This window comes from Spirulina sp. LEGE 11439, assembly GCF_059821285.1.
This window is the reverse complement of record NZ_JCAMRX010000041.1, coordinates 1-55,698: the sequence shown is the minus strand read 5'-3', so window position 1 is coordinate 55,698 and position 55,698 is coordinate 1. Positions and strand designations below refer to the sequence as shown.

Below are 55,698 nucleotides of genomic sequence, written 5' to 3'. Positions count from 1 at the left end.
AATTGGTACACTCATTGCTGCTACTGTACCTCATGAATTAGGGAATTGCTATATAGTTTCTAATCAGATCTGCCTGAGACAATTCTAATCCTGTTGAATTCAGGCTTTCAAAAATTCTTTGCGGATCGTCCTTGCCTCTTTCAAGAGAAATCTGGACGAACATTAATTTTTTTAATCCCTTACGAACAATCTCATAATTATCCTTAGATATTTTCGATTTAAAATAGTTGAAATTATCAATAACGCGAGAGAATTCCAAATATCCATCTTGAGATTCATTATATAGGAGATGTTTCAAAGCGCGATCGTTATTTGCTGTTGGTCTTAATTTTAGTTTCTCTTCTTCAGCAGCAAATTCATTAATCAGATAAGTTTGATTAATCTTTCTAACTAATTGTTCATCTCCAAGTTCTTTGGCAAGTTGGTAGAGAACTAAATAAATTAAAGTTACAGTCGTTAATCTCTGTTGCCCGTCAATAATCGTTAATTCTGTTATTTCTCCGGTAGAATAGACATCATCATGGATATAAACAATACTGCCAATAAAATGAGCATTGAGATCGTCATCTTCTCCCAAGGAAAAAATATCATCTAAAAGCTGTTTGCATTGCGAATGTTCCCAATCATAATTTCTTTGGTAAATCGGAATGACAAATTGTGTTTCACTTTGAGATAAAAAGCGATCGAGGTTTTTTTCGTAGGCTTTCATTGCTAATCTTCAATAAATGAAAAAGAAAAATGTTTCGAGATATTTGATTTTGATGTATTGTGCGATCGCACCTCTTACCTCTCTCAATAATAAGGCGCGATCGCACTTTCCTCTAAACTAACTTTCCAGAAACTTAACCAACTCCTCCAACTTCGACCAAGCTGCCCCGCTTTGGAGAATTTCCCGCGCTTTTTCTACTCCTTTCTCATGATCTAAAAATGGCACGACCTCCCCCACTTGCAACGCCAAAGACGCATTTAAAGCCACGACATCTTGTTGTGCTTGGGTGCCTTTCCCTTGTAAAACATTACGGAGAATGTCTGTATTTTCGTCAATTTCTCCCCCTCGCAATTGTTCCAAAGAGGCTTGGGTAATGCCCAAAGATTGCGGATCGAGAACCTGCGATCGCGTTTCCCCCTCAGTCACCATCGCCAGATCCGTCACATCTCCCAAACCCGCTTCATCCAGCTTTTCTCGCCCGTGTAACACGATCGCTTTTGACATTCCCAACATCTTCAATGCTTCTGCCATTCTCGGCACGAATTGCCCGTCAAATACCCCAATAACCTGCCCCGTAGGACGTAAAGGATTCACCAACGGACCCAATAAATTAAACACCGTCCGCACCTTCAAAGTCTTGCGAAACGGGACGACAGCTTTCATCGCCGGATGCCAACCCGGGGCAAAAAGAAAAGTAATTCCCACCTCTGTCAAAGCTGCCCGAATCTTCTCTGGATGCGCCTGTAAATGGACTCCAAGCGCCTCTAAAACATCCGCAGACCCCACCTTACTCGAAGCCGATCGATTGCCGTGTTTCGCCACGGAAACCCCCGCAGCCGCACAAACAAACGCCACCGATGTCGAAATATTAAACGTATGCGCCCCATCTCCCCCGGTGCCGCAAGTATCGATAACCGGGCGATCGTGAGCGATCGCATCCTGTTGCAAAGACTGAGATTGCAAAACCTGTGCCATTCCTGCCAATTCTTCCGCCGATACGCCCTTGGCTTGAATTGCTGCTAAGATAGCACCGGAAAGAACAGCAGGAATCTCTTCTTTTAGCCAACCTTGCATCAATTGCGAGGCTTGAATTTGGGAAAGAGATTGCTTATCGAGAAGTTGTTGGAGAAAATCCGGCCAGTTTGTTTCTGTCGTCACGGTTTGTACCATTTTCTTTGTGAATTAACTAAAGATAACTGAAGATAGGGGAATCCCCTTTTTTATTAAGATCGATATCGCACAATTGCTGTTCAAGATACAGGGTTTGGGGTGCTAAATTGTTAAAATCATTCTGAATTTTTTTTCGCGCTAACACCTAAAATCGCATGACCGATACTGTTCTGAACGTTCGCAACCTACGAGTCCAATTTTTTACTGAAGATAATCCTGTTATTGCTGTCGATGGTATTGATTTTAAAATCGATCGCGGTCAAACTCTCGGCATTGTCGGCGAGTCGGGCTCGGGAAAGTCCGTGACTTCTCTGGCAATTCTCGGTTTAATTCCCTATCCTGGTAAAATTACGGAAGGGGAAATCTGGTTTTGTCGGGAACCCGGAGAAGATCCCGTCAATTTACAGACACTCTCGGAAGAGAAGCGGCGAGAGTATCGCGGCGGCGCGATCGCGATGATTTTTCAAGAACCCATGTCCGCCCTCAACCCCGTGTATGATATTGGTTTTCAACTCACTGAAGCCATTCGTTTACATCAAGAAGTCTCTCCCTCTGAAGCAAGGAGAAGGGCAATTTTATCGTTACAAGAAGTTCGCCTGCTGTCTTCTGATGACGAATTGCGGGAAGCCATAACCGACGAACTTAAAGAACGAGGGGAAGAGGCGATCGGAGAACGAGATCTCATGCGAGAAGTGAACGATCGCAAAAGAGCCTTTCTCAAGCGCTATCCTCACGAACTCTCCGGTGGACAGTTGCAACGGGTCACGATCGCTATGGCGATTTCCTGCAATCCTACCCTATTAATTGCCGACGAACCTACTACAGCCCTTGATGTGACGGTGCAAGCCTCTATTTTGAATTTATTGCGAGACTTGTGTAAAGCACGGGAAATGTCGATGATTTTTATTACCCACGATCTCGGGGTAATTGCGGAGGTTGCCGATCGCATTGCCGTCATGTACCAAGGAAAAATTGTGGAATATAGCGATCGCGATCGGATTTTTCACACCCCTCAACATCCCTATACTAAAGGTCTCTTGGCTTGTCGTCCCCGCTTAGATATTAAGGTTGAATTCTTACCGACCGTTGCCGATTTTATGGAAGTAGAAACCGGAGAAAACGGTCAAGTTATTATCCGAGAAAAAGTCAAAGATATTCCCGTAAACCTTTCCCGAACCAAAAATAACTCACAACCCACAACAAATAACACACCTATCCTCTCCGTCGATCGCCTAACCGTTGGCTTTCCTTTAAAAGGAGTTTTGGGGTTAACCAAACAATATCTTAAAGCCGTAAATGATATTTCTTTCGAAGTTTATGAAGGAGAAACATTAGGATTAGTAGGAGAGTCTGGTTGTGGAAAATCGACCCTTGCGCGAACATTATTACGCCTCACACCAGAATTAAAAGGAACGATTGTTTTTTCTGGCAATTCGATTACACAAATCTCTAAAAAGCGTTTGCGTCGGCTGCGAAGAGAAATGCAGATTATTTTCCAAAATCCTTATAATTCTCTCAATCCTCGTTTGAGTGTCGGTAAAGCAATTATGGAACCATTACAGGTTCATGGGATTGGTAAAAATCGCAAAGAACAACGCGATCGCGCTGCTTATTTATTGGAACGAGTCGGATTATCAGCTAATGACATGAAATGCTATCCGCACGAGTTTTCTGGAGGACAAAGGCAGCGTGTTTGTATCGCTCGGGCTTTGGCACTCAATCCTAAGTTTATTATCTGCGATGAGTCGGTTTCCGCGTTAGATGTTTCAGTTCAAGCACAGGTTTTAAACTTATTAAAAGAGTTACAATCTGAGTTTGGTTTAACTTATATTTTCATTTCTCACGATCTCAGTGTGGTGAAATTTATGAGCGATCGGATTATGGTCATGAATCGCGGTAAAATTGAAGAAATTGACCAAGCTGATGAGATTTACGAAAATCCTCAAACCGATTATACTCGTCAACTTATTGCCTCAATTCCCACAGGAGATATAAACGAACGCGTAAAACTATGACACTAACTGAAATACTGCCCGCAGTGCAGCAGCTTTCTAAAACAGAAAAACTAACACTCATGCAAATTCTGACGGATGAGTTAAATGCAGAGAAAGATATTACACCCCTAGAAACGGGAAAAACTTACTGTCTTCCAACACCCTATAATTGTTTTGGTGCGGGTTCAATTCTCATGGACGCGATGCCCAAGCAAGCAAAATGAGTTGGCATAATGGTACAGTTTCAATATTCTACAAGTCATCCCACTCAAAACGAATTCGATAGCCTACCTCGACTTCCTCTTCTCCTACAGCATGAAGATCGAACAGTTGAAGCGATCGGTTTGGTTGATAGCGGTGCAACAGTGAGTGTTTTGCCTTACGAAATTGGTATTCAATTAGGTGCTATATGGGACGATAGCCAAGCAGTTATTCGACTAGCAGGAAATTTAAGTAGTCAGCCAGCAATTCCATTCTTTGCGACAGCGAAAATTGCGGATTTTGAACCCGTTCAATTAGCATTTGCATGGGCAAAAAATACCGATACTCTGATTCTAGGACAAACTAATTTTTTCCTAGCTTTTGATGTTTGTTTTTATCGTACTAAGTTGTTGTTTGATATTCAGCTAGCTACTGAATAGTGGAAATCTGAGTTTTGGATATTTCTCTATTAAACGGTTAACTCTTCACAGGCTTTTTTTATGATTTTAAATTTCTTCTGTCCACTAAAGATAAAATTATAACTTGAAAAAGCTTGTAAGCTATTATAATAATTAACCTCTTTGTCTGTAAGAAAAAATATTTGGTTTTCACTTTTTTTGAATTCTTTGAAATATTTTGATTCGAGCATAACAAGTATTATCTTTGGTGTTATTGGAAAAACCAACTCAATTCCTTCCGCAGCATAGCCTAAACAAGAACCGTGAGCCTTTTGTGCTACTGGATTGTCAGAAGTCACCAGAGGAAATCTTGTATGGTTTATTCCGATTCGCCAGATATGATTGCTGAAAGTATTGGCCAACTCTTGATAGCGCTTAAACATAACTTGAGCATGAACTACAGCTAGCTTGTTATTATAAATATCATTGATATGATTAGTTATTTCATTAGATATCATTTTTTTTACTTCATCAAGCTCCGATTGATCGATTTGGATCGAATATTGAGACTCTAATATATTTTTTCCATTTTGTAATTCATTTGATGAATATGTTGAAATAAAACCCGCATCTATAATAGTTTGGCATACTTCAAAATATTTCTCTCTAAATTTTCTAGTTTTGAGTGCTTGGAATGCAACTGATATAGCCCAATCTTTTTTTTCGTCTTCAGTCAATATTATTTCCGTATTCTTAGCTTCATTTTTAGTCGATTCAGTAATTTTTTCTATCAATCCTGAGTAAAATTTTTGTTCTATTTTTTCTAGTTCAGTTATAAATGAATCTACTTTCTGTTCGTTTCTACTTTTATTTTGATTATTAAAATCATAAAAATACCTCTCTTGAGCTATGTTTTTTGTATTTGTTGGATGATTCGTTAATAGTTTTTTAGTGAATTTTTCAAATATATATAATTTCCCATTGTTCTCTGAAAAACGCTTTAAATAATATTGAGGAACATAATGCTGATTTTTAACTGTATTTGTCATATATATTTGCCAAAAATAACTATATTTTATCTTATCATATCGATCGCTTCTGTCGAAAAAGCTATTTTACGCCACTTCTCTTGATAAACGGGAATCAGTTGTTCTTGTTCTGGTGTAAGATTTTTAATCATTTTCTTTGAGGAGGGGTTCCGGTGCGGAAAACAGGCAAAATGCCTGTTCCACAAATTACCGATTTATTTTCTTAACTTCCATTAGCGAAAGCGATATGACACCCTACTCGATCGCAAAATTGCTTTTCTCTTTGTTAAGATAACAGTTTTCTCGATGAGAAGCGATCGCAACCTAAAATAAACTCAGCAAACTGAGGGATATTTTTCCCCAAGGCTTCGATCCCCGCAATTTTATTGAGGAAAAGAATTGCGATTTCCCGCAAAATACCCTTGCTAATTTATCTGCAAACGCTTCAAATTGCGCCCGCATCTGTAAAATAAAGAACACGCCTAAAGGAATCCTTGCAAGATCCCTTCTCACGCCCCGATCGCGGGCAACCTCACACCCAAACCTTGTCGATGAGCCAACTGTATAACGCCTTTACCCTCTTTCTCAGCTTGCTGGTGGAAGCGATACCCTTTCTGTTATTAGGAGTATTGCTTTCGAGTGCCTTGCTGTTTTTTGTGGACGAACGGCAATTAATCGCTAGAATGCCCAAAAACCCGCTTTTGGGGTCATTTGTGGGCAGTTGTGTCGGATTTTTATTTCCGGTGTGCGAATGCGGTAACGTACCCGTTGCCAGACGCTTACTGACCCAAGGCGCACCCACAGCCGTAGCGATCGGTTTTTTGCTGGCCGCCCCGACGATTAACCCGATTGTGATTTGGTCTACATGGGTCGCCTTTCGCGATCAACCAGAAATCGTGCTTTGGCGGGTTATTTTCTCCCTTTTTATCGCTACGATTATCGGCTGGATTTTTAGCTTTCAGAAAGACCCCACCCCCCTCATGCAGCCGGAATTGGCCAAGCGGGCGATTAATAGTAGAAACGCGGCTTCTCGCAGCGATCGCGATAACAAAAATACGCCACCGTTATTGCGATCGGGAACATTTTTATTAGAGAAATCGGGAAGCCCCGTGCTAATGGAAGAAGCACAATTGGTAGCCCAGCCAAACAAAGAGAAAGCCAAAACCTTCGATCGCAACAAACTACGCTTATTTCTCGACAATGCCATCCAAGAAATCCGCGAATTGGGAGGAATGTTAGTCGTGGGAAGCGCGATCGCTGCCAGTATTCAAGTTTTAGCACCACGAGAATTGATTTTAAATTGGGGACAAGACCCCATCACCTCAATTCTAGCCATGATGTTTTTAGCGGCGGTCGTTTCCATTTGTTCCACCGTTGATGCCTTTTTTGTATTGGCTTTTGCCTCAGCTTTTACGACGAGCTCTCTCTTATCTTTTCTGGTCTTCGGCCCCATGATCGACATTAAAGCGATCGGGTTGATGCTCTCTATTTTTAAACCGCGAATTATTATTTATTTGTTTGCGATCGCGGCGCAATTAACCTTTGTTCTCACTCTCTCCTACAGTTATTTTTTCTAACCCCGATTATCGGTCATTGAGTAAGAGGCGATCGCTATGAAAAAACTACAGAACCTCAAACAACGAATTCTGGGATTAAAAGCCAAACTTCCTCGTCCTCCACGCCCCCAAAGGAACGGCAAGAGTCCCTTTAACTTTAAAACTTTTTATACCCAGTTTTTACCGTGGTTCGATGTCTTTGCCTTGCTCAATTGGGGCTTATTAATGGTCAAATATCGCCTCACAGGTCAATTGCAATTGCTCATTCATCCCAATTATTTCAGCTTAGTTTTAGGTTCGGGGATTCTGCTCATCGCCCTGAGTTTGATTAGGACATGGCAACTCCTCAAACAACTCCGACGCGGCGGCAGAAGAGAACCCGAAGTTCGCCACATTACCCTCTTTCCTCCCGGATTCGCCACCGCACTGCTCGCCGGGACGGCGATCGCCGGACTCCTCATAACCCCCAAAGTTCTCGCCAGCGATACCGCCCTACAACGCGGCATCAGCGAATCACTCCCTTTTACCCGCACTCAAGTGCAATCCTTTGCCGCTCAAATTAAACCGGAAGAGCGCTCCCTCATGGATTGGATCCGCACCCTTAACGCTTACCCCGAACCCGATGCCTACACCGATCTGCCCGCCAATGTCACCGGATTCGTCATTCATTTAGATGGTTTGCCCGATAATTATTTACTCATTTCTCGCTTTGTGATTACTTGTTGTGCCGTTGATGCCTATCCCGTCGGACTGCCCGTAAAACTCCCCTCAACCCGAGAACAATTTCCCCCGGATAGTTGGTTGGAAATTCAAGGCATCATGGCCACCGAAGAACTCAACGGAGAACGAAGATTAGTCCTCAACGCCACCAACGCCAAAGAAATCCCTACTCCCGCGAATCCTTATGAGTTCTAGGAATTTGTTGTCATGAAAAAACAATTTATCGATTTATATGCCATCGATCGCGTTGCCATTATTGCGATCGCGATCCTGACAGCCATTACCGCTTTATTAATTTTAGGGGGTTGGTTATGTTGGGGCGATCGCTGCTTGATCGAAACCGGTCCGAAAGTCCGAGAATTTAGTTGGGGCGATCGCGTGGTCAGCGTCCAAGATACCGCTTTCGTCATGAAATTCAGCCGTCCGATGGCCCGAGAAAGCGTCGTCAATAACCTCAAAATTACCCTTCCCGATGCACCAGAGGTCGAAAACCCCTTACCGGGTAAAATTAGCTGGGCAGGGCGCAGAATGGCTTATACTCTCGACTTTCCCGCCCCCTACGGCAATACATACCGCATCGAACTCCAAGGAGCAACCGAGAAATTTCAGGGTAGCGATCGCCCGGGAAAACGCCTGCAACCCTTTGAAGCAGAATTCGCCACCCCCGATCGCGTTTTCGCTTATATTGGCTTGGAAGGAACAGAGAGAGGTCGGCTCATTCTCTACAATTTTACCCAACAAGAAAAAATCCCCTTAACGCCTCAACATCTTGTTGTCACAGAATTTGAACCCTATCCCGACGGTCAATCCATTCTCTTCGGTGCCGCCGATCGCCAAATTACCAAAGATGGACTTCTCGAGCAAAAACTCTATCGCGTCACCACCGGACTTTCTGCCGATCGCCGAGAAAGCGATCGCGATCTTGCCCAACAGATTGACCTCGTATTAGATAATGAAAAATATCAAATCCTCAAATTCGATCTTTCTGCCGATGGCAAGATGCTGGTCGTCCAGCGCGTTAAGCGGGACGATCCTCAAGATGCCGGGCTGTGGGTTCTTCGCAACGATAACCCCCCGATTCCTTTAAATAATCCCCCCGGCGGCGTTTTTCGCATCGCCCCCGACAATCAAACCATTGCCAGCGCTCAAGGCGAAGGCATTGCTCTGCTTTCCCCGGAACCCGATGTCGAACCCTTGGGCTTTTTCGCCCAATTTGGCATGGTATTGGATTTTACCCCCGATGGAACCTCGGCGGCGATGGTGGATTTTAATCGCAATAATCCCGATTTGCTCTATACGCGATCGCTCTATTTAGTCAATAATCAAGGCCGCGAAGAAAAGATTTTTGATACCAAAGGCTCGATTCTCAACTGTCAATTTGCCGCCTCGGGAGATCGCCTTTATTGCGTGCTGACTAACTTAATTGAAGATGTTGAATATGTAGAACAACCTTATATTGCCGCGATCGATCTCGACAGCAAAAAAGTCGTCCCTCTCACCACATTACCCCAATATCAAGATACAAATCTCAGCCTTTCCCCCGATGCTTTGGGCTTGATTTTCGATCAAACCCTCGTCGATCCCGAACTCACCGAGGAGAATGTCCTCAAAACCAATTCTGGGGAAGCGATCGCCTCGGGCAAACTCTGGTTGCTCATACCTCCAGCCTCTCTCGAGGAAGCGGATGCCCCTCCTCAATTAGAAGAATTACCGTTTATTGGTTTTAATCCCCAATGGCTACCTTAATCGGAATGGACATTCTCCGCGATAGTTTTCCCTAAACGATATTCTGAAACAGGGCAGCTAAATTGCTTTTGAATGAAAGGAGAAGTCATTACCGCCAGAAGCCCACCGTAATCCAAGTTAAAATTAACTTCACTGCCAACTTTTAAATGATGATTGTTGCTATCGAGAATGAGATGATCGCTACTCGATCCTAATATTTTCAGATTGGTAATGGGTCTTAAGCCAGATACCAGAATATCTTGTCTTCCCAAAGCAATAATAATTCGCCAACGAATGCCTCGATCTTGGAATACAGGAATATCACCAAAAGCGTCTTGACCGATTTCTCCATATGGGAGAGAATACTTTTCTTTGGATTCAATAACTTCAGCAACGGGTGCATCTCAAATTTGTAAATCGATAATTTAGACAACGGTAGAATCAGGGTTTTAGCTTCCGATTCTGGTGTTGTTGCAAAACTGAGATGCACCCTCAGCAACTAACTGGAAAGCATTAGTATGCAAACCCGGAATCACTTCTCGGTTGACAGTTTCTCGACCTAAAAGAATCGATTCCCCTAAGCGTAAATTATTAATTCTCGCGACTTCTCGGCTGGACTGATACCATTTATAATTTGCCGAATTTCCGCCGGAAATTATTTCTAAATCGATCTGAAATTCTTGTTCAATCGCCTTAGCCAATTGCGATAATTGAGTCATATTTTTACTATCCGGCTTAATGCCACCATGACAAGCCAAATTACAGCCGATACCAATGATTTTGATATGAGAAAAAGAAAGGGTTTTTTTGATAAATTGAGAAAGGTTATGAGGAAGAATTCCTTCCCGCAAATCTCCCAACTCTACCATCACAATGATTTGATGAATCTTATGATTTGCTCGGGCATAGTGAGAGAGTTCCTTGACCGTTTCAATTTCCGTGTTTAGACTAATATCTGCATTGCTAACAACAGATTCTGCCTGACTTAAGGCAGTGCGGAGAAGAACAAACCGAGTGACAATCCCAGCATTTTTCATCTTTTGAATATTTTCAATGCGAGAATCGGCGATAAATTTTACCCCCCCCCTTGAATCATCGCCTCCGCAATCAAAGGCTCTCCTAGTACTGCCTTGGAAACTCCCATCAAAGAAATCCCTTTTTGTTCGTAAAGTTGGGAGAGGATTCGTGCATTATCTCGGATTTGCGATAGAGCAATTTCTACTCTTGGCATTAACGCTTTCATCTATTTTTTCTGAGTATTTTACTTCTACCTCGTTGTTAATACAGGAATTTTTTCTAAACTTCTTGAATTGATTTTTTGCTTGACCTTGGGAAAATGATTACTTAACATTTGCACGAGTTTTTCGCAGCCATAGTTCAATACATCTGTTGTAGGCAGTTGAAAACGCTTCTCATAATCCTCTATGATTTGCAAGATCGCTTTGTTTGTTAGATTTTCATGACTTAATGCGATATCAACGCTTCTATCGTTAGTCTTTAACGATAGAAGCCGTTTTTTTCGAGTGGTTTGAGTCCGAAATTAAGGCAAATAGCACGGATTCTCGCGAACTTGGTACAGATGCCCATTGATACTTCTTCCATCATGGGTTCGACGATCTCCACAACATTTTTACTGGGTTCGATCGCAAATTTAATGCTTTTCTCAATTTGTTCCTCTTTTTGTCTTGTACTGAGAACGAGTACAATAAAGATAGCGCTCGCCGCCCCGAATAGGCAGCAGTCGCATCCCTAACTATCTTTTCGGCATACTGGGCTGAAAAGCCCTATTTGCTAAGATATTGACTGATTATTATTCCTAATTGCAGAGCGATCGGTTTTTCAAAAGTGAGAACGATTTCTCTAACGAATTCTCTGGCTTCTCCGATTTTCAACCCTACTCATGGTTTACGGCTTATTCGACTTTCCGCGATCGTTCCGGAATCGCTAAAGTAAAACCAGCAAATAAAAAATAGTCACCATTTCTTAACTTAAACCCCCTAAAGTCCTATGTTTGAACATTTTGCAGACACTGCTATAAAAGCTGTTATGCTCGCTCAAGAAGAAGCTCGCCGCACGGGTCACAATCTTGTGGGTACAGAACAACTTCTTTTAGGCTTAATTGGTGAAGGCACAGCCTTAGCCGCCCGAATTCTTCGCGATATGGGTGTAACGCTGAAAGAGGCGAGAAGTACGGTCGAGCGCTATATCGGTCGCGGCCCCGGTTACGTTCCCCCCAATTTACCTTTTACCCCAAAAGCGAAAAAGATTTTCGAGCAAGCCTTTGATGAGGCTCGACAGTTGGGGCATACTTACATCGGTACCGAACATTTATTGCTCGCTTTGGCCAAAGAACGAGAAAGCGTGGCCATGAAAGTCTTAGAACAACTCGGCATCGATCGCGAGGAACTCCGCACGGAAATCGTCCGCCGCATGGGAGAAACGGCGGCGGCGGGAGCAAATATGAATCCGGAAATGGGGGTTTTTGGCGGCATGCGGGAGATGTCTGCCAACCTCGCCGATTTCAGCACCAATTTGACGACATTGGCACGAGAGGGCAAACTCGACCCCATGGTGGGACGGAGCAATGAGTTAGAACGGGTGCTGCAAATTCTCGGTCGCCGCACGAAAAATAATCCCGTTTTGGTGGGAGAACCCGGAGTGGGGAAAACGGCGATCGCGGAAGGACTGGCCCAACGCATTGTCAGCGATGACGTGCCGGGGTTGGTCAAAGGCAAAGAAGTCATTGCCCTCGATATGGCGGCTTTGATGGCGGGAACTCGCTTCCGAGGAGAATTTGAGGAACGCTTGAAAACTGTCGTTGAAGAGGTGAAGAAGGCGGGAAATATTATTTTAGCGATCGATGAAATTCACAATCTTATCGGCACCGGGGCCATTGGTGGCGGAGTTGATGCGGCTAGCATGCTCAAGCCTGCTTTGGCGAGAGGAGAGTTACAATGTTTGGGGACGACAACGTTAGATGAATATCGCAAGCATATCGAACGGGATGCAGCCTTAGAACGGCGTTTTCAAAAAGTATTGGTGGGAGAACCTTCTGTTGAGGAAACCGTAGAGATTTTGCGGGGACTGCGCTCGAGTTACGAAAAACACCACCGGGTCACGATTACTGATAAGGCGATCGCGGCGGCGGCCAATTTAGCCGATCGCTACATTAACGATCGCTTCCTTCCCGACAAGGCGATCGATTTAATTGATGAAGCCGGATCTCGGGTGCGAGTGCGCCATTCGCGACAGCAGAAATTTGCCCCAGAAGCCGAAGCCGTCCCGACGATTGTTGATGAGGAAGAAATTGCCCAAATTGTTTCGACTTGGACGGGGGTTCCGGTGATTAAATTGGCGGAAACCGAGTCGGAAATGCTACTGCACCTTGAAACACAACTGCACGAACGGGTGATCGGTCAAGAAGAAGCTGTTTCTGCGGTTGCCCGTGCGGTACGGCGATCGCGGACGGGGATGGGAGGTCGCGATCGCCCCATTGCCAGTTTTATTTTCTCCGGTCCGACGGGGGTGGGCAAAACCGAATTATCCAAAGCTTTAGCGACCTTTCTTTTCGGTTCGGAAGACCATCTTATCCGAGTCGATATGTCGGAGTTTATGGAACCTCACACAACCTCCAAGCTCATCGGCGCGGCTCCCGGTTTCGTCGGTTACGATGAAGGAGGGAAACTCACGGAAGCCGTGCGACGCAAGCCTTATTCCATCGTGTTATTTGACGAAATTGAAAAGGCCCATCCCGATGTGTTTAATTTACTCCTGCAAATGCTGGATGATGGGCATTTAACTGATGCTCGCGGACGTAAGGTGAATTTTAAAAATACCCTGATTATTATGACCTCCAACCTCGGCTCTAAAGCGATCGAGAAGGGAGGCGCGGGTATGGGTTTTGAATCGATGGAGGATGCCAACGAAGCGAAATATCAACGAATTCGCGCTAAAGTAACGGATGATTTAAAACAGCATTTTCGTCCCGAATTTCTCAATCGTATTGATGAGATTATCGTCTTCCGTCAGTTAACTAAGCCAGAAGTGAAGCAAATTGCCGATATTTTGTTGCGGGATGTGCGCGATCGCTTGCAAAGTCAGCACAATATTACTTTAGAAGTAACAGAAGCCTTTAAGGATTTGGTCGTCGGGGCGGGATACAATCCCAGTTATGGGGCGCGTCCTTTGCGTCGGGCAATTACGCGCTTTCTCGAGGATAGTTTGGCTGAGGCGATTCTGTCTAAGGGGATTGAGGCGAGCGATCGGGTGACGGTCGATGTGGATGATGACGGGAAAGTTAAGGTGAGTCTCAGTCAGTCTGTGCAGGCTTTGCAACCTGTTTAAGGAAAGATTGTTATTGCGATCGCAACAAAATCTGAATCATTGTCTATTTTCTCTGAGTTCAGGGGAAGAAGTTATCGGAGGATGTTCATCGAGCGATCGCAACGCTTTTCGTAGATTGACTACTCCTTCGCGATTTAATTGCAATTTTTTTACAGTTACGCGACCGATAGGCGATTGACCGAGAATCTGTGAATAATTGTCCGTCCAAGTAAAATGTTCTTGCCATTGATGTTGGCGAGGATTGTACAACGATACCATTTCCCCGGTAACGGGATCGTTGGCTGCAATACTCGTGTATTTGCGATTGTTACAACCCTGACAAGAAAGCGCCAAATTATCAAGATTGCTCGTTCCATCGCGAATTACGGGAATAATATGTTCTACCGAAAACGGATCGGAGAATAACGCAATTGACTTTGACAATATTCGCAACATCGATTCGCACGTTCTGCAACAATTTGTTTAATTTTAGAACTAATTGCAGATTTACTCATAAGATGGCATTTTAATTCCGAGTTCTTCCATTAAAACGGCGATTTCTACTCCGCGAATTTGCGATAATTTCGCTAAAGCTGCGATGCGTCGAGCATTTGCCAATTCAATGCGATCGCTAATCTCAATTAATTCTTGTTGTTCGTTCGGTTCTAAGATTTCTGCGCGACGTTTATCGAGCAGAAGATGGTATTTTTGCCACATCTCCTCTGATAATCCAAGGTTAATTTGTTCGAGTAGTTCCGCTTCTGTTTTGGGTAAACCGATTCCAATCTCTTCACAAGATTTTAAATCGCGCTGAATTAAATCGGTCAAATAAGATTCTAGGGTCGTTCCTTTTTTGGCGGCGGTTTGTCGCAATTTATTTTCCAGTTCCGGTGCAATTTCCAGCGAGATTGTCATACTTACTCTCTCGATAACCTAACGCTTAATTGTAGCAAAATTACGGCATATCGCCTGTTTGAGTCTTCAGCCCAAATTCTCTTAATGACTGGAAAATTAGGGGAAATTGTAATCGATCCGTGCCTATATATAAGCATCTATGCCCCCATATAGGCACGGTTGGTATATACTTGGAGTTACTTGGGGTTACTTGGAGTTACTTGGGGTTACTTGAAGTTACATAGTGATGGCAAGTTAGCATAAAAAAAGACTGACTCTTAAGAGCCAGTCCCTAAGTAAACAACATAACGATCTAGCGATCGCGGCTTATCCAGCTATTGATTGAAGCGGCCACTTCAATCAATAGCTGGATAAGCGCCTGAATAAACAGACTCAACAAGTCTGACAATAGAATCACCTCCTTTCGGATAGACCTTATCATTCAGTCTATCCTATTTTTTATTGAAAATTAGACGACTGAGGGGACTGAGTGCGGTTGTTAATTTGAATAAAGCGATCGCATTGCCAAAAATAAAGTGAGAGAATCGAGATCGATCTTTAACCGCTCGAACAACAACAATTGAAGGTTGGTTTAAGACCGATAATCAATAAATTAGCGATCTCCTTTTTTGATAAATGACCGAACCCGACCAACGTGCAGAATATGACTCCCCTTGGAAAGAAGCCATTTCTTACTATTTTCAACCCTTCATGGCTTTCTTTTTTCCCAACATACACGACGGACTTGACTGGAATCGAGATTATGAGTTCTTAGATAAGGAATTTCAGCAGATCGTGCGGGATGCCGAAACCGGACGCAGGGATGCCGATAAATTGGTGAAAGTTTGGCAGCAAAACGGCGAGGAAACTTGGATTTTGATTCATATCGAAGTTCAAAGCCAAGCTCAAACCGTTTTTCCCGAACGAATGTACATTTATAATAGCCGGATTTTCGATCGCTATCGCCATCAAGTCCTCAGTTTAGCCATCTTGGCCGACGAACGGGAATCTTGGCGACCCGATCGTTATAACTACGAGATTTTCAGTTGTCGCGTCCTGTTGCAATTTCCCACGGTAAAACTACTGGACTACTCTTCCGAAACTTTAGAAGAGAGCGAAAATCCCTTTGCGATTATCGTCGCAGCACACCGAGAAACCCAGCAAACCAAAAACGATCCGAATGGTCGTTATCGGGAGAAACTGAGAATTGCCAAGGGTCTCTATCAACGGGGCTATCAAAGACAAGATATCCTAGAATTATATCGGCTCATCGACTGGATGATGACCCTGCCAGAACCCATTCAGCAAGGATTTCAAACAGAAATCAGACGTTTCGAGGAGGAAAATCAAATGTCATTTGTTACTTACATCGAACGCCAAGCGCATCAAGAAGGACTCGAACAAGGACTCGAACAAGGAGCCCTTCGTAAAAGTCGAGAGTTAATTCTTAAGATACTAAACTTTCGTTTTGAATCTTTACCAGAAGAACTCGGAAATCTGCTCGAGCAAATTCAGGATGATTCAATTCTCACTCGACTTTTTCAAGAGGCAGCGATCGCAGAATCTCTCGACACTTTCCAAGCACTACTCGATCGCCAAATTCCTTCAAATGCAAATCCTGATGAATAACGAGCGATCGCCGATCGCATTTTATTGAGCCAACCGAGAAGCGATCGATCGCTATCTGCAAGAAGGAGAAAAGCAGTTTGAAGAGTTGCAAAAATCCTTGCATCAGAGAGAGCCTTCGTTTTATGAAAAACTCAAAAAAGTGGACTTAAGAAGAGAAGGTTTCTGCGTCAGCTTGAAAGCGATCGCAGAAACAAGGTGAAATTTAAACCCATACAACTAACAATTTTCTGTATCGAGGAATACATATAATGTCTCTCGCAACTCCCTATACTTCTCATTGGTGCGATAAAACTGAAATTTATGAAACTGATAGCTTTTTCAAAGCTTGCGATCGCGACTCTAGTCGTCACAGCAACACCATTAGCTGCTAACGCTCAAGTATCTCCCAACGGCGTTAGAGTCTTGACCCCCGAAGGCGGAATTATTCCAACTGCCACTTGGAGTTTAGGCACGCGAGCGGGAGATTTTGTCTTTGTCGCGGGGATGCGGGGTATCGATCCGCAAACCAATGCTCTAGTACCCGATGCCGAAGGTCGAGTGCGACAAGCATTTAAAAATATGCAACTCATTGCTGAATCGGAAGGGGCTACCCTGCAAGATGCAGTGCGACTGGTGGTATATGTAACAGATATGTATCGCCATCGCCCAATTGTGAATCAGATTCAGAAAGAACTTTGGGGAGATGCTCCTTATCCACCTCGCACGATTATTGAGGTGGATCGCCTCAATCAGGATGACATTGTTGAAGTCGAAGGCACTTTCTACGCTCCAGTCGAAAATTAAGCAAAAAGCGCCGTGTATCTTACGATTTAGTTTCGATAGACAATTGGTCGTTAGCGGCGCAAATTGATGCTGTTGCCTAACATTGAGATTTCTCTCTCATTGCTCTATCCCGATCGCAACAATCGCCGCCTCCAAAGCGATCGCGATATGAGTCCAATGGGTTCCCCCCTGACAAAACACAAAATAAGGTTCTCGCAAAGGTCCATCCGCCGAAAACTCCGACGTACTGCCATCGATAAACGTCCCTCCAGCCATGACCAAATCGCTCTCATACCCCGGCATAGCCGCCGGAATGGGATCTAGATAAGAACCTACTGGAGAAACCCCTTGCAGCGCCTTACAGAAAGCAATCAGCTTACCGGGAGAATCCAGTTGTATCGCTTGAATGGTATCCCGGCGAGGGACTAACGGTTTGGGGTTAACAGGATAGCCTAACTTATCGAAAACCGAAGCAATTAAATAACTGCCTTTGACGGCTTCTCCCACCATCTGCGGCGCTAAAAATAAGCCTTGGAATAATAAGCGATTTTGGTCAAAAGTCGCCCCGCCTTCACTACCAATTCCCGGTGCAGTGAGGCGACAAGCAGCTAATTCGACTAACTCCTCCCGTCCCGCAATGTAACCGCCTCCTGTTGCGATCGTTCCCCCCGGATTTTTAATCAGAGAACCGGCAATTAAATCCGCACCGACTGATGTTGGCTCTCGTTCTTCGATAAACTCGCCATAACAGTTATCCACCAAACAAATCGTCTCGGGATTTTGTTTTTTGACCAAACTAATAATGCGTTCAATTTCTGCAATCGATAAACTTTCGCGCCAAGAATAGCCGCACGATCGCTGAATAAAAACTAACTTTGTCTTATCCCAAATCGCGGTTTTTAAAGTATCCCAATTAATCCCTCCCTCTTGAGTTAATTCCAACTGTCGATAACTCACGCCAAAATCCATTAAAGACCCTCGATCCTTTCCGCGCAAGCCGATAACTTCTTCTAACGTATCGTAAGGTTGCCCTGTGACTGAGAGCATTTCATCTCCCGGACGCAGCACCCCAAATAAAGCCGAAGCGATCGCATGAGTTCCCGAGACAAATTGTACTCGTACCGCCGCCGCTTCCGCCCCCATTATCTCCGCAAAAACGCGATCGAGAGTTTCTCGTCCCAGATCGCCGTGACCGTAACCGCTTACCCCAGCAAAATGATGAGTTCCGACTCGATGGTGGCGAAAAGCGGTCAAAACCTTTTGCAAATTTTGCTTCACACGAGCGTCAATTTCTAAAAATATTGGCGCGAGTTCTTTTTCCGCTTCTCTCAGGACTGTTAAATCTGCCATTATGAATGATTTGAGATTACCAATGCCAGACTTGGTCGGCGCGATCGCAAAGTTCGGCCACTTTTCCCAAAGGAATGAGTTGAACTCCGGCGATAAACTTATCGTGAGGAAGACCGCGATCGCGCACGTCTTCTTCTATCGCATAAATGGCAATTCCTTTGGCAATCATACTGGCTAAATCCCCAGCCAATTCCGGTGGATTGGTTTGCTTCCACTTTCCAAAATATAAGCCGGATGCGTCTTGATTTTTCAGTAAATAATTCACAGAGTTTCCGCGCAATAATACCGTCACTTCTGCGCCTGAATTCTGAAAAATATGATTCAACCAAAGAATGGTATCATCTTGTTCTTCAATGGTGCCGCGATAGGCAGATTCGACAATACTTAAAACTTTCATGTATTTCTCCTTTAGCGCGTGGGGATGACCAGTGCGCCATCGCTATTTTGTACGGCTTCAATAAAATCTTTAGGAGCGCCTCGCCGAGGTCCGTCGATCCAATTTCCCGCCCCACGTTCGTCCACGCACAAGCCACAATTGACCCAATCTAAAATTACGCCTTTTTCTTCTGCCAATCGAAAAAGTGCGATGATCCAATCTTTCGTGAGCGGGTGATTTTCTTCTTCTATATTTGTCCCTTTAATACCATTGGCGTGAGGTTTCTGGTCTTTCATGGTTAAATTGACCGCCCCTTCATAAGCAAAAACCATTACATTATGGCCTTGATTTAAGGCACTGTGAACGATGCGTAATGCTGTCGTTGAATTTGCCGACTCGTAAGGTGCATCCATAATGGCCAGTGCCAGTGTTTTTCCTGTCATTATTTTTCCTTGTTTGAATGTTAAATGGCTTAGTGCCAGATAGTTTTTGTTTCGGCTTGCAGGCACAGTTGTACGAGGCGATCCATATCGGCAGAATTTACCCCCGAGGCCAATTCGTCGATCGCGCGTTCCTTGAGGGCAAAATCATCTGCTAAAATCGTAACGCCCAATTGTTGCAGTTCGGCAAAGCAATTAGAGTAGCGATCGCCTTTGCGAGCCGGAATTACTCCATTTTGGACTAAAAACAAGGTTACGCCGTTGCCCCGAGCCTGTATATCTTTAACAATCTGCTGCATATTTTGCCAATCTCCAGAATCGTAAGGATCTCGAGATTCTAAAATGAGATAATGAGCCATTCTTGCTTGTCCTCTTGAGATCTGAGGAGATTTCTCCGCAAACCCCAAACTGTAAAAAAATAACGTTGTTTCATCATCTCGCAGCCGAGTCCCCGCCAAACTACTGATAAAATCCTGTAAAACCCCAATCGGCGTTGCAACTCACCTCGCGATCGCCAGATCTCAATTTAAGAAAACTTTCCGATTTTTGCCTTTGACCTCGCGATCGATGCCTCGTTTTGAGCAAAAAACTGTCTCAGCCAAACTTTTTTGGCGATTTGACTTGACCCGAGGGACAATTCCGGAAACAATCAGAAACAGTACCCTTTTTGTTTCCATAGCATCTTTAATGATTTATTTCAATTTTAGAAATATAAATTTACTTGAGAATTAACTGAAAATTCTGGCTTGGGAATAATAGAGGTCTACTTTTCGTTTTGTCGAATTTTTAGGTTATTGCATGACTGTTGCAGCATCAAAGAAATTGCCTTGGGATTGGACGGTGATTATCTATATGGGATCCCTTCATCTTTTGGCGTTATTGGCTTTCCTTCCGGGAAATTTTAGCTGGAAAGCTGTAGGACTCGCGGTCGTTCTCCATTGGGTTACGGGAGGTTTGGGCATTACGTTAGGGTTTCACCGTCTCTTAACCCATCGCAGCTTTGAGACTCCAAAATGGTTGGAGTATTTTTTTGCATTTTGCGGTACCTTGTCTTGTCAGGGAGGTGTAATCGAATGGGTGGGATTGCATCGCATTCACCACAAACATTCCGATACGGCTGCGGATCCCCACGATTCTAATGCGGGATTTTGGTGGAGTCATATGAATTGGATGCTTCATAGCATTCCAGCCGATAAAGATATCCCTCGCTATACCAAAGATCTAGATGACCCAGTTTTTCGATTTTTAGATAAGTTTTTCATTCCTCTTCAGGTTATTTTAGGGTTGTTTCTCTATTGGTGGGGAGGCTGGCCTTTCGTTATTTGGGGAATTTTTGTTCGTTTGATTGTCGTCTTTCACTGTACTTGGTTTGTCAATAGTGCCACGCATATGTTTGGTTATCGCACTTTTGACTCTGACGATGCTTCTCGCAATTGTTGGTGGGTTGCTTTAGTCACTTATGGCGAAGGTTGGCATAACAATCATCATGCTTATCAGTATTCTGCTCGTCATGGTTTGAAATGGTGGGAAATCGATCTCACTTGGGCAACAATTCGATTATTGCAAATTTTAGGTTTGGCTAAAAATGTCAAACTCGTTCCCGCAGAAGCACTGGAAAATGGGGGAAATTAATCAATTCGTTGATTAATTTCCCAGACAATCAGCGATCGCTTTATCTTGTTAATGGATGTCGCGATCGCTTTTCTTTTGCTTCAAGAAACCTATTGTCCTAAATACCGACTTGCCATTTGCATCGCATCGGCAATATCCACATCCCCATCGCCATCAGCATCGAGAAAGGCAGTCAGGACGGCATTATTTTGCGGATCTCGCGCATCTGTCCCGGATTGGAGAAATTGCAACACCAGAGGGACTAAACTGGGTAACATCGCCTGCATCATGCTGGCAGATAAGCCGGTTTTCTTTTCTACTTCTCCCGCAATTTGTTCGACCTGCGGAAGAGAAAATAGCATTTGCACGACTTGGGGACTGGGACTGGTGCCGCTAAATTGATTCACAATGGCTTGGGCGCTAGCGTCTCCTTCATTATTTCGCTTGTCCTGTAAGCTGGAACGCACGTATTTCCCGACGATAGACATCGCAGATTGCAAGTTTTCTGGGTTGGCTTGATTAGCTTGGCTGAGGCTTTGTACTGTGTTGAGAATTGCCCCGAGACCGTCGGGACTGGCTGCGCGATCGGGGTTATCGATCGCGCCGAGAATGCTGTTAAATAAGCTCATTTCAGTTATTCGGTTATTCGTTATCGGTTATTAATTATCGGTGATTTCACGATCGGCGATCGCGCTCTTTACAGTAAAATTTAACAATCGGGCGTTTGCTCTTGCAGAATCTTTGCAGTTTGGAAAGTCAATTGCGATGTCTAATCAACAAATAAATAAACAAACCTCAAAAAAGCGTTTTACCTTCTTAACGATTGCCTCTACACTCGTTCTTATTTATTTAACTTTTAAAGTTATTGTTTTGCCAGTCGTGCAAACAGGAATCGCTATTTTTCCTCATTCAACGAATGCCGAAAAAATTACTCTCGATCGGATAAAAATTCCCGAACTCGCATTATCTGATATTATGCTACTGGTTATTGTTTTTTTATTTCATCCTCAATCTTCAAAAATATTTGAAACCTTAGATTTTTCACTTCAAGGATTCAAGGCTAAATTCAGAAATTTAGAGAATAAAGTCGATGAAGCCCAAGATAATATTACAAAGTTTCAACAACAGCAAATTGACTTATTAAAACAGCAACAGGAAGAAATCGATAAAGTTCAACGATTTATATATCGATTAGTGCTCTTACCCAACGAGATAGCAATCTTGGAAGCTCTGAAAGGACACAGTACAGATAAGGCGTTTGCTGAATTTTATGTCACTCAAATGGCAGGAACAACTCTGAGGCGATTGAGAGACTCAAATTTGATTCAAGTTAAGCCTCCATATCGATATATTTCTGATATAGAAAAGGCTAGTAATTATGCCAAGACAGATAAAGATTTTATTAACTTAACTGAATGCTTTATGCTCACTCAATTAGGAGCAGAGTTTTTAGAAAAATTAGACCAACTCATCACTCCAGACGATCGAGATGTTACTGAAAACTAACTGGAGTTTTTCGATCGCATTCTTTCCAAAGTTATGCCCAAAGATTAGCCAAAAATGAGCTTGAGATCGATCTCGCAAAATGAACCACAGAGTCACAGAGAAACACAGAGAGAGAAATGTGTCCTAATCAGTCATCGTCGTGCTATATCCATTCTCACTCGGATTGAGATCGCACTTCCCTTCTTTTCCAGTCTTCTTATCTTTCCAATCCCCCCTAAAATATAGGAATAGTTTATTATGCACTCTCTATGAGCGATTCTCCTCCCACTGCCGATCGCAAAACTTTAACCCCCTTACAATGCGTAATTGGGGCTGTCACTGCAGGGGGTTTCGCCTTCCCCCTCTATTTGCTGACCACCTCGATCGCCAATACCTTTGCCGAAAAACCCTTACCCTCCACCAACCAAACCGCTTTAAATATTGCCGTTGCCGTGCGAACTTTGGTGGCAGGACTTGCTACATTAGCAACAGCTATCTTTGCGATCGCCGCGATCGGATTACTCGCCCTCGCCATTCAAATTGCCTTTAGCAAAGAAACAGAATAATAATTGCGAATTAACCTTTACCTCAACCTCATTCATGTCTTCTCAACGGTTTCAAGAAATTTACGAAAGTATCTACGATACAGGAATGAGACTCGTGCAGTATTTGCAAGAGTTGCGAGAAGAAGAACTCGCCCGAGGAGATGATGCAGAAACCTTGCAGGCGATCGAAGGGGAGGCGAGAAAAGCATTAACGGCCTTGCGAGAACAAAAGTATCATGTAGCGGTTATTGCTGCCATGAAAGCAGGCAAAAGTACCTTTCTCAATGCGTTAATTGGTGCGGATGTATTAGCCAGTGAAACCGAATCTTGCACGGTGTGTCGAACTGATGTGCGTCCTCTCTCGGCTGGAGAAGTTCCGAGGTTGCTGGAATATCGGGAACGGCAAAAACAGCCCGTCCTTGTTGCTGAAGGGGATGCACGGATCATTCGCCAGCATTTTCTCGAACGCACCCACTTGATCCGGGCAACGGATAACCGCGATCGCGTCAAGCGTTTCGAGTTGGAATATCCCATTGATGCGATCGGAAATATTTCGGCACTCAAGGGCTTTACCCTCGTCGATACCCCAGGACCGAATGAGTGGCAAGATGGCTCTTTTGATAGCATCATTCTCAAACAAACCGCCCTTGAAGTTCTCCGCAATTGCGATGTTGTTCTCTTTATTCTCGATTATTCTTCTTTTAAAGATAACACGAATTCAGAGCTTCTTCGGGACTTAATCGAACAACGCAGCGATTTTTTAAATCGCAATCGTGGGGCAATTTATTTTATTCTCAATAAAATCGATCGCAAGACTGAAGAAGATCGTCCTATTCAACATGTTATTGACGATCTCAAACGAACATTAAAAGAATTTGGCATTCCCGAACCCATTGTTTATCCTACCAGTGCATGGCAAGGGCTGCTTGCAAAAATGATTCAACGAGGACTCGCAACAGACGTTCATTTACGGAACTTCAAGCGCTTTTTTGGAGGGCGATATGCAAGAGAAACTCCTGACGGTGACTTCATCGTTCCTTCCCCCCAAAAAATCGCCCCTCAAGCCTTAAAAGATAGTTTAATTCCGATTATTGAAAAAGCCGTCGTGCAAGAAGTCGTTGATAATGCCGGCTGGAATTTATTAAGCGATGTCATTGCCAAACTCAATAAAGCCGGACAAGGAGTGGAAGATGTCATTAACACCCGTATTAGTGGCTGGAAAATTGAAATTAAACCCTTGCGCCAAAAGATGGAAGAATATAAACGCTTGGCTAAGAATGCGATCGTGCAAATTCGCGGCGTAAAAAAACTGGTGGAACAACAAGAAAAACAATTAATCGAACAGTTTAAATGGGAAATTACCGACTTTGCCGAACGTGCAAAATTAACCATTCAGCAGGAGTTTGAAATTTTTGTTCATTATCGTTTTTCTGATTATACGATTTCTCCCGACCCAACAGAAGAACCCGATATTGAAGAAGAAACTGAAAAAAATACCCGCTTTCCCGTCCCAAAAAGATTAGCAGAATCTTTGAAGAGAGTGATTAACGATCTTTTAGGGGATGAAGAAAACCCCTATAAAATTCGGTGCGAAACAGAAGAAGAAGTCGAACAAATCAAGAAAGATATCAACCGTTTTTGTGCGATTCTCATTAAAGATTGGTGGACGAATACACAAGATAAACTCTCTCGCGATGGAACCTTAATTAGACAAGAATTAGTCGCACAAATTCAGGAAAATGTGCAAACTATTTCTGACGAACTCTCGAAATATCTAGGAGAAGCGCTCGATATTTCTATGAACATTAATCCCATTCAAATGTTGGTTTTTGATTTCCAAGGAATTGATACCCAAGTTCAACAACAAACCGAAAATTATACGCGCTGGACGAGAGAACGAAAACAAGCATTTTGTCGAGATTATGAAGTTGATATTCAAGTAGACGATCGCCGTTCTTATTTCGAGATCGATTTGCGTCAAACCATCGTTGCGATTAAATATGAAATTGATGCCCAAACCTCCGGTAGTCTAATCGTTGTCGAACGGGCAATCAAAAAGCAAGTGGGTGAAGATTTCGGCCATGCAGAACAACAAATTAATGAATATATTAACCGTTTTTTAGTTGAATTCGATCGCCTGTTGAAGGAAAGGGAAACGCGAGAAACAGAAGTCGATAATATTTTGGCAGACTTAGAAGCACAGAAAATGGCACTCTATCACTATCTTGAAGAATTAGCGCAGCTACACCAAGCGCTGGACAATGAACAATTAGCAATGAACAATTAGCAATTATCAATGAACAATGAGCAATTTTTGTTTCTATTTCTTCATTCCCTATTTGCTTGATTTAATTCGTAATTTGCAATACTACAACTTGAGTGGGGTTGGCAAAGGATGGGATTTTGCTAGACTGGAGAGAGCGCGATCGCTCTTGAGGACAATTTCTCGGATTTAATTAAAAAAATGAGAGCAAAATTCTCCTTATCAATTGGCGATCGCCGAGATTCCTCGCAATTGAAGGGTTTGTAACTTAATCAACCTTTAGTCTAGCTTACTTATTATGTCTCCAAGCACGCTTCTACTCACAAAAGAATTGCCCGCCCTCAAATATCTCTCGACTCCAGAATGTTTTGATATTACATGGGAAGCCCCACTATCAACACTTCTCGGACTCGGACGGGCAGCCGGAGCGGATTTTATCGAAATTTTTCTAGAACGTAAGAACTATATTAGTTGCTTAGCCGAACAAGATGCCATTACCAGTATTAGCCCCCAATTATCAACCGGTGCTGGCGTGCGAGTCTTTCGCGGTAATGGAGACTGTTATGTTAGCACTAACGATTTGTCATTTAAGGGATTAAAGTCTGCTTTAGAAAAAGGGCTTTCTATTTTAGGATTGAATCTTCCTTCTCCCAATGCTTATGTTCCCGAAATTTACCTTGACATGATTCGGGACTATGCAGCCGCCAAAGATAAAGAAAAATGGCTGCCTGAATGTAGTGCCATGCAGGAAATGGGGGATATTTTACTAGCAGCGAATGACCAACTGGACAAGAAAGCCTCTCACGTTCAATCTCGTCGTAGTGCTTATTCTCGTGACTGGCAAGAAGTGATGATTGCTGCCAGTGATGGGACTTTTGCTCGAGACATTCGCCTCACTCAGACTGTCGGCTCAAATTTACTCTGCGCCGATGGAGAACATCGGACTTCAAACGGCTTGCGAGATGGAGACACCAGCGATCCGGATTTCTTGAGGAATTGGGGTTACGAAAAAACCGCCGAAGAATTGTCAGAAACGGCAGGGAAAATGCTCTATGCCGACTATGTAGAATCGGGAACTTATCCGATTATTATGGCCAATCATTTTGGGGGGGTTATTTTTCACGAAGCCTGCGGACACTTGTTAGAGACAACCCAAATCGAACGGAAAACGACTCCTTTTATTGATAAAAAAGGCGAAAAAATTGCCCACGAAAATTTAACGGCTTGGGATGAAGGGCGATCGGAAGATGCTTTTGGAACTCTCGATATGGATGATGAGGGAATGCCGACTCAACGCACTCTTTTGATTGAAAATGGTATTTTGAAAAACTTCCTTGCCGATCGCGCCGGATCCATGCGTACCGGACATCCTCGCACGGGTAGCGGTCGCCGTCAAAACTATACTTATGCGGCAGCTTCTCGGATGCGGAATACCTACATTGCTCCGGGTCCATACGGTCTTGATGCACTATTTGCCTCTGTGGATAAAGGTATTTACTGTAAGAAAATGGGAGGGGGTAGCGTCGGTCCTACCGGTGAATTTAACTTTGGTGTTGATGAGGCTTATTTAATTGAAAAAGGGAAAGTCACCAAACCTCTCAAAGGGGCTATTTTAATTGGGGAAGCAAAGGAAATTATGAACAAAATTTCTTTGTGTTCCAACGATCTTAGCCTCGCACCGGGTTTTTGTGGTTCCATTAGCGGCAGCATTTACGTCACCGTCGGACAGCCTCATATTAAAGTTGATTCGATTACCGTTGGTGGCAGGTAAATCAATGAACAGTAAACAGTAAACAGTGAACAGTAAACAAGCAACAATAAAATGATCCAAGTTCGAGAATTAGCCAATTATGCGGGAGATATTGCCCGATCGCTAGGCATTAAAAAGTACGATATCTATGGATCGTCGATCGATTCGACGAATGTACAGGTCGATCGCGGCGAACCGAAACAAGTCAAAGCCTCTAATCGTTCTAGCGTGATTGTTCGGGTTTGGAATGAGAATGATACCGTCGGGGTAACGAGTACCACGGATGTCGATCGCAATGGCATTAAGTTGGCGTTGAAAACTGCTTGCGAAGCGAGTTTCTTTGGGGTTCAAGAAAATATTCCCGATTTTAGCCCCGAAGCGACAAATCCCCTACCTGATGTTAAATACGATAAGGCAAATCAAGTTGCTGTTTCTGAGTTAATTGACAAGTTACTCGACGCAGAAAAGCAATTAGTAGAGACTCATGAGGCGATCGAAAGCGTCCCTTATAACAGTTTATCCCAACAGGATAGCGATCGCTTTTATCTCAATAGCGAAGGGGCATTACGAGAAGAAGGACGCACCTATGCAATGGTGTATCTTTACACGAAAACGGAAGAAGAAGGGAAAAAGCCTCGCAGTGCTGGCAGTTTTCGCATGAGTCAGGGGATGGAGAAGTTAGCGATCGCCGACTGCGTGCAAGAAGCCTCGGAAAAAACTATCAGCCATCTCAACTATCAAAAAGTACCGTCGGGAAAATATCGCGTCGTCTTTTCTGCTGAAGCCTTTTTGAGTCTGTTAGGTGCATTTTCTAACATGATGAATGCCCAAAGTATCCTTGACAAGCAAAGTCTTTCCACTCCCGAATCTTTAGGAGAAGCGATCGCCTCTCCTTTACTTTCCGTTTGCGATGATGCGCTGCATCCGGATAATGTTGCGGTGGAAACCTTTGATGGTGAAGGTACTCCCACTCGCCGCACTCCGCTAATTACGGAAGGCATTCTCACGGGATTTCTCCATAGTGCGGGAACGGCAAAACGAATGAATGCAGTCCCGACAGGACACGCTAATTTAGGGGCAAAAATTACCGTCAGTCCTCATTTTTACCATGTTTTTCAAGGGCAATCCCCCGAACGAGAATATAAACTCGAAGAAGAGGAAAATATTATCTTAATTGATGAATTAAATGCCCTCCATGCAGGTGTAAATTCCCTACAAGGATCGTTTTCCTTACCCTTTGATGGTTGGTTGATGAATAAAGGCGATCGCATCAGCATCGACTCGGGGACGGTTGCAGGTGATATTCGCGAAGTTCTCAAATCTATCATTTACGTGGAAAAAGAACCCGAATTAACGCCGTCTGGAGTTTGTCCGCGCATCTGGGTTGATGATTTATCGGTAACAGGAGAAAATGTTGAGGGTTAAAAGTTGAATGGGAAGGAAGGAAAATTTACCATTTATCCTTTTTCTCTCATCCTGCTAAAAGTTCTTTATTCATTCTTCATCCTTTTTCTGGAATTCTTCATCTCTCGTTTACGCTTTGCAAATATCTCGATGACATAAAAATAGTCATCGAGATATTTGTAGTTTATAGTTAAATCAGAGGTCAGTTATTATTCGGGGATCGATATCGTGCAGAAATATCTCCTTTCTTTGTTAACGCCAGCTTTGCTATTAGTTTCGGGTTTCGGGTTAACCGTTCGCAGTCAAACCTCATCGGAAATGGCGACAACATTACCGCGATTAACGTTTGCGGTGAGTGGTTGTGAGGATGACTTTTTGCGATCGTGTTCCCAGAAGAACTTAAAGGATGAGTTTTATCCTACGGATATTAGCATTGAAGTGAGTAAAAATACGGTTTTATTTTCTCATCGTTTGGGATATGTCTGTTGTGCAGATATTCAATTAGAGAGCCAAGTGAACGATAATATTATTACGATTGTCGAACGCAATGAGGGCAATTATTGTCGTTGTTCTTGCAACTATAGCATTAATGGGACTTTGGTAGATTTAGCACCGGGAAATTATGAATTGCAGGTTTATGGGATGAAATATCGCGATCGCGGTAAAGAGTTATTATTTGTGGAAAATATTGCGATCGAGTAGAAAGATTGCCAAAGCGATCGCACCTCTTGGGGAAATTTTGCTATAGTTAAAAGTTGTCAGTATCTCGTTAGATCATGAGCGATCGCCCTTCGCAATACTTAAACGAGTATTGAGATCGCAAATTTGCGATCGTTTCTTTGTCATTATGCTCTACTCTCCATAAGATTAGTGTAATAATGCTAAGATGGAGTAAGTCTTTTTTACTAGATCGTGGAAGTTATGTATTTTAAGAGAGTATTAATTATATCTACATCTTTATTGCTTTTTTTCGGAGGCAATGCAGTTGCAAAACTAAATGTCAATGAAGAACTTGACAAAACTTCCGATCTGTCTCTGGAATCTACTATAGATCGCCTAGCACAAAACCCGTCTCAAACTATACCAGAAATTAGGCAAGCTATTAGATATTTAAATGAAGGAGATTTATCTTATCAAAATGGTAATTATTCTGATGCAGAAAATTCATATAGAAATGCGTGGGAAGCTCTTGGAAGTAGCAATATTGGCACTTTAAACTTTCGCGTACCCAAACCACGAGTGATTGAAAGCGGTGTTAATATACTAGGAATATGGTTTACTCGTACTGTACGAACGACTAGCTCCGGACTGGTTGGAAGTTCAAAAATTAATGAATCCCTAGACTATTTACATGGGGTAGCAGTCAATCACTTGGCTCAAGGAAATGGAGTTGTCGATTTTGCTCTCCTAACTTCTAGATATTTTAGTCAAAGACTCTTAGAAGCTGTTAGACAAGATGCTCGACAGAGAAATAATAGGCCAAATTACACATTTAAAGATATTGAAGATACTCATAAAATCGAAGTTAAAATTCTACGCAAATTACAGCAGTCCTTAGCCAATCAAAATAAGAAAAGCACAATTGAACTAGCTTTAGAAATTGCCGAGCTAAGTCGTAACCTTGAATTACTTCGAGTAATACCTGCTATAGCTTATGCACTAGATAGCAGAGTACAAAATTATCAGTTTACAGGCGCTCGTATCTCAGACCTATCAGATATCCCAGACCTATTAAGTCCGAAAAACTTAAATATTGCAGATATTAAGGATATTGCAAAAGATGAAAACTCAACACTGGTTTACTATTCTGTTCCTTCTCCATCTCAAATTCTGATTTGGGTAATTCGTCCTTCAGGCGATATTTATTTTAAGGAAACTCAAATATCAGAAGAAGCTCTCTCTCTCGAATCTTTAGTCCAAAAAACTTTGCGCTCCACTTCGAGATATATCGATCGCGGTGAAGATGACAAAGCATTAATACAAGCATTGAGAGATTTGAATCTCCGCATTGCATCCGATCATTCAGATAACATTCAAGATAGAATTACGACAGAGGACGAACAAAGAGCCAATCTCCAAAAGCTACATCACCTTTTAATTGAACCCGTGCGGGAATTTTTACCATCTAATCCAGAAGAGCAGGTTGTTTTCTTACCACAAGGTTCTTTATTCTCCGTTCCCTTTGTCGCTTTACAAGATGAAAATGGAATCTCGTTGATCGATCGCCATACAGTTCGAGTAGCCGTGAATTTCAATAGTCTAAACAAGGATAGACCCTCTCTAACGAAATTCCCACAACGCGAACAAGTTCTCATTGTAGGGAATCCAGATTCCCAGCAAGTTCCTCCGTTACCCGGAGCGCACAAAGAAGCGTTGGAAATTGGCTTATTAACTCGAGGTAGACCGCTCATGAGAGATAAAGCGACTCTCGATGCAGTCAAGGAAGGTATGCTTTCGGCAGATATATTGCATTTCGCGACTCATGGACTGTTTAATTCTCAAACACCCGTCGATCTCATGCTGGTTCAAGAAACATCAGAGGAAAATTCGTATGTCTACAGAATTGAAGGAGATGCAAATGCTAATTCATCCTCTCGTGGAGTCTGGTATCACTTCTGGTACGACAGTCAAGAAAAAGTAGCACGTCATATTATCAGAACCAACGGTTCGATTCCCGGAAAAATTGTGATGTCTAATTTTTTTCTTAGCGCAGCAGATATTTTAAATATGCGATCGAATGCAAAATTAGCTGTTTTGAGTGCTTGTAATACAGGTCAAGGCGTTGTAACTGATAGTACCATTCTGGGACTGCCATTTTCATTTGGTCTTGCAGGAGTCCCTCGCGTTGTTGTTTCCTTATGGTCTGTACCCGATCGCCCCACGCAAATGTTAATGCTTGAATTCTACAAGGAAATGCAGGCTCAAGGAAAGTCCGGTCAAAAAATCGACGAGGCTCGAGCATTGCGACAAGCTATGTTAAAAGTTAAAGCAATACCCGAATATCGAGATCCCATTCATTGGGCTGGTTTTACACTAATGGAAGTATCCCATCAGGATCGAGAATCTTGATTCTCTTGAAAACTACTTCTAAGTTGTTCTAAGTTACTTTGTATTATTTTTGTGACTGGATGTTCGATACCAAGGATATTTTTTGCGATATCAAGTGCTTCTATGTATAATGGTTCTGATTGTTTGAATTTATTGAGATCCTGATATAACTTAGCTAAATTATTTAAGTTATATGCAATATCGATATGTCTATTTCCAAACATTCGTTTCCTCATGTCCAATGATTCTTTATACAAAGATTCTGCATTTTCAAAATCTTTCAAATCATAGTAAATAGCACCAAGATTATTCAGACTCGTTGCGACTGTAGGATGATCTTTCCAAATACTTTTCTGAATTGTGATACACTCCTCTAACAAAATCTTTGCCTGTTTGTGTTTTCCTTGATCTGAATATACTTGGCTAAAGTTATTCAAAATTCTAAGATAATCGGGATGCTTTTCCTCTAAAACCTCTTGTGCAATCGGTCTTAATTGAGTATATATACTTTCTGCTTCAGCATATCTTTTTTCTTTATAGTAACAAGCAGCAAAGTTATCACGAGTAGTAATTGTTTTAGGATGTTTTTCTCCAAATATTTCTTTTCTAATCTCGTAAGCTATTCTATAATATTCGTGTGCTTCAGGATATTTTCCTGTTGAGGTATATAACATTGCAAGGTTATTGTAACTCTCTGCTATATCTGGATGATTACCGTCCAGTATTTCTCTCCGAATCTCTAATGATTGTTCATAAGCAGACTCAGCTTTATCAAATTCACCAGATGATTTAAAAGCAAGACCTAAATTATTGAGAGAATCAGCAACTTTGAGATTCTTTTCTCCCAATTCTTTTTTTCTGATTTCCAGAGATTTCTTATGCAGAGAAATTGCTTCTTGGGAATTACCTTGATTTCTATAAAGACATCCTAATGTATTGCATATATTTGCTATTTCTTCGTCATCCAAATATTCTGATTTTTGATTTATACACTCAGATATATGAGGAACGAGAATCCAAGACTTTTGATCTTCCAATGATGTTGTTGATTCTGAAATATCTTTGCATATTGAATTGATTAAATGACAATATTCTTGTCTCCATTGATTAATGGTAGGATAACTAAGACTCTTACTGATAATAAATTGTCGTAATAATGGATGAAGGTGATACAAATTTTTGGATTCTCGTTTTAATAAACTTCGTTTCACTAATTTTGTTCGCCAATTATCTAAAGATATTGAATCGATACCAACTTTATACTGCTCTACCACTTCCCATGGAATCGGAGTCGCAGCAAACAAACTTAACTGTATTGCTAACTCCTGCGTTACTGTATTTAATTCTTGCCAACTCAACTGAAATGCTGCTCGAACTCCTCGCTCGGTTGCTTCTATGGTATCTTCCACAAAATCTAAATCTTGTTGTTGTTCCAAACGCACTCTCATATCTGCTAAAGACAAGTCTTCCAATTCGTCCAGATACTGCCCTACTAACTCTAATCCCAAAGGCAAATAGCCCAACCATTGACATAATTCTCGTGCTATTTGCAACTCTGCTGTAACGCGATTTTGACCAATGAAAGATTGCAATAGCTCTAATGCTGCATCTTCTCCCAAGATATTTAGATCCAGTTTTTTTAACTTTTTTAACTCGCGATCGAGAGTTTGCGATCGCGTTGTAATAATGACCTTAAAACGTGGGTTATCTGGAGGGAGAAAAGATTTAATCTGGTTGTAGTCAGCAACATCATCCAAGATGACTAAAATATCTCCCGCGATCGGCCATTCCCTCCAACAATATTCAACTCGTTTTGCTAAAGCTAGATCCTTTTCAGGTTTTGTTTGCAAATACACCCGGGCAAAATTAACGATTTCAAGACCTATATCTACATCTCGTGCAGGTAACCAACACAAACCTCCCGGATAGAATTCTTGCTTATAATATCGGGCATATTGGAGAGCAAGTTCGGTTTTGCCGATCCCTCCCATCCCTGTCACCGCAGTAATAGCAATACCTTGAGATTGCTGCAATTGTTCGTGCAGCCTTTTAAGGTCTGCACATCGCCCCACGAATTTAGCGACTCCACTGAGAGGAAGATTGTCCGGATGTTGTTGAACCGGCTCCGATGCCGGCGAGTTCAGTCAAAGGTTGTAAGTATTATTTTGGGTATGGATATTTCCACGAGTGAAATTAGCTAACTTCTCAAATTTATAAGTTTCGCTAACTTTGGGATTTGCTTTTAACGCGGCGCTCATTTCTTGCAAAACTTCTGTTAATTGAGGAATAGTTTCTGTTTCGACAACTGTTGCTAGAGCCTCTATTGTCTCCTTAATATCCGAATTGCTGGCGGCCGCGGCTTCCACATCTAAAACCGCTTGACCGTAATCGAGAGGCTGTTCTGGTGCTTTTTCAATAGCCGCTACAGTTTCGGGAGACTGCTTTTTGAGAGCCTCGATAAATTCCTCCGTCCGCGTGTAGACCACATCGGCAACATTTTCCGCCGTTTTTTCTAGTGCTTTCGTTGCAATAATAGAGCCAATGGCAAGGGCAGCAGTTGTTATCGGTTCCACGCTTTACTCTCCATATTCGTTAATGAGTGTTACCTTATTCTAAGTATGGAACAAATTGGGAAGAATCGCCACGTTAAAGAGACATTGTATAAATTATCACACATAGAGCTTTTTGCTGTATCGATCGGCAACGTAGACAATATGGTAATTAAATAGCGATCGCGTTCTCAATGGCATAAATCAACCATCTCATTAAATAAGATCGCACTACTTCATTTTCTTTGAACAGAGTTTTAAGGTTAAACTAAGTTTGAGAAGAAATTTGTGCATCTACGAATTGTCGGAAGATTTCGAGAGAATCCACTGTAATTGCTTGTCGCAGTAGAGCCGAAAGAACCGCATCATCTCGAATGCGATCGAGAGTTTCTCTTAACTCTTCTGGTACAGATTGAAAACGAACTTCTAGTACCGCAAGCATTGACTGCAAGATTCCCTGTCCGAGTCCTTGTTCGAGTCCTTCTTGACGTGCCCTGCGTTCGATATTGGTGACAAACGACATTTGATTTTCCTCCTCAAAACGTCCGATCTCTGTCTCGAATCCCATCTGAATTGATTCTGGCAAAGTCATCATCCAATCGATGAGCCGATATAACTCTAGGATATCTTGTCTTTGATAACCTCGTTGATATAAACCCTTAGCAATCCTCAATTTTTCTCGATAACGACCCGTTGGATCGTTTTTCGTTTGTTGGGTTTCTCGATGTGCCATTACCATGATCGCAAAAGGATTATTGCTCTCTTCTAGAGTTTCTAGGGCATAATCGAGGAGCTTAACAGTCGGGAATTGTAATAAAACTCGACCCCCAAAAATATCATAACTGTAGCGATCGGGTCGCCATGATTCCCGCTCGTCAGCTAAAACCGCTAAACTTAACACGGGACGACGATAGCGATCGTAAATCCGACTGTTATAAATATACATTCGCTCAGCAAAAATTGCTTGGACTTGACTCTGAACTTCGATGTGAATCAAAATCCATGCTTCTTCCCCATTTTGCTGCCAAACTTTGACTAACTTATCAGCATCTCTCCGCCCGGTTTCCGAATCTCGGACAATCTTTTGCAATTCTTTATCGAGGAATTCATAACCTCGACTCCAATCAATTTCCCGATAAATTTGAGGAAAAAAGAAAACCATAAAAGCAGGAAAATATAAAGAAATAGCATCTTTCCAAGGAGAATCATATTCAGCACGTTGTTCGGGTTCGCTCATCGATCTTAATTTACTAACTGTTCGGAAAGTGTTGGTTGTGACCCAAGATTAGCTAACATTTCAATTAGGATAACTTCCTCGCTTCCAAATCTCCAAACAAGTGACCGATCGCAGGTACAATATAAAGCTAAGTTTGGATTTCTCCCCCATCCCCCTTCCATGAGTCAGAGTGGATTTAATCCCAAAACGAGCGATCGCAAGGCATCGGCACAGAAGCGCATTGCCCATAGTTACTATGCCCGTTTGGGGCTGCATCCTTCGGCTTCTGTCATTGACATCAGACGGGCATATTGGCAGTTAAGCAAACGCTATCACCCGGATACGACGGAATTACCCTTAGAAGTGGCAAAGGTGAAATTTCAAAAGCTCAACGAAGCCTATGCAACCCTCTGCGATCGCGAGCGTCGTTTGCTCTACGATAATCAAATTGGTTATTCTCGGTTTTATGTCGTACAAGCGCGATCGCCTTTTTCTTGGGAAGAAGAAGAGGAAGAATGGCAAAATACGGCTTATCTCGACCCTAGCGATCGCCCCCTCTCGGCAGGAGAATTATTCGCTTTGTTTATTTTGGGTGTCACTTTTCTCGGTTGCATTCTGTTAGCGATCGCAGTAGGCTTAACTCGAGGGGAAACAGCTTTACAAATTCCTATTGCTTTTCTTTTCTCTTCTCTACTCAAATTCTCATTTTTATAGCGTTTATGGTTCTCCCAAATCCCGATACTCCCCTCTACAATCATCCTCTTCCTGAAATTGAAAATTGGCTTCTCGATCTGGGATGTCAACAAGATCGAGAACAACCTAATTGTTGGAACATCGCGCGTCCGACATGGCAAGCCGAATTATGTTTAGACGTGGAAGATGTATCGGTTCGCTATCTCAAAGCTGGTGAAGGAACGCGAGATATCGTGCGATCTTTTAAATATTCTCTCAGTCGTGCTGATGTTGAAGCAGCAGTCTTTTCCGGACCTTAATATTCAGAATCGGTAATATTCAGAATCGGTAATTGTTTATTGATAGTGCCAGAGTTTAATTGTTTTATCCCGAGAAGCACTGGCAATTATTGGATGATTGGGCGCGATCGCAATGGCTTCAATTCCCAATTCATGACCTGTAAGTTCGTGCAATAATTGACCCGTACCGGGATGCCAAATTCGTAAGGTGCGATCGCTACTGCCGCTAACTAATAAATTGCCTTCTAGATTAATAGCCAAAGCGTTAATAGAATCGGTATGACCTTTTAATTCTCGTATCAATATCCCTTGTTGTAAATCCCACATTTTTATGGTTTTATCTTCACTACCACTAAACAAAATATGACCGCTTGGACTCACGACTAAAGCATTAATTGTACCGGAATGACCTTGGAGAACTTGTTGAGTTTGACCAGTATTAATATCCCACACTCTTAAGGTGCGATCGCTACTTCCACTGATTAAAAATTTATCTTTTGGGTTAAAGACAAGACTGCGAATTTCTTGAGAATGTCCCAGTAATGTTTGCTTTAATTCTCGGGTTTCGCTATCCCATAATTTAATCGTTTTATCTGCACTTCCACTGGCTAAGAATTGACCATCTTGCGAGATGGCTAAGGTTTTAATCCAACCGGTATGTGCATCAATTTCTGCAATTTCTGACTCAAAATTCCAGAAGCAAATCCGGTAATCCCAACTACCACTAATGATTAAATTTATTTGCGGATGAAAAACGATTTCCTCAATAATGCTAGAATGCCCTTTAAGGGGTGTAAATTGGGTTTTTCCCGTGTCTGTATCCCATAAACGAATAGTGCGATCGGCTCCTCCACTGGCTAATAATTTGCCATCGGGATGAAAAGCAAGGGCGTGAATTGAGCTAGAATGCCCTTCTAAGGTACGAAAACAGCGCCAAGTGGGTTGTAAGGTGTTGAGAGCGGTTTTTGTTCCAATTTGAGTCGGCGATCGCGGTTGGGAAAGAGTCGGGATAAGGGTTTGTCCGAGGTGCAAATCCCGATAGATTTCTTGGGCTGATTGATAGCGATCGCCGACGGCATCCGCCAGCATTTTATTGATAACTTTTCTTAAAGTCGGATTGACAGGATTCACTAAATAGTCTTCCCAAACCCAAACGCCATCAACACTACTAAACAGATCGAAGGGATGAAGGCGAGTCAATAGATGAATGCAAATGACTCCCAAACTGTACAAATCGCTTGCATAAACGGCTTTCCCGCGTAATTGTTCCGGAGCGACATAAGCCGCCGAACCGACAACAGTTCCCGTTTTCGCGAGTGCCGTTTTCGCTGTCACTTTGGATGTACTTAAGTCAACGAGAAATAATGTTCCTGCGGGAGTGCGAATAAAATTTTGAGGATTGATATCGCGGTGAACAATCTGACAGTCATGAATAAATTGGAGAATCGGTAAAACTTCTTCAATTAGATTTTGAATGGTTGTTTCGTCGTAGATTTCTGCAGCAATATTTTTACCTTCAATGACTTCTTGAACGATAGTCGGTGAGAAATTATGAATATTGGGAGCGGTTTCAAAATAAGCAAGGAGTTGAGGAATATTAGGATGAAGTCCTAATGTTTGCAATTTTTGCGCTTCATTGCGAAAATTATCCAGATTTTCTGCATTATTTTTCAGAGAAATTTGTTTAATAATGCAGTGAGGTTTGTGGGGTTGAGCCTCATCAACGCCTAAAAAAGTACGCCCCACTCCACCTTTAACTATGAGAGTACGATAGCGATCGCCGAGAAGGAGTTTCGAGCCACAATTGAGGCAAAATCGGCTATTTTCAGGGTTTTGCGGTTGAGAGCATTGAGGATTTAAACAATATGTCATTGGACTGGTGACTGATAACTGATAACTGATAACTGTTCACTGATAACGTAACCGATCGCGCAGATCCGCTAGAGTCTTGAGAGAAGAAAATAATGTAATTTACGATACATTCTATGCGGATCGAGCAATTGCAGGCATTTTTAGCCGTAGCGGATGCAGGAAACTTCGGACAGGCAGCCAAGCAGTGCGGGATTACCCAATCTACCATCAGCCGCCAAATTCAAGCCCTCGAAAGCGAACTGGGCTTACCTTTGTTTCATCGTACCGCCCGAGTTAAATTGACCGTAGCGGGAGAACAATTGCTTTCGAGAGCTAAACGTATCTGCTTGGAGTGGACCAATGCCACGCGAGAATTGACAGAACTGCGAGACGGCAAGCAACCCGAACTCTGCGTTGCTGCCATTCATTCTGCTTGCTCTCACTACTTGCCTCCCATCTTGCAACAATTTTGCCGCGACTATCCTGAAGTACAATTGCGCGTCACGGCTTTAGGTAGCGATCGCGCTCTGAAAGTGTTACGAGATAATTTAGTTGATGTGGCGATCGTGCAAAACAATCAATTTTTAACCGCATCTCCAGAAACCATCGTCGAACCTCTTTATCGCGAACCCGTACAAATTTTAATGGCGGCCAATCATCCTCTCACCCAGCACGATCGCGTCCCTTGGTCGGAACTGATCGGCTATCCCCAAGTTGTATTTAAAGATGGGTACGGGATGCAGCGCTTGGTACAAGACCGTTTTGAGAAGCTGGGGGCAAACCTACACGCAGTCATGGAACTCAATACTCTCGATGCTTTTCGCGGTGTCGTCCGCCAAGGAAACACGATCGCCTTACTGCCCCAAGGTGCTCTCATTGAAGCGCAAAACGATCCCAGTCTTGCTATTCGCAGTATTGCTGCGGCTCATTCCCCCGCAGGCAGTATCGAAGACAGCAATTTAACCCGTCAAGTCATTCTCGTGACTACTTGCGATCGCCTCCTCATCCCTCCCATTCAGCATTTTTGCAACCTAGTCCGACAAGCCTTACAACAAAAACCCAGAAAAGAGGAAGAATATATCGCTTAATCTGATGTTATCGTAGAAGAAAAACGCAATCAGCTTCCTAAGATTGGGGAGTCCGCGATCGCTCTTTGACAAATGGGGGATGAGTGATGGGTCACGAGAAAATATTGGCGAGCGAGATGGAAGCCATTAAGATGCAAATGAAGGCGAAAGGGTTAAGAATTACGCCTCAGCGTTTTGCCGTGTATGCTAATCTTCTCCATCGCAACGATCATCCCACCGTTGAAGCAATTCTCACGGATATTAATTGCGAGTTGCCGATCGCTTCTAAGGCCAGCGTTTACAGTGCTTTAACAGTATTGCGAGAAGTCGGTTTGGTACGAGAAGTTTTGTTAGAGGAAGGGATTACTCGCTACGATGCCCGCGTTACTCCCCATCACCATTTTATCTGTCAGGATTGCGGCGCGATCGCGGATCTTGATTGGGATGCTTTGGGAACGCTACCGATTAACCATCTTCCTTCCGGTTTGCAACTCGAGAGTTATGAAATTATCTTGAAAGGAAAATGCGATCGCTGTTAACAGTTATCAGTTAACAATGTCGATCTTTATGAACTTAGTGCTTCTGAGAGATAATCGGCGGAGGCTTCTACGAGGGCGATCGCATTTTCGTATAACATTCGGGTGGGTCCGATCAAGCCAACACTACCCACGGGAATATCGCCTTGGTGATAAGGGGCAGAAATTACGGTACAAATATTTAAAGGTTCGAGGGGATTTTCCGAACCAATGCGAACGCTGACACGCTTGCTATCTTCGTCGCGATCGCAGGATTCAAAAATGAGGGGAAAAAGTTGCTCTTGTTCTTCTTCTAGGAGATGTAATAAGGTTTGGATTTGATGCACTTGAGCAAATTCGGGTTGACGCAAGGCTTCAGAAATACCACGAATGAGGATAGGGGTGTAAGTGGGTTGGTGCAAGCATTTTTCTAATTCTGCCAAAGATGCTTGTAAAATGTCGGCATAGCATTGAAATTCGCGATCGATCTCTACCCAATCCAAACTGCTTAAGTCCAAGAGAGATTTACCGCGCAATTTATGATTTAAAAAGTTAGAAAGAATTTGTAATTCCCCTGCAATCAATTCTTCATCCCATTCTCCTTCTTCCGAGTCTGCAATCGCTAAATCCATTAAAATTGATTGGGTTTGATAAGCTTCCATTACCACGACTAACATGACTTGCTTTTCGTTCACGAAAACGAGTTGCAAGTGACGCAAACAATCTCGCGGATTTTGAGGTAAAGTAATTAAAGCAATATGACCGCTTAGGGTTGCTAGAATTTGGGTGGCGCGTTTGAGTAGAACTTCTAAATTATAAGCATTCCAATCGAGTTGTTGGGTATATAAATCGATAATTTGTTCGTTTCCCACTTCATCGGGATTCATCAAGCGATCGACATAAATTCGATAGCCCGAGTCAGAAGGAATGCGACCGGCAGAAGTATGCGGTTGATATAACAATCCTTCTTTTTCTAAGCGTCCCATTGCATTGCGAATTGTTGCGGGACTGACTTGAAAATCGTATTCGTTAGCGAGAGTTTTTGAACCGACGGGTTCTGCTGTGGCCACATAATGGCGAATGGTAGCCGAGAGAATGGATTGATAGCGATCGCTTAACTTAAAGGAAGAAAACATGAGTAAAAAAGTTTGGCAGTAAAAAAGTCTTTAAAAAAAATAAATATTATTAAAGACAAGGAGAAACAGGGCAAGATAAGGCTTAATATCGAGGCAAACTAGAATCAACTAAACAAGCATAAGCCTCAATTCCACCCGTGATATTTTTAACATTGGTAAACCCTTGACTTCGTAGCCATTGACACATTTGCGCCGATCGCATGCCATGATGGCAGAGAACATAAGTTTCTTCATGGGTTTGCAAGCGATTGGTAATCTCTGGCGACCATTCATTAAATTGACTTAAGGATAACACTTCAAACCCTTCAATATAAGCGATCGCGATCTCTTCGGGTTCGCGCACGTCAATAAGTTGTAGGGTTTCACGAGATTCTGCTAGGCGTTGGGCGAGATCTGCAACAGAAATTTGGCCTTGGGGGTCTTCAAACATCATGAGAGAATGGGGAATTGATAATGGGGAATTGATAGTTAATACTATCATGGCAGACTACAAAAGAGAGGTTTAAAGCCTCAAACTTAAGGCAGAATTACTATTCATTATTTATTGTTTCTGGGTCATAGAAATAACTTCCTCCCACTCCAATTGACTGAGAGGTTGAGGAATTAATTCAATTGCCCAACACTCTCGGGCAGCCGTTGTCAGTGCTTTGATAATTTGTTCGCGATCGCATTGATGTGGAGGAGGAGATCCTATTGGGAATTCATCAAAAACTTGGCGATACAGTTCTGTATTGCGAGACAGTGCGATCGCGCCGTGTTGTAAGATAAAATCCCTCTGATGATATTGGGCGCTACCGATAAATTTGTAACCGCTTTCCGTCACCAGATCTGCCGCCGTTGCGCTACTAAAACAACTGGCTTGTTTAATATACCCGCGCCGAATCTTACCATAGTGCAGATTTACTCCGAGGGAGCGCCAGCCCGCGATTAAAAAAGAACAAAGATGTTGATAGGTTTGCGATCGCGTTCCCGATAGTCCCGATGTCACCACCATATAGGTTAAATCGCCCTGATGCAAAACTGCCCGACCTCCCGTGGGACGGCGCACCAAGTCGATCGCTCGTCCTTGCCATTGTAACTGCTGCCAAAATTCCGGATATTGGCGTTGATGGTAACCGAGGGAAATTGCCACGGGATCCCACGTATAAAAGCGCAGAGTCGGCGGACAATTCCCGGCAAGATGCTGCTGAAATAACCAACGATCGAGCGCCATTTGAGTTGCGCCAGAAGCCGAGATCGGGGGAATAAAACGCCAAGATTGCGGGTTCTGGGTTCTGGGTTGTTGGTTACCCGTTACCAAATTCAGTTTGAAGGGATTCGTCGTTGTCATCAGCGATCGTGGCGACAAGGGTGATGGTGCGAGAAATTTCCGTCGCAGAGAGATCGGCGACGGCGCGTTGAGAGGAAACAACAATGCGATCGCCAAAAATCCCAAAACAAGTCTCAAAAGTTCCCGACCAATTCATCTCCATTAATTTCTTCATTAAATCGAGTTCATTCTTGGCAGGGAGTTTTAATACAGGAGACCAAACCGTAAGCAAATCGTCCTCAGTTTCTCCGGTTAACTGGACGAAAACTTCGACGCTACCGTATTGAAATTTCCAGAGATGTCCGTCTTGGGTATGGTTAACCATCGCACTATCATTTTGTGCCAAGCTGGAAATTACTGTTTCTATCAAATCTTTGTAATTGGAAGCCTCCGGGTTGAGTTCGCTGTCCTCGGCAACCAGAGCCTCTAAATTTTGCATTGTCATATCAATTATCGGCTATCAATCAAGGATAATGAAAATTGGGTATTTTGTTAATTCTACTACTGTTTTCTGCTTTCTAACGGGTGACTGCAATGCCTTGAGCCTGAAAGGGTTACGGGTGACGCTTCGACTTCGCTTAACGTGTTACGGGTGACTGTTTTGAGCATGAACTAAGGCTAGTTTTTCGTAGTTTTGGGCGTGTTCGATGAGTTCGGCGGCTTTTTCGTCAGAAACCTCGCGCAGTTTTTTGGCAGGAACTCCAACGACGAGCGATCGCGGTGGCACATCTTTCGTAACAACAGATCCCGCCCCAATAATACTTCCCGTCCCCACCCGCACGCCATCCAAAACGATCGCGCCAATGCCGATCAAACAGCCTTTTTCCACGATCGCAGAATGAACGACCGCCCGATGTCCAATGGTGACATAATCTTCTAAAATCGTCGGTTTCCCCGGATCGCCGTGTAAAACTGCCCCATCTTGAACATTAGTATGCGCCCCAATTTCAATCCGTTCGACATCGCCGCGCACCACGGCACCATACCAAATATTCGCCCCCTCTTTTAAGAGAACTCGCCCGATAACTGTAGCACTGGGGGCAATAAATGCCGCGAATGAAGTATCTGGGACTGACAAAGAGGCGGGAATATCGTTCATCATGAGTTGAATTTATGGAGAAAGCGATCGCAAATTTCTTTGGGATGGAGTCAGCGAAGATATAATAAAACCAAACTATCCCCTTGGGAATTATTTCAGATAAGGCTTACTTGGCCAAACGGACAATTTAGAGATGCCCTATGATCAATCCTGCTTTACAGTATCCCATCTTTGGTGCGGAGATAAAATGTCCCCACTGTCGTCAAACCATTCCGGCGCTGACGTTGACGGATACTTATCTTTGCCCTCGTCACGGTGCATTTGAGGCAGACCCGAAAACGGAAGAACTGGTTCATTTACAATCGGGACGACATTGGCGACAGTGGCGGGAAGAATGGTATCGTCAGCACACCCATCCCGACGGCATTCGCTTTGAAATTCACGAAGCCCTCGATCGCTTATACACCCAAGGCTACAAAGCAACTAAAGTGATTATTGCCAATCGTTATAAAGAATTGGTCAGTGCTTATCTCGAACGCAGCACCCCTTGGCGCAGCAATTCTCCAGAAACCAAAATTCCCCGCTTATACGGTTTACCCGTTTCTTTCAGTCCCGAACCTTCCGACGATCCGCGCTGGGATATTATCAATTTTTCCTTAGAAAAGGAACCCGGAATGCCCACTCGCTACCCCTATTTTCGCCTATTTGAATAAATCCAGTATTGTTCATTGATAATTGAAAATGCACCATGTTTCCATTCGCACGGCGGATATTCATGCGGCGATCGCTTTTTACGAAAAATTAGGGTTTGCGGTAACGGAACGATTTACGACGGGTTATACCCTAGCTTGTTGGCTGGAGGGTTTGGGAGGTCGCCTCGAACTCATTCAAATCCCCGAACCTAAACCCGCCGCCGATGCTTTCGGCGATGAGCATTATGTGGGTTATTATCATTTATCTTTCGATCTTACGGAACTTGCGCCCGATTTGCCAACGTGGTTAAGACAGTTTCAGGAATCTTTAAAGGAAGCTGGGGAAGCGCCTATTGAGGTGTTATTAGAACCAGAACAACAAATAATTGGCGATCGCGTTTATGAGGTGGCTTTTATTCGCGATCGGGATGGTTTACCGTTAGAATTTATTCGGGTTTTGGGTTAATTGTTGAAAGGATAATTGCCAAAGGCGATCGCTTGCAGAAAGAGTGAGAGTCCAAAATTGCGAGCGATCGTTTTCAGTGAGAGGTGAGAGTGAGATCCCTTTTCTACTGGTTTTTATCCATAATTGCCAACAATTTTGCGATATTCGTCAACAGTGAATTGTTATAAAAAACAAGTGCTAAAATTACCGCGACACTTACTCCGCCGTAATAGAGAAGATGGAGATAATCTTTCCACTTGACTGCAAACACTCTCTTGAGTCAAAAAAGTGATTGAAAAGATGAGTATCATACAAAGTAGAATAGATGTAATGCCTACTTTGATTTTGGTTTGGATCTGATTCATCATAGCAATATAGAATCTTACTTGAATACAAACTAACAAGATCGAACAAATTTTGTGTTTTTATGAGTCCAACCTTTGTACTATCATTATGATTATCCAAAAAATAATAAAAAGTAAGTCCCGTTTGCTTCCAATTTAATTAGAAGATCTTAAAAGCAAACAGGAATAGTAACTCCAATTACCTCTTAATTGACTAATTAATTTATTTTCTATGTTATGGTATGAAAAAACAAAATCACTCAAGCGCTTTGTTTTCGATCGCTGTTGAGTATTTTGATATAAAATGGGTGTTTGAATATTGTGTGAGGCCATGAAATTAAATGCAATAGGAGTCATTTTTAAGACAAATGGCGGATGACTTTAGTTTATCTGCTGAGCAAACGGATGTTTTTCTGGTGCGCTTTAGCGAGAAAAACAGTAAAATACCTGAAAGCGCGATCGCAGAAGATCTAACACAATACCTAGAAATTGCGATCGATATTGAAGCGTATCGCAAGCGGATGAAAGGTGTGTACGAGAAATTTGCTTTGAGCAAACAGACTCCTGATGGATGTCAAGCGATCGCACACAAAGGACCCCACAAGCAAAAGCAGCTATTAGCATGGTTGCACGAAAAATGTGATAAGTCCAAGCAAAAATATCCTGTAAGAGAAAAAAGTGGACATTATTATGTCCAACGTCCTGCCACTGAAGAATTATGTTACAGGGAGATTTTACAACCAGGTTCTCTGATTCGTATTAAAGCACCGAAACGAATGGGAAAAACGTTTCTGATAGACAATCTCTTACACTATGCCAAAAACCAAAGATATTATACAGTTCGATGGGATGGATTACAGGTTGATAAAGCCGCATTCGAGGATTTAGGTAAATTTTGGCGTTTGTTTTGCAATCATGTGGGTCGTCAACTTAACGTAGACAATCGTATTGAGGATTTTTGGGATGAAGAGTTAGGACAAAATAACAGTTGTTCTCTTTATTTTGAAGAGTATTTGTTAAAAAATTTAAAAAGCCCGCTTGTTTTAGGCTTAGACAACTTCGATCGCCTTTTTCCTCCTACTCCTATTTTTGAAGAAGTTTGTGCCTTATTAGGGAGCAGGTCAAACCTGCTCCCAATGCGATCGCCTTACTCTTCCTCATGACCAAACCGACTTAATAACTCCTCGCGAGATAACGTTAAAAGCGATCGGGTAATCTCCTCTTCCTCCAACATCAACAAAGGTTCAATAATCGCGTTCAATTCTTCATCAATAGTACCAAAACGTACTCTCAGAATATTTTCAATCATAAGACGCAGACGTTGCAGACCTTGTTGTAGACCTTCTTGCAGACCCTCTTGTTTCCATTCCTCGCGTTGACGGAGATATGCGGCTGATAAGTTCATAATGACCTCGCGATCGTCTTCTGTTATATTGTCTCTTATTTCGATAGTTTTGCGCCAATTCGCCAAAGAATCTAATAAATTATCTCGAAACGGATTATCATCGGGAAGTGCCAATAATTCTTCTACTGCTTGTTGTTGCGTCTTTCCTCTTCCCAAAACCCTGAGCCATAGTGTATTTTCTGTTTTCGGTAATTGATTTGCTGCGATAATAGCACTCCGCAAAAACTCTGGCAGAAAATACACCCCTTGACCCCATTCTTCCCGAAGATTTGCCCCAAAACCCCTTAAAATGAGATCGGAGCAAGAAGGCGCTAATATCCATAAACAAGGTAATTCTCTCTCTAAAACTGTTTGTTCTTCCCGTCGTGCCTTCCGTAATAATTCGCCGTGTAGGGCGTATAATTTTAACAAACAACTGCGAATTTCTATCTCGCTGGGTGCATTGCGATAGGGTTCAAAAATACACGCTGTTGCTGCCATGCGACCCAATATTCCTAACTCGGAAATAGGAGAAGCAACAGCAGGATCGAACCAAACATCAACTTGTCGCACTTCACCGCGAACATTACGATTGATTTTAACGGTTCCAAAGGGTGCCAATAATTCTTCTAAATATTCTTTGGCGAATTGGTCGTGAATTTGTCGGGTCATTATTTCAGTGACAATACTCTCTAGCAGGTTATGCGATCGCTTCTACGCTTTGGTTATCTTACTCCCTCAATGTCCTTTTTTAGAGAAGTTTGAGAGACGCGATCGCACCACCAATTCTATTTCTTTGCAGTCACAACCTGCTGGCGATTCCTTACCTCTAAATAAACCAAAAGAGCATTAATATCCGCAGGATTTACCCCACCGATACGCGAGGCTTGACCAATCGTTAAAGGGCGAACTTTATTCAGTTTTTCCCGCGATTCCATTGACAAAGTTTCCACGATGGTGTAGTCCAAATCTTGGGGTAATTTCCGATTGGTATTGCGGCTAATTTGTTCGATTTGATTTTGTTGGCGTTGGATGTATCCCGAATATTTAATCTCAATTTCGGCATCTTCTTTTTCAACTTTATTTAATTCTGAATTTCCCAACCCATACCGATCTAAATCAACATAATGAAACCCCGATCGCCGCAACAATTCTGCTAGTGTAATCGAGCCTTTAATCCTTTGTTGTGTATCGGCGGTAATTTGTTGACCAACCGGATCGAGTTCTTTCACTCGCGTAGTACCTAAACGCTCTTTTTCCGTATCAATATTGCTATACTTGCGTTGAAATAATTCCCAACGGCGATCGCCAATCAAACCAATTTCTCGACCCAAGGGCGTGAGACGGCGATCGGCATTATCGGAACGCAAAAGTAAGCGATATTCAGAACGAGAAGTGAGCATTCGATAAGGTTCTCTTAAATCCTTCGTACACAAATCGTCAATCAAAGTACCGATGTAACTATTTTCCCGAGGAAACACGAGCATTTCCTCCCCTTTAACAAAACGTACCGCATTAATACCCGCCACAATCCCTTGTGCGGCAGCCTCTTCATATCCCGTCGTCCCGTTAATTTGTCCCGCTGAAAATAGCCCTTCAATGTTCTTGGTCATCAAAGTGGGATAGCATTGCGTCGCGGGTAAATAGTCGTATTCCACCGCATAAGCCGGGCGCAACATGGCGCAGTTTTCCAGCCCCGGTAAGGTTTGCAACATCTGCAATTGCAAGGTTTCCGGCAATCCCGTCGAAAAGCCTTGAATGTACAATTCAGGGATTTCTCGCCCTTCCGGTTCGATAAAAATCTGGTGAGAATCCTTGTGAGCAAAACGCACAATTTTATCTTCAATACTGGGACAATACCGAGGACCTTTCGCATCGATAAAACCGCCATAAACCGGAGACAGGTGCAAATTTTCTTGAATTAAGCGATGAGTTTCTGGAGTGGTGCGAGTGAGATAACAATTCATCTGTTCTCGTTTCACCCAAACTTCTGGATCGAAACTAAACCAGCGCACCTCTTCATCGGGGGGTTGAGGTTCCATTTTCGAGTAGTCCACCGATCGCTTATCCACTCGCGCAGGTGTCCCCGTTTTTAAGCGTCCCGTCTCAAATCCCAATTGGTTGAGAGTATCCGTTAATCCTACCGCAGCAAACTCCCCCGCCCGTCCTGCGGCCATGGATTTATCCCCGATCCAAATGCGACCGCCGAGAAAAGTTCCTGTTGTGAGAATGACGGCTTTGGCAGCAAAACACGAGCCGAAATAAGTTTGCACCCCGAGGACTTCCTCATTTTTCCCCAAAACCAAATCCGTAGCCATCCCTTCGCGAATGACTAAATTTTCTTGGTTTTCAACGATTTCTTTCATCACCTTGGCATATTCCCGCTTATCCGTTTGCGCCCGCAACGCCCACACCGCCGGACCTCTGGAGATATTGAGGACGCGCTTTTGCAGATAGGTGCGATCGGCCATTTTGCCAATTTCTCCCCCCAATGCGTCTACCTCGTGGGTGAGTTGAGATTTCGCAGGACCGCCAACGGCAGGATTGCAAGGTTGCCAAGCAATGCGATCGAGATTTAAAGTTAACATCAGCGTCCGACACCCCAAACGCGCCCCAGCAAGGGCAGCTTCACAGCCAGAATGTCCGGCACCAATGACAATGATGTCGAATTCGTCTTGGAAGTTGACAGGCACTTGAATAGTCATCGTTTGGAGTTGAGTGCGGATATTTTTATATTGTAGCGGCTTAAGCAGAACTGGGTTTGAGGTCGCGATCGCGCTGGGGAAATTATGCGATCGCTCAATCTGGTTTTAGTGTTGTCGATCGCAAGCGATCGCGATGATAATTCCAGAGGCAAAACAGAGCCAGCAAACCCAAAACAACTTCAATAACAGCCGACCAAACCAATGAATTCACCGGCATTCCATCAATCAGCATCCCCAAAAATCTCGATAAGCCATAGGAAAGGTACAACACCGTTGAAAGTATAGTTGATGTAAATGTGAGTTGAGACACAAATGCACCGATCGCGATGAGTATGCCAAAAGAAAATAAGGCTCCCGCAGGTGCGCGTATTTCGCTGAGTAAATTGAGGTTGTCACCGATATCTATCTGGTTTGCTGCATAGAAATCGGCTGGTGATATTAGAATTAGCCCTGAAATGCCGATCGCAACTAAGCCCGAAATACACAACACGATTTTCAAAAATTTAGAGTCTTTCATGGTTCTCACCCTTAATCATTGACTCTTTCAGCTTAGGAAAACCGTCGATGCGCTGCTATCTCATTCTTGCGGTACTGTCACGATCTTGCGATCGCTAATTCTAACTTACCAGCGCTGAAATCTTCCTAAATGCTCTTCTCCTTGCCGTCGGGGAATCGAATTTTCAATGAGATCGAAAGAAAGTATCTCAAAAGCGGGTTGAAAATAAGCGCAAATTTCTTTCGGAGTCGCACCAAAAGGCGGTCCTCCGGTGCGAGCATGAGTAAAAAAGATTCCCAATAATAGTCCTTTGGGTTTGAGGAGCGATCGCGCCATTTCCACATAGCGATCGCGCTGTTCCGGTAAAATCGCACAAAAACAAGTATGTTCGATAACATAATCGAATTTTCCCGCAAATTCTTCTCCTAAAGTAAAGATATCTCGTTGTAAAAACTCAGCTTGGATTTGCATTTCCCGAGCGCGTTTTGTGGCAATTGCGATCGCGGAGGGTGCAAAATCGAATCCCGTAACCGTAAACCCCTTTTTCGCAAATAATAGGGCATCATTCCCCGTCCCACAGCCTAAAATCGCTGTTTTTCCGGTTTGAGGAAACTGAGGAGAGTCTAGCAAGCTCACAAAAGCGGGAGCGGGTCGCTCTAGGTCCCAAGGAGTATCCTGATTTTGATAGCGATCGTCCCAAGAATGCGATCGCGCCGCGTCATTCATAGTTGCAAGAGAAAGTTATTCTTTTTCATGTTAAACATTTTAGCTGCCCTTAATCGGGTTTAATCGGTTTGCGATCCAATAGCGTTGCCTCTTCGATCGCAGCTTTTTCCTTTGCTCTGCGGGCATAAGGTTCTAATTGTACCAACTCCAACCCCGTGAGAATGCTCAGGTTTTCCAAACTCATTCCGCGCATGAGCATTTCTACGCACCACGTTTGTTGCGCCCGAGGGATCGCGGGAATTTCTCTTTCTCCTAATCCTTCTAACCAAATTTGCCAGCGTTTTTGGATTTCTAATGCAGACATGGGTTTTCCTTCTGCATTGAGAAACAGAGCAGAGACTTCATCTTTGCGACTCTTTAGCCATTTTGTGAGGGGATTATTAAGATAAGAACCATAACGCTTGCTCAAAATCCATTGATTGACGGGAACCTGCCGCATTTGCCTTGCAACCGTGACTTGCAAAATATGTTGGTTTTTGTCACAAATTTGCTGAGATTTCTGCAAACTGGCAATTTCGATGGGAGATAATCCCGCCCCAAAGAGAATATAAGCGATCGCAAAGTCCTGCAAACTAGATTTTTTCGCCTGCTGAAGAATTTGCTGGACTAAGGTTGCCGGCAGATCGAGAATATGAGGCGCGATCGCCACTTCTCGATCGGATTCCAAGACAGTTTCACTTGCAAATAATGCCCCTAAAAGATCGAGAAAATCCTCGCGATCGCGCCACATTTCGTGAAATTCGCTGGTAAACGAGATCGCCGCATAGCCGATTAAAACCCCAACCAATAAGCCAGAGAGGCGATCGGCTGGAATTGTACTTTCAGGTAGGACAACGGCGAGATAGTCTGCAATCCGGCGATTGATTTCCGCGAGGCGCTTGCCGATGGCACGGCGATTTTCCTCGGGATACTGGTCTGCTTCTCCAATTAGCGATCGAAACAGTTCCGGCATTTCCTCCAACGAATGTAAGTAATAACTTGCATACTCTTTGAGGGCGCTTTCCCCTTGTCCCGATGGTTCAAAACCCTGTAACAAGGTCTTTTCCAAATTCGCAAAAGCCGGCGATTCTTCAATGACGGCAAGGAGTAACCCGTGTTTATTGCCAAAATGACGAAAGAGGGTGACTTCGTTCACTTCTGCTAAATTGGCAATTTGACGGGTCGTCGTGTTGCTAATTCCTTGGGAAACAAAGAGTTCTAGAGCCGCATCGATCAAGCGATCTCGGGTCGATGGAGATTGAGTGGACATAAAAATGTAAGTACAGCTTGCATTTTTTGCGGAGAGTTGTTACGATAATATCATGCAAGCAAAACTTACATCAACTTTCCCCCTAACCCGCAAATTTGGGAGTCAAGGTCTTCAATGACCTGACGGGGTAATATTTTATCAGGATACTCAATATGAATTTGCAATCTGTTGCGACGAACACCCCCAAGGGTGAAAATTCTCTTGCCTTAAACTGGTCTTATATCTTATTTTTTGGCGCATTTCACGCGATCGCTCTTTCTGCGCCGTGGTTTTTCTCGTGGAAGGCTTTAGGAGTAGCAATTTTCCTGCACTGGTTGTGTGGAGGAATTGGCATTTGTTTGGGTTATCATCGCCTGTTGAGTCATCGCAGTTTTGAAGTTCCTAAATGGCTCGAATATGCGATCGCTTTTTGTGGAGCCCTTGCCATTCAAGGTGGTCCGATCTTTTGGGTCGGGGGACATCGACAGCACCACGCTTACACCGAAGATTTCGAGAAAGATCCCTATTCTGCCAAGCGGGGATTTTGGTGGAGTCATTGGCTCTGGCTGCTTTACCCGAAACAGGAAGCCTTTGATAAAGAATATTATAGTAAATATGCCTCGGATTTATTGCGTCAACCTTTTTATCGCTGGCTCGATCGCTATTTCTTATTATTGCAAGTGCCTCTTGCAGTGCTGCTTTATATTTTTGGGGGTTGGTCTTGTGTCATTTACGGAATTTTCCTGCGATCGGTCTTATTGTGGCACTGTACTTGGTTTGTGAACTCAGCAACTCATACATGGGGCTATCGTACCTTTGCTTCCAAGGATAATGCCCGTAATCTTTGGTGGGTAGCACTTTCAACCTATGGAGAAGGCTGGCATAATAATCATCACGCCCACCCGCGATCGGCTCAGTCGGGTTGGCGTTGGTGGGAAATTGATGTCACGTGGTACACCATTTGGTTACTCGATCGCTTGGGGTTAGCGAAAAAAGTTCGCAAAATTCCGGTCAGCAAAACGAGTTAAGGTTTTTAAAAATGGAGAGAGAGTTGATTTTTAACTCTCTCTTTCCTCAATTTACTGCCCTGTTTCAGCAGTTAAAGTTAACTTATAGCTCAAATTTTCACTAGAGCGAGAAACAATAACGATCTGATAAAATCCCGTATCGGGTAACTTTCCCGACCAATTGAGTTCCTTCGCATCCGATCGCAAGGCTTCTCCCTTCGGCGTATAAACAGAAAAACTCATCGCCCGATCCGTGAGAACAGAAGTGGCCATCGATTGGCCTGCACTCAACTGAGCGAGAAACACTTTCCCCGCTCCGGGTTCGAGGATGCCCTCTACCGAGGTGCTGACTTGTCCGGCAGGAAAGATTAGGGTTTCTACATTTGTCCCTTCTTGTAATGCCTTAACTCGATCCAAAGCGATCGCATGCCAAACCTGACCGATCGCCTTACTCAAAAAATCCTGATTTTTCCATTCCGGGAAATCGAGAAAAAATGCCGCATCGGCCAGATCTACCGAAGCACGGTTGCTAACATTTAACTCATTCACTTCCCTGCGCCAACGATCGCGATCGACCCGCCGATAGGTTCCCAACCTCCCTCGCGCCTCACCGCTCAACCTTTCAAGGCGATCGAGGAGTTGCCCCGCCGTCACATCAATGATTTCTCGCCAAGCCACATCCTCGGGGGCATTGCTGGGAGTCCCCTTTCTCTGGGGATATCTTGCTCTGACGACTTCTCCCACCAAGGCTTGAAAAAACTCGTAATCGATCGCCATCTGCAAGCGGCGCTTTCGCAAGGCTAATTTGCGATCGCGTTCGCTTTGCGGCAGATCTTCAGAGGGTTCGGGTTCTGGATCGTCAATGGGAGGAAAGCTCAACCCTTCTGCTTGTGCCGATGCCGGCGAAGGTGCTTCTACCGTGGGGGAAATGTCCAACTCGGGGACTTCCTCGAGGGGAGAAAGTTGCGTTTGTAGCCATGTTTGTCCGACAAACCAGCCGATCGCCCCTGCCCCAACAATAAAGCCGACCGCAAAGGTAAATTGCAGCAGAAACTTGAGAACGCGCACGCCAAAATTTTGCGGGTTGGAAAACAGGGGCTGGGTCATCTCGATCGGGGAGGGAGGGGCTAACGTTGCCGAGGATTTCTTCCCTTTCTCCGTCGTCAGGGAGGAGCGGGGGATTTCGCGCAGTGCGCTGATGACATCATACGCGCTGTGATAGCGATCGCCCGGATGTTTGGCTACCATTTTTTTGAGGATGGCATTAAATTGAGAGGAGAGTTTGATTTTTCCCCGCCAGTCCCATTCTCCGGTTTTCGGGTCGATGAGTTGTAGGGGCTCTTTCCCAGTCAACATCACCGTTACCGTTGCCGCGATCGCATAGAGGTCGCTATAGGTAAAAATAATCCCTTTTTGCAACTGTTCTGGGGGAGCGTACCCGGGTTTTCCCAGAGGAGTCGGTAGGAGGGCAGAGGTGGGATCGGTCAATTGTGCGGAAAGGGTCGCGAGAACTTGGGCAATACCGCCAAAATCCCCCAGCATTAAGCGCCCATCCTGTTGTCGAAAGAAGATATTTTCCGGGGAAATGTGGCGATGGATCACCCCCATCGAGTGAATGTAATTGAGGACAGAAGCAAGCTGATAGAGTAAGCGCAAGCCTTCCGTTTCGCTAAATTTGCGGCCTTGCACCCATCGCCCATCGAGAAGCGATCGCAGGGTTTGCCCTTCAATATAGTCCTGCACGAGTAACACTTTTCCCCGTTCTCCATCCCGAAAACAGTCAAGATGATGCACTTTCACGATTTGAGGATGATCGAGACTGTAGAGAATATCGGCTTCTCGGGCGAAGAGTTCTTCCGCTTTGGCAAAAATATCCGGCGTTCGGAGAGTAAAGGTAAATTCTTTTAAAACAAAGCGGGACTTCGAGTGCTGTAGGTCTTCCACTAAATAGGTTTGACCAAAATCGCCCCGTGCTAATTCTTCGATCGTACGATAGCGATCGCCTTTAATTTCCCCAGACTCAACCGAACTGACCATAAGCATTATTCTTCCATGTTCTCACCAGTCTAGAATAAGTTTTGAAAATTCGGGATGCAGGCTGGCTGCATATCTTCTTGCTTTCTCTGTTCCCTCGGGCTGAAGGAAGCCGAAGCCTATTCCTCTCGCAGGTTCTGAGGCACTCTAACGGTAGAAAGGTTGGCGATCGCTCGGAGATTTTGCGTGCGGATGAGTTCGTTAAATTTGAGGCTAGAGCGTCCTTCGAGCTTAACCGTGCTTTCAATTCCTGCCAACAAGTGTTGGGCGGCTTCTGCCTCGCTATATCCCCGCCGAGTTGCTGTTTGAATGGCTCGTTCGTCAACCTCAATCTCCCGTTTTGTACCGCGATACCCCCGCCACAATTGGCGTAAGGCGATCGCGCTCAACCCCCCGGCCGCGATAACGCCAGTCACGTCACCTTGAGTCAGTTCTGCGATCGTTCCCACCGCTCCGATCGCTGCCAAACCTTGGTAAATATCCGGTTTAAACCATTGTACTCCTGTCAGCCATACCGCCGATCGCAATAAGAGTAGATCTCGCTCCGAACCCTTTAATTGTTGCCAGAGGTCAAAGTTAATATAAATCGGCCGATTCTCCCGTTTCCAAGGTAGAGGAAACTCCATGTCAATGACCTTAGTTTGTTGGGGTTTGCTGACAATTTGGCAATACATTCGCCCCGAAGCAGGCATCAACTCTTTCAAGCGCCGAATTTCAACATCTGGATTCATTTCAATGAACAATGAACAATGAGCAATAGGGGAAATGCTTATTTCTCAATTCCTTGTAGGGTGGGTTCTAGGGTGGAGTAAACCGCATCAATGCGATCGGCTGCCTCTTCAGTGGCGGCGATCGCTAAAATTAATAGCTGACCGGGAATTTGGCGGGAGAGTAAAATTCCTTGCAGGGGTTGTTGTTTTTTGCCCATAGTTAAGGTGCCCGTCCAAGGTGCGATCGCTCCCCCCAATTCGCTATTGACGGTTTCAAACTCTTTCACGAGCATTCCTTCGCCTCGGACAAAAGTATCGGTTGCCACTTGGATCAATATCCAAGGTTCTAACGGTCTATTGTTGAGACGAGGGCGCACGGTGATGGTATAAGCTAACTTTCCGTCAGAAGACTCAAAGAGCGGAACTCCAGTGACGACGGATTGGTTAAAGTCCTGAATAATTCCCACTTGAAAGCGCCCGCTCGGATCTTGATAGGGATTTTCTGCAAGGGGTAACGCGGAAGGAGGAAGGGGGGCAATTTCGGGGATAGAAGTGGGAGGAGTGGAGGGAGAAGGAGGCGTTTCTGCGGGCGCGGGAGTCGCTGTTGGAGTCGCTGTTGGAGTCGGGGTTATTTCCGGTGTCGGTGTGACTTCCGGTATAGGACTTGTTTCCGGTGTAGGAGTCGGAGTTTGCGCCTGCACGATCGCGCCTTGGGGAGATTGTTGTGCCAATTTTAGGGGCTGTCCGTAAGCGATCGCCACGATCGCCGCCAACCCAATAAACCAAATACGCTGAAGTTTCATAGATCGTTGACTAAGTGACTGGTGACTGGTGACTAAGTGACTGGTGACTGGTGACTGGTGACTGGTGACTGGTGACTGGTGACTGGTGAC

At 43.7% G+C, this 55,698-nt stretch carries 53 protein-coding genes and 3 pseudogenes; 26 read left to right on the top strand and 30 right to left on the bottom strand.

The genetic code is table 11. The features are described from left to right. Nucleotides 1-37: 37 nt before the first annotated feature. Nucleotides 38-709: a DUF262 domain-containing protein gene (locus AC6RV6_RS22145; protein WP_500243052.1), complete on the bottom strand. Its 672-nt coding sequence runs from the start codon at nucleotides 707-709 to the stop codon at nucleotides 38-40. A gap of 117 nt (nucleotides 710-826) precedes the next feature. Continuing rightward, entirely contained in the window at nucleotides 827-1,879 is a 1,053-nt protein-coding gene (gene trpD / locus AC6RV6_RS22140; protein ID WP_500243051.1) for an anthranilate phosphoribosyltransferase, read from the bottom strand. A 155-nt stretch (nucleotides 1,880-2,034) separates the two neighbouring features. Here trpD and AC6RV6_RS22135 point away from each other — a divergent pair, with 155 nt between their 5' ends. The 3 genes from AC6RV6_RS22135 to AC6RV6_RS22125 are packed head-to-tail and all read left to right on the top strand — an operon-like array spanning nucleotide 2,035 to nucleotide 4,514. Beyond that, a complete protein-coding gene (locus tag AC6RV6_RS22135) occupies nucleotides 2,035-3,894 on the top strand; it encodes an ABC transporter ATP-binding protein (RefSeq protein WP_500243050.1) in 1,860 nt (619 codons plus the stop codon). Continuing rightward, complete coding sequence (locus tag AC6RV6_RS22130) at nucleotides 3,891-4,097, top strand: hypothetical protein (protein ID WP_500243049.1); 207 nt, start codon at nucleotides 3,891-3,893, stop codon at nucleotides 4,095-4,097. Before AC6RV6_RS22135 ends, AC6RV6_RS22130 begins: the two co-directional genes overlap by 4 nt. A 9-nt stretch (nucleotides 4,098-4,106) precedes the next feature. Further along, nucleotides 4,107-4,514, top strand: a complete 408-nt coding sequence (locus AC6RV6_RS22125) for a hypothetical protein (protein WP_500243048.1) — start codon at nucleotides 4,107-4,109, stop codon at nucleotides 4,512-4,514. A 29-nt stretch (nucleotides 4,515-4,543) separates the two neighbouring features. Here the strand turns inward: AC6RV6_RS22125 and AC6RV6_RS22120 are convergent, their stop codons facing one another. Next, a complete protein-coding gene (locus AC6RV6_RS22120; RefSeq protein ID WP_500243047.1) occupies nucleotides 4,544-5,521 on the bottom strand; it encodes a DUF4238 domain-containing protein in 978 nt (325 codons plus the stop codon). 530 nt (nucleotides 5,522-6,051) lie between these two features. On the opposite strand from AC6RV6_RS22120, the gene AC6RV6_RS22115 reads away from it, so the two are divergent. Genes AC6RV6_RS22115 through AC6RV6_RS22105 form a run of 3 tightly spaced genes read left to right on the top strand, consistent with a single transcriptional unit; the run spans nucleotide 6,052 to nucleotide 9,522 of the window. After that, nucleotides 6,052-7,077, top strand: a complete 1,026-nt coding sequence (locus AC6RV6_RS22115; protein ID WP_500243046.1) for a permease — start codon at nucleotides 6,052-6,054, stop codon at nucleotides 7,075-7,077. A gap of 36 nt (nucleotides 7,078-7,113) precedes the next feature. Continuing rightward, nucleotides 7,114-7,971 (top strand): TIGR03943 family putative permease subunit, encoded by an 858-nt coding sequence (locus AC6RV6_RS22110; RefSeq protein ID WP_500243045.1) that lies wholly within the window; start codon nucleotides 7,114-7,116, stop codon nucleotides 7,969-7,971. Nucleotides 7,972-7,983: 12 nt separating this feature from the next. Next, complete coding sequence (locus AC6RV6_RS22105; RefSeq protein ID WP_500243044.1) at nucleotides 7,984-9,522, top strand: hypothetical protein; 1,539 nt, start codon at nucleotides 7,984-7,986, stop codon at nucleotides 9,520-9,522. Here the strand turns inward: AC6RV6_RS22105 and AC6RV6_RS22100 are convergent. The 3 pseudogenes from AC6RV6_RS22100 to AC6RV6_RS22090 all read right to left on the bottom strand — a co-directional run. Then, a pseudogene (locus AC6RV6_RS22100) lies at nucleotides 9,519-9,896 on the bottom strand (alanine/ornithine racemase family PLP-dependent enzyme); the annotation flags it as partial. The gene AC6RV6_RS22105 and the pseudogene AC6RV6_RS22100 overlap by 4 nt on opposite strands. Before the next feature lie 105 nt (nucleotides 9,897-10,001). Further along, nucleotides 10,002-10,744, bottom strand: a pseudogene (locus tag AC6RV6_RS22095) (alanine racemase); the annotation flags it as partial. Nucleotides 10,745-10,768: 24 nt separating this feature from the next. Then, nucleotides 10,769-10,999, bottom strand: a pseudogene (locus tag AC6RV6_RS22090) (DUF1611 domain-containing protein); the annotation flags it as partial. 509 nt (nucleotides 11,000-11,508) lie between these two features. Here AC6RV6_RS22090 and AC6RV6_RS22085 point away from each other — a divergent pair. Continuing rightward, entirely contained in the window at nucleotides 11,509-13,845 is a 2,337-nt protein-coding gene (locus tag AC6RV6_RS22085; RefSeq protein ID WP_500243043.1) for an ATP-dependent Clp protease ATP-binding subunit, read from the top strand. A 36-nt stretch (nucleotides 13,846-13,881) separates the two neighbouring features. Here AC6RV6_RS22085 and AC6RV6_RS22080 read toward each other — a convergent pair whose 3' ends face one another. Together AC6RV6_RS22080 and AC6RV6_RS22075 are read right to left on the bottom strand one after the other, a co-directional pair. Next, the gene (locus tag AC6RV6_RS22080; RefSeq protein ID WP_500243042.1) at nucleotides 13,882-14,268 is read right to left on the bottom strand and encodes an HNH endonuclease; all 387 of its coding nucleotides are present in this window, start codon (nucleotides 14,266-14,268) and stop codon (nucleotides 13,882-13,884) included. A 63-nt stretch (nucleotides 14,269-14,331) separates the two neighbouring features. Further along, nucleotides 14,332-14,739 (bottom strand): hypothetical protein, encoded by a 408-nt coding sequence (locus tag AC6RV6_RS22075; protein WP_500243041.1) that lies wholly within the window; start codon nucleotides 14,737-14,739, stop codon nucleotides 14,332-14,334. A gap of 615 nt (nucleotides 14,740-15,354) precedes the next feature. On the opposite strand from AC6RV6_RS22075, the gene AC6RV6_RS22070 reads away from it, so the two are divergent. Continuing rightward, entirely contained in the window at nucleotides 15,355-16,347 is a 993-nt protein-coding gene (locus AC6RV6_RS22070) for an RpnC/YadD family protein (RefSeq protein ID WP_500243040.1), read from the top strand. Nucleotides 16,348-16,647: 300 nt separating this feature from the next. Further along, complete coding sequence (locus tag AC6RV6_RS22065; RefSeq protein ID WP_500243039.1) at nucleotides 16,648-17,130, top strand: RidA family protein; 483 nt, start codon at nucleotides 16,648-16,650, stop codon at nucleotides 17,128-17,130. Between the two features lie 96 nt (nucleotides 17,131-17,226). Here AC6RV6_RS22065 and AC6RV6_RS22060 read toward each other — a convergent pair whose 3' ends face one another. The 4 genes from AC6RV6_RS22060 to AC6RV6_RS22045 are packed head-to-tail and all read right to left on the bottom strand — an operon-like array spanning nucleotide 17,227 to nucleotide 19,634. Beyond that, nucleotides 17,227-18,459, bottom strand: coding sequence for a methionine gamma-lyase family protein (locus AC6RV6_RS22060; RefSeq protein WP_500243038.1), 1,233 nt, complete (start codon nucleotides 18,457-18,459; stop codon nucleotides 17,227-17,229). Between the two features lie 16 nt (nucleotides 18,460-18,475). Next, nucleotides 18,476-18,856, bottom strand: a complete 381-nt coding sequence (locus AC6RV6_RS22055) for a DsrE family protein (RefSeq protein WP_500243037.1) — start codon at nucleotides 18,854-18,856, stop codon at nucleotides 18,476-18,478. A gap of 11 nt (nucleotides 18,857-18,867) precedes the next feature. Continuing rightward, a complete protein-coding gene (locus AC6RV6_RS22050; protein ID WP_500243036.1) occupies nucleotides 18,868-19,278 on the bottom strand; it encodes a DsrE/DsrF/TusD sulfur relay family protein in 411 nt (136 codons plus the stop codon). A gap of 29 nt (nucleotides 19,279-19,307) precedes the next feature. Continuing rightward, on the bottom strand, nucleotides 19,308-19,634 hold the full coding sequence (locus AC6RV6_RS22045) for a DsrH/TusB family sulfur metabolism protein (protein ID WP_500243035.1): 327 nt from the start codon (nucleotides 19,632-19,634) through the stop codon (nucleotides 19,308-19,310). A 439-nt stretch (nucleotides 19,635-20,073) separates the two neighbouring features. On the opposite strand from AC6RV6_RS22045, the gene AC6RV6_RS22040 reads away from it, so the two are divergent. Then, a complete protein-coding gene (locus AC6RV6_RS22040) occupies nucleotides 20,074-20,907 on the top strand; it encodes an acyl-CoA desaturase (RefSeq protein WP_500243034.1) in 834 nt (277 codons plus the stop codon). Nucleotides 20,908-20,996: 89 nt separating this feature from the next. On the opposite strand, the gene AC6RV6_RS22035 is transcribed toward AC6RV6_RS22040, so the two are convergent. After that, entirely contained in the window at nucleotides 20,997-21,515 is a 519-nt protein-coding gene (locus tag AC6RV6_RS22035; RefSeq protein ID WP_500243033.1) for a hypothetical protein, read from the bottom strand. A 136-nt stretch (nucleotides 21,516-21,651) separates the two neighbouring features. Here AC6RV6_RS22035 and AC6RV6_RS22030 point away from each other — a divergent pair, with 136 nt between their 5' ends. The 8 genes from AC6RV6_RS22030 to AC6RV6_RS21995 all read left to right on the top strand — a co-directional run bounded on the left by AC6RV6_RS22030 (nucleotide 21,652) and on the right by AC6RV6_RS21995 (nucleotide 31,402). Next, the gene (locus AC6RV6_RS22030; RefSeq protein ID WP_500243032.1) at nucleotides 21,652-22,392 is read left to right on the top strand and encodes a hypothetical protein; all 741 of its coding nucleotides are present in this window, start codon (nucleotides 21,652-21,654) and stop codon (nucleotides 22,390-22,392) included. 248 nt (nucleotides 22,393-22,640) lie between these two features. Next, nucleotides 22,641-22,937, top strand: a complete 297-nt coding sequence (locus tag AC6RV6_RS22025; RefSeq protein ID WP_500243031.1) for a DUF3082 domain-containing protein — start codon at nucleotides 22,641-22,643, stop codon at nucleotides 22,935-22,937. 34 nt (nucleotides 22,938-22,971) lie between these two features. Further along, nucleotides 22,972-25,203 (top strand): dynamin family protein, encoded by a 2,232-nt coding sequence (locus AC6RV6_RS22020; RefSeq protein WP_500243030.1) that lies wholly within the window; start codon nucleotides 22,972-22,974, stop codon nucleotides 25,201-25,203. A gap of 16 nt (nucleotides 25,204-25,219) precedes the next feature. Next, nucleotides 25,220-25,372 carry a hypothetical protein gene (locus AC6RV6_RS22015; protein WP_500243029.1) on the top strand — a complete coding sequence of 51 codons (153 nt, stop codon included), beginning with the start codon at nucleotides 25,220-25,222 and terminating at the stop codon, nucleotides 25,370-25,372. 105 nt (nucleotides 25,373-25,477) lie between these two features. Then, entirely contained in the window at nucleotides 25,478-26,950 is a 1,473-nt protein-coding gene (locus AC6RV6_RS22010) for a TldD/PmbA family protein (protein ID WP_500243028.1), read from the top strand. A gap of 51 nt (nucleotides 26,951-27,001) precedes the next feature. Next, the gene (locus AC6RV6_RS22005; RefSeq protein WP_500243027.1) at nucleotides 27,002-28,354 is read left to right on the top strand and encodes a TldD/PmbA family protein; all 1,353 of its coding nucleotides are present in this window, start codon (nucleotides 27,002-27,004) and stop codon (nucleotides 28,352-28,354) included. A gap of 207 nt (nucleotides 28,355-28,561) precedes the next feature. Next, entirely contained in the window at nucleotides 28,562-29,035 is a 474-nt protein-coding gene (locus AC6RV6_RS22000) for a hypothetical protein (RefSeq protein ID WP_500243026.1), read from the top strand. Between the two features lie 219 nt (nucleotides 29,036-29,254). Further along, entirely contained in the window at nucleotides 29,255-31,402 is a 2,148-nt protein-coding gene (locus AC6RV6_RS21995) for a CHAT domain-containing protein (RefSeq protein ID WP_500243025.1), read from the top strand. Here the strand turns inward: AC6RV6_RS21995 and AC6RV6_RS21990 are convergent. From AC6RV6_RS21990 to AC6RV6_RS21980, 3 genes are all read right to left on the bottom strand, one after another. Continuing rightward, complete coding sequence (locus tag AC6RV6_RS21990; RefSeq protein WP_500243024.1) at nucleotides 31,384-33,453, bottom strand: tetratricopeptide repeat protein; 2,070 nt, start codon at nucleotides 33,451-33,453, stop codon at nucleotides 31,384-31,386. The genes AC6RV6_RS21995 and AC6RV6_RS21990 overlap by 19 nt on opposite strands. Before the next feature lie 72 nt (nucleotides 33,454-33,525). Continuing rightward, nucleotides 33,526-33,954 (bottom strand): hypothetical protein, encoded by a 429-nt coding sequence (locus tag AC6RV6_RS21985; RefSeq protein ID WP_500243023.1) that lies wholly within the window; start codon nucleotides 33,952-33,954, stop codon nucleotides 33,526-33,528. Between the two features lie 244 nt (nucleotides 33,955-34,198). Then, complete coding sequence (locus AC6RV6_RS21980; protein ID WP_500243022.1) at nucleotides 34,199-35,167, bottom strand: RpnC/YadD family protein; 969 nt, start codon at nucleotides 35,165-35,167, stop codon at nucleotides 34,199-34,201. 159 nt (nucleotides 35,168-35,326) lie between these two features. Here AC6RV6_RS21980 and AC6RV6_RS21975 point away from each other — a divergent pair, with 159 nt between their 5' ends. After that, the gene (locus AC6RV6_RS21975; protein ID WP_500243021.1) at nucleotides 35,327-35,860 is read left to right on the top strand and encodes a J domain-containing protein; all 534 of its coding nucleotides are present in this window, start codon (nucleotides 35,327-35,329) and stop codon (nucleotides 35,858-35,860) included. A 5-nt stretch (nucleotides 35,861-35,865) separates the two neighbouring features. Next, entirely contained in the window at nucleotides 35,866-36,138 is a 273-nt protein-coding gene (locus AC6RV6_RS21970) for a DUF3143 domain-containing protein (protein ID WP_500243020.1), read from the top strand. Nucleotides 36,139-36,174: 36 nt separating this feature from the next. Here the strand turns inward: AC6RV6_RS21970 and AC6RV6_RS21965 are convergent, their stop codons facing one another. Continuing rightward, the gene (locus tag AC6RV6_RS21965; RefSeq protein WP_500243019.1) at nucleotides 36,175-37,989 is read right to left on the bottom strand and encodes a protein kinase domain-containing protein; all 1,815 of its coding nucleotides are present in this window, start codon (nucleotides 37,987-37,989) and stop codon (nucleotides 36,175-36,177) included. 113 nt (nucleotides 37,990-38,102) lie between these two features. Here AC6RV6_RS21965 and AC6RV6_RS21960 point away from each other — a divergent pair, with 113 nt between their 5' ends. Together AC6RV6_RS21960 and AC6RV6_RS21955 are read left to right on the top strand one after the other, a co-directional pair. Next, a complete protein-coding gene (locus AC6RV6_RS21960; protein WP_500243018.1) occupies nucleotides 38,103-39,056 on the top strand; it encodes a LysR family transcriptional regulator in 954 nt (317 codons plus the stop codon). An 86-nt stretch (nucleotides 39,057-39,142) separates the two neighbouring features. Then, nucleotides 39,143-39,574, top strand: a complete 432-nt coding sequence (locus AC6RV6_RS21955) for a Fur family transcriptional regulator (RefSeq protein WP_500243017.1) — start codon at nucleotides 39,143-39,145, stop codon at nucleotides 39,572-39,574. Between the two features lie 26 nt (nucleotides 39,575-39,600). Here AC6RV6_RS21955 and hrcA read toward each other — a convergent pair whose 3' ends face one another. From hrcA to AC6RV6_RS21930, 5 genes are all read right to left on the bottom strand, one after another. Next, nucleotides 39,601-40,686 (bottom strand): heat-inducible transcriptional repressor HrcA, encoded by a 1,086-nt coding sequence (gene hrcA, locus AC6RV6_RS21950; RefSeq protein WP_500243016.1) that lies wholly within the window; start codon nucleotides 40,684-40,686, stop codon nucleotides 39,601-39,603. Between the two features lie 82 nt (nucleotides 40,687-40,768). After that, nucleotides 40,769-41,116 carry a rhodanese-like domain-containing protein gene (locus tag AC6RV6_RS21945; protein WP_500243054.1) on the bottom strand — a complete coding sequence of 116 codons (348 nt, stop codon included), beginning with the start codon at nucleotides 41,114-41,116 and terminating at the stop codon, nucleotides 40,769-40,771. A gap of 111 nt (nucleotides 41,117-41,227) precedes the next feature. Beyond that, the gene (locus AC6RV6_RS21940; protein WP_500243015.1) at nucleotides 41,228-42,016 is read right to left on the bottom strand and encodes a lipoate--protein ligase family protein; all 789 of its coding nucleotides are present in this window, start codon (nucleotides 42,014-42,016) and stop codon (nucleotides 41,228-41,230) included. Beyond that, nucleotides 41,973-42,434: a YbjN domain-containing protein gene (locus tag AC6RV6_RS21935; RefSeq protein WP_500243053.1), complete on the bottom strand. Its 462-nt coding sequence runs from the start codon at nucleotides 42,432-42,434 to the stop codon at nucleotides 41,973-41,975. The genes AC6RV6_RS21940 and AC6RV6_RS21935 overlap by 44 nt, the downstream gene beginning before the upstream one ends. 147 nt (nucleotides 42,435-42,581) lie before the next feature. After that, a complete protein-coding gene (locus tag AC6RV6_RS21930) occupies nucleotides 42,582-43,097 on the bottom strand; it encodes a gamma carbonic anhydrase family protein (protein WP_500243014.1) in 516 nt (171 codons plus the stop codon). A 137-nt stretch (nucleotides 43,098-43,234) separates the two neighbouring features. Between AC6RV6_RS21930 and AC6RV6_RS21925 the strand changes: the two genes are divergently transcribed. From AC6RV6_RS21925 to AC6RV6_RS21915, 3 genes are all read left to right on the top strand, one after another. Further along, complete coding sequence (locus AC6RV6_RS21925; RefSeq protein ID WP_500243013.1) at nucleotides 43,235-43,747, top strand: TIGR02652 family protein; 513 nt, start codon at nucleotides 43,235-43,237, stop codon at nucleotides 43,745-43,747. A gap of 28 nt (nucleotides 43,748-43,775) precedes the next feature. Continuing rightward, on the top strand, nucleotides 43,776-44,192 hold the full coding sequence (locus AC6RV6_RS21920) for a VOC family protein (RefSeq protein ID WP_500243012.1): 417 nt from the start codon (nucleotides 43,776-43,778) through the stop codon (nucleotides 44,190-44,192). A 691-nt stretch (nucleotides 44,193-44,883) separates the two neighbouring features. Further along, nucleotides 44,884-45,678, top strand: coding sequence for an AAA-like domain-containing protein (locus tag AC6RV6_RS21915; protein ID WP_500243011.1), 795 nt, complete (start codon nucleotides 44,884-44,886; stop codon nucleotides 45,676-45,678). Here AC6RV6_RS21915 and AC6RV6_RS21910 read toward each other — a convergent pair. From AC6RV6_RS21910 to AC6RV6_RS21890, 5 genes are all read right to left on the bottom strand, one after another. Then, nucleotides 45,663-46,571, bottom strand: a complete 909-nt coding sequence (locus tag AC6RV6_RS21910; RefSeq protein WP_500243010.1) for a hypothetical protein — start codon at nucleotides 46,569-46,571, stop codon at nucleotides 45,663-45,665. The genes AC6RV6_RS21915 and AC6RV6_RS21910 overlap by 16 nt on opposite strands. Nucleotides 46,572-46,687: 116 nt before the next feature. Continuing rightward, nucleotides 46,688-48,604 carry a tRNA uridine-5-carboxymethylaminomethyl(34) synthesis enzyme MnmG gene (mnmG, locus tag AC6RV6_RS21905; protein ID WP_500243009.1) on the bottom strand — a complete coding sequence of 639 codons (1,917 nt, stop codon included), beginning with the start codon at nucleotides 48,602-48,604 and terminating at the stop codon, nucleotides 46,688-46,690. A gap of 94 nt (nucleotides 48,605-48,698) precedes the next feature. Further along, nucleotides 48,699-49,121, bottom strand: a complete 423-nt coding sequence (locus AC6RV6_RS21900; RefSeq protein ID WP_500243008.1) for a DUF4345 domain-containing protein — start codon at nucleotides 49,119-49,121, stop codon at nucleotides 48,699-48,701. Between the two features lie 105 nt (nucleotides 49,122-49,226). Further along, nucleotides 49,227-49,826, bottom strand: coding sequence for a methyltransferase domain-containing protein (locus AC6RV6_RS21895; protein WP_500243007.1), 600 nt, complete (start codon nucleotides 49,824-49,826; stop codon nucleotides 49,227-49,229). Between the two features lie 49 nt (nucleotides 49,827-49,875). After that, on the bottom strand, nucleotides 49,876-51,075 hold the full coding sequence (locus tag AC6RV6_RS21890) for a TetR family transcriptional regulator (RefSeq protein WP_500243006.1): 1,200 nt from the start codon (nucleotides 51,073-51,075) through the stop codon (nucleotides 49,876-49,878). Nucleotides 51,076-51,227: 152 nt separating this feature from the next. Between AC6RV6_RS21890 and AC6RV6_RS21885 the strand changes: the two genes are divergently transcribed. Further along, on the top strand, nucleotides 51,228-52,082 hold the full coding sequence (locus AC6RV6_RS21885; RefSeq protein ID WP_500243005.1) for an acyl-CoA desaturase: 855 nt from the start codon (nucleotides 51,228-51,230) through the stop codon (nucleotides 52,080-52,082). A 51-nt stretch (nucleotides 52,083-52,133) separates the two neighbouring features. Here the strand turns inward: AC6RV6_RS21885 and AC6RV6_RS21880 are convergent, their stop codons facing one another. From AC6RV6_RS21880 to AC6RV6_RS21870, 3 genes are all read right to left on the bottom strand, one after another. Then, nucleotides 52,134-54,098 carry a serine/threonine protein kinase gene (locus tag AC6RV6_RS21880; protein ID WP_500243004.1) on the bottom strand — a complete coding sequence of 655 codons (1,965 nt, stop codon included), beginning with the start codon at nucleotides 54,096-54,098 and terminating at the stop codon, nucleotides 52,134-52,136. 116 nt (nucleotides 54,099-54,214) lie between these two features. Then, complete coding sequence (locus AC6RV6_RS21875) at nucleotides 54,215-54,826, bottom strand: DUF3318 domain-containing protein (RefSeq protein WP_500243003.1); 612 nt, start codon at nucleotides 54,824-54,826, stop codon at nucleotides 54,215-54,217. Between the two features lie 38 nt (nucleotides 54,827-54,864). Further along, on the bottom strand, nucleotides 54,865-55,698 hold an 834-nt coding region (locus AC6RV6_RS21870), incomplete at its 5' end, for a hypothetical protein (protein WP_500243002.1).

What these genes read in the sequence shown, in the direction of transcription:
- AC6RV6_RS22040 (WP_500243034.1), top strand. Translation starts at nt 20,074, where the DNA reads ATGACTGTTGCAGCATCAAAGAAATTGCCTTGGGATTGGACGGTGATT.
- AC6RV6_RS21960 (WP_500243018.1), top strand. Translation starts at nt 38,103, where the DNA reads ATGCGGATCGAGCAATTGCAGGCATTTTTAGCCGTAGCGGATGCAGGA.
- AC6RV6_RS22110 (WP_500243045.1), top strand. Translation starts at nt 7,114, where the DNA reads ATGAAAAAACTACAGAACCTCAAACAACGAATTCTGGGATTAAAAGCC.
- AC6RV6_RS22005 (WP_500243027.1), top strand. Translation starts at nt 27,002, where the DNA reads ATGATCCAAGTTCGAGAATTAGCCAATTATGCGGGAGATATTGCCCGA.
- AC6RV6_RS22045 (WP_500243035.1), bottom strand. Translation starts at nt 19,634, where the DNA reads ATGGCTCATTATCTCATTTTAGAATCTCGAGATCCTTACGATTCTGGA.
- AC6RV6_RS21965 (WP_500243019.1), bottom strand. Translation starts at nt 37,989, where the DNA reads ATGACATATTGTTTAAATCCTCAATGCTCTCAACCGCAAAACCCTGAA.
- AC6RV6_RS22075 (WP_500243041.1), bottom strand. Translation starts at nt 14,739, where the DNA reads ATGACAATCTCGCTGGAAATTGCACCGGAACTGGAAAATAAATTGCGA.
- AC6RV6_RS22105 (WP_500243044.1), top strand. Translation starts at nt 7,984, where the DNA reads ATGAAAAAACAATTTATCGATTTATATGCCATCGATCGCGTTGCCATT.
- AC6RV6_RS22120 (WP_500243047.1), bottom strand. Translation starts at nt 5,521, where the DNA reads ATGACAAATACAGTTAAAAATCAGCATTATGTTCCTCAATATTATTTA.
- AC6RV6_RS21975 (WP_500243021.1), top strand. Translation starts at nt 35,327, where the DNA reads ATGAGTCAGAGTGGATTTAATCCCAAAACGAGCGATCGCAAGGCATCG.
- AC6RV6_RS21930 (WP_500243014.1), bottom strand. Translation starts at nt 43,097, where the DNA reads ATGATGAACGATATTCCCGCCTCTTTGTCAGTCCCAGATACTTCATTC.
- AC6RV6_RS21915 (WP_500243011.1), top strand. Translation starts at nt 44,884, where the DNA reads ATGGCGGATGACTTTAGTTTATCTGCTGAGCAAACGGATGTTTTTCTG.
- AC6RV6_RS22060 (WP_500243038.1), bottom strand. Translation starts at nt 18,459, where the DNA reads ATGGCAGATTTAACAGTCCTGAGAGAAGCGGAAAAAGAACTCGCGCCA.
- AC6RV6_RS21945 (WP_500243054.1), bottom strand. Translation starts at nt 41,116, where the DNA reads ATGTTTGAAGACCCCCAAGGCCAAATTTCTGTTGCAGATCTCGCCCAA.
- AC6RV6_RS22010 (WP_500243028.1), top strand. Translation starts at nt 25,478, where the DNA reads ATGTCTCCAAGCACGCTTCTACTCACAAAAGAATTGCCCGCCCTCAAA.
- AC6RV6_RS21935 (WP_500243053.1), bottom strand. Translation starts at nt 42,434, where the DNA reads ATGCAAAATTTAGAGGCTCTGGTTGCCGAGGACAGCGAACTCAACCCG.
- AC6RV6_RS21875 (WP_500243003.1), bottom strand. Translation starts at nt 54,826, where the DNA reads ATGAATCCAGATGTTGAAATTCGGCGCTTGAAAGAGTTGATGCCTGCT.
- AC6RV6_RS21890 (WP_500243006.1), bottom strand. Translation starts at nt 51,075, where the DNA reads ATGTCCACTCAATCTCCATCGACCCGAGATCGCTTGATCGATGCGGCT.
- AC6RV6_RS21995 (WP_500243025.1), top strand. Translation starts at nt 29,255, where the DNA reads ATGTATTTTAAGAGAGTATTAATTATATCTACATCTTTATTGCTTTTT.
- AC6RV6_RS22125 (WP_500243048.1), top strand. Translation starts at nt 4,107, where the DNA reads ATGGTACAGTTTCAATATTCTACAAGTCATCCCACTCAAAACGAATTC.
- AC6RV6_RS21980 (WP_500243022.1), bottom strand. Translation starts at nt 35,167, where the DNA reads ATGAGCGAACCCGAACAACGTGCTGAATATGATTCTCCTTGGAAAGAT.
- AC6RV6_RS21880 (WP_500243004.1), bottom strand. Translation starts at nt 54,098, where the DNA reads ATGGTCAGTTCGGTTGAGTCTGGGGAAATTAAAGGCGATCGCTATCGT.
- AC6RV6_RS22030 (WP_500243032.1), top strand. Translation starts at nt 21,652, where the DNA reads ATGTCTAATCAACAAATAAATAAACAAACCTCAAAAAAGCGTTTTACC.
- AC6RV6_RS22020 (WP_500243030.1), top strand. Translation starts at nt 22,972, where the DNA reads ATGTCTTCTCAACGGTTTCAAGAAATTTACGAAAGTATCTACGATACA.
- AC6RV6_RS22050 (WP_500243036.1), bottom strand. Translation starts at nt 19,278, where the DNA reads ATGACAGGAAAAACACTGGCACTGGCCATTATGGATGCACCTTACGAG.
- AC6RV6_RS21920 (WP_500243012.1), top strand. Translation starts at nt 43,776, where the DNA reads ATGCACCATGTTTCCATTCGCACGGCGGATATTCATGCGGCGATCGCT.
- AC6RV6_RS22085 (WP_500243043.1), top strand. Translation starts at nt 11,509, where the DNA reads ATGTTTGAACATTTTGCAGACACTGCTATAAAAGCTGTTATGCTCGCT.
- trpD (WP_500243051.1), bottom strand. Translation starts at nt 1,879, where the DNA reads ATGGTACAAACCGTGACGACAGAAACAAACTGGCCGGATTTTCTCCAA.
- AC6RV6_RS22135 (WP_500243050.1), top strand. Translation starts at nt 2,035, where the DNA reads ATGACCGATACTGTTCTGAACGTTCGCAACCTACGAGTCCAATTTTTT.
- AC6RV6_RS22145 (WP_500243052.1), bottom strand. Translation starts at nt 709, where the DNA reads ATGAAAGCCTACGAAAAAAACCTCGATCGCTTTTTATCTCAAAGTGAA.
- AC6RV6_RS22070 (WP_500243040.1), top strand. Translation starts at nt 15,355, where the DNA reads ATGACCGAACCCGACCAACGTGCAGAATATGACTCCCCTTGGAAAGAA.
- AC6RV6_RS21895 (WP_500243007.1), bottom strand. Translation starts at nt 49,826, where the DNA reads ATGAATGACGCGGCGCGATCGCATTCTTGGGACGATCGCTATCAAAAT.
- AC6RV6_RS22130 (WP_500243049.1), top strand. Translation starts at nt 3,891, where the DNA reads ATGACACTAACTGAAATACTGCCCGCAGTGCAGCAGCTTTCTAAAACA.
- AC6RV6_RS22055 (WP_500243037.1), bottom strand. Translation starts at nt 18,856, where the DNA reads ATGAAAGTTTTAAGTATTGTCGAATCTGCCTATCGCGGCACCATTGAA.
- AC6RV6_RS22025 (WP_500243031.1), top strand. Translation starts at nt 22,641, where the DNA reads ATGAGCGATTCTCCTCCCACTGCCGATCGCAAAACTTTAACCCCCTTA.
- AC6RV6_RS22115 (WP_500243046.1), top strand. Translation starts at nt 6,052, where the DNA reads ATGAGCCAACTGTATAACGCCTTTACCCTCTTTCTCAGCTTGCTGGTG.
- hrcA (WP_500243016.1), bottom strand. Translation starts at nt 40,686, where the DNA reads ATGTTTTCTTCCTTTAAGTTAAGCGATCGCTATCAATCCATTCTCTCG.
- AC6RV6_RS22065 (WP_500243039.1), top strand. Translation starts at nt 16,648, where the DNA reads ATGAAACTGATAGCTTTTTCAAAGCTTGCGATCGCGACTCTAGTCGTC.
- AC6RV6_RS21940 (WP_500243015.1), bottom strand. Translation starts at nt 42,016, where the DNA reads ATGACAACGACGAATCCCTTCAAACTGAATTTGGTAACGGGTAACCAA.
- mnmG (WP_500243009.1), bottom strand. Translation starts at nt 48,604, where the DNA reads ATGACTATTCAAGTGCCTGTCAACTTCCAAGACGAATTCGACATCATT.
- AC6RV6_RS21910 (WP_500243010.1), bottom strand. Translation starts at nt 46,571, where the DNA reads ATGACCCGACAAATTCACGACCAATTCGCCAAAGAATATTTAGAAGAA.
- AC6RV6_RS21955 (WP_500243017.1), top strand. Translation starts at nt 39,143, where the DNA reads ATGGGTCACGAGAAAATATTGGCGAGCGAGATGGAAGCCATTAAGATG.
- AC6RV6_RS21885 (WP_500243005.1), top strand. Translation starts at nt 51,228, where the DNA reads ATGAATTTGCAATCTGTTGCGACGAACACCCCCAAGGGTGAAAATTCT.
- AC6RV6_RS21900 (WP_500243008.1), bottom strand. Translation starts at nt 49,121, where the DNA reads ATGAAAGACTCTAAATTTTTGAAAATCGTGTTGTGTATTTCGGGCTTA.
- AC6RV6_RS21925 (WP_500243013.1), top strand. Translation starts at nt 43,235, where the DNA reads ATGATCAATCCTGCTTTACAGTATCCCATCTTTGGTGCGGAGATAAAA.
- AC6RV6_RS22035 (WP_500243033.1), bottom strand. Translation starts at nt 21,515, where the DNA reads ATGAGCTTATTTAACAGCATTCTCGGCGCGATCGATAACCCCGATCGC.
- AC6RV6_RS22015 (WP_500243029.1), top strand. Translation starts at nt 25,220, where the DNA reads ATGAGCAATTTTTGTTTCTATTTCTTCATTCCCTATTTGCTTGATTTA.
- AC6RV6_RS21970 (WP_500243020.1), top strand. Translation starts at nt 35,866, where the DNA reads ATGGTTCTCCCAAATCCCGATACTCCCCTCTACAATCATCCTCTTCCT.